Here is a 55,102-nt window from a genome sequence, read left to right as displayed (position 1 = left end):
CCACAGCACCTCGCCGCCCTCGTTGCCGTACTCGTCCGTGCCGCGCCCGTCGCCCATGTCGATCACGTCCCGGTGCCCGCCGGCCGGGTCGACCGCCGGCGGCTTCTCGGCGTAGTCGACGACGTCGGTGTCGGCGTACACGCTCTCGTTCATGCCGGGGAAGCTGCTGCCGGTGAAGTGGTCGTCGCCGCTGCCGAGGCCCACGGCCATGAATCCGAACGAGTCCGCCAGGTTGATCACCACGTCGTCGCCCGGGCCGGCGTTGAGGAAGCCCGACGAGGGGACGATGTCGCGGCCGGCCTGCACCCACCCGAGGTCGAGGCAGATGGTGTCGTCGCCCCCCAGGGCGTCGAACGTGTTCCAGTCCAAGGGCTTCATCGCGACCACGTCGTCTCCCTCGGTGCCCTGCCGGACCCGCGTGCTGGCGACGATGGTGACCGGTTTGCCGGCACAGATGGACGCCGCGGGGCGCTCGGACGCGGAGCCGGACGCCGAGCCGGGCGCCCCCGCCGCAGGAGCAAGGACTACGCCCGGTGCGGAGCCTGCCACGACGACGAGAGCAGCCAGCGCGGTCGCCGAGGACCGCAGGACGAGGACAGGTCGGACTCGCTTCACAAGGACCCCCGTGGTCGTTCGTGCCGCGCGCCAGACGCGGGGCGCCTCATGGGAGCACGCCGCGACACCGGCGGCCAACGGGCCCGCCCGAGGAATGGACCAGGGCCTCAGCCTCAGGTCGCGGAAGCCTCCGCCTCCTCCTGGCCGGCCACGCAGAACTCGTTGCCGTCGGGGTCGGCCAGCGTGACCCACCGGAACGAGTCGTCGCCACGTCGCTCGACGAGCGTGGCCCCCGCGCCGAGCAGCCGGTCGACCTCGGCGTCGAGGTCGTCGGCGGTCAGGTCGAGGTGGATCTTGTTCTTGCCCGGCGTCGGGTCGTCGACCTGCTGGAAGGCCAGCGTCACCGGACCGCCGGTGACCAGCAGGAAGGAGCCGTCGTACGGGTCGGCGACCTCGCCGCCGACCTGGTCGGCCCACCAGCGCGCGAGCGGCGCCGGGTCGAGGGCGTCGAAGTTGACCATGCCGAGTCGAAGAGTCATGACCAGAACGTAGCGGCGCGGTTCCCGAGCGGGCTACCCCTCCATGAGCTCGCGCACGGCCGCGGCGATGGCCGCGGTCTCCGTCTCCCGTACGCCGGGTCGCCCGGCCACGTGCCCCAGCTCGGAGTCCAGCGGGCGCAGCTCGGCGCCCGGGACCAGGCTCGCCTCGACGGCCGAGTCCGCGACGGTGAAGTACATGTCGGTGGTCGAGGGCATCACGATCGTCCGGGCAGTGATCGAGCCCAGCGCCGCGTCGTAGCCGCCCGGTCGTTCCCGGCCGACGTCTCCGGAGAGCCAGGTGTCCATCATCGCCAGCAGGTCGTTCGCGTCGCGGGCGGCGTGGTCGAGCGCCCAGTCGCGCAGGACGTCGTCGACCGAGGTGTAGCCGAGCGCCCGGAAGCCCCGGTCGCTGCCTTCGCCGGCGTCGAGGAAGAACTCGCGCGAGTAGGCCCAGCCTGCGTACACGGTGCCGAAGGCGCGCAGCCCGACCACCGGGGGAGCGACGTACGAGCCGTCCAGGAACGCCGGGTCGGCGACCAGCGCCGCCCGCGCCCCCTCGAGGAAGACCCGGTTGTGCGGCGAGCAGCGCGCCGCGCCGCAGATCGGGAGCAGCGCGTCGACCGCGTCGGGGTGGCTCACCGCCCACTCGTAGGCCTGCATCGCGCCCATCGACCATCCCGTCACCAGCCGGAGCCGGTCGATCCCGAGGGAGTCGAGCAGCGCCCGCTGGGCCCGGACCTGGTCGCGCACGGTGACGCGCGGGAACCGCGGCCCGGCGTACTCGTGCGGGGCGTTCGACGGGGAGGTGGAGATCCCGTTGCCCAGCATGTCGACGACGACCACGAACCACCGGTCGGTGTCGAGCACCCGGCCCGGCCCGATCCACGGCAGGTAGGAGTCGGAGGTGCCGGTGTAGTACGACGGCACCAGGACGACGTTGTCGCGTGCGGGTGCGAGCGTGCCGGCGGTCCCGTAGACCAGCTCGGCCGGCAGGCTCGCGCCCGACTCCAGGGGGAGGTCGAGCGCGAGCCGGCTGAGCCGCAGGGGTGACTGCCCAGGAGGCTGCCCAGGAGGCTGCAGAGGGAGCTGAGGCATCAGAAGAACTTCAGGTAGCGCTCGGTCTCCCAGCTCGACACGTGCGCGGTGTAGGCGTCCCACTCGCCGCGCTTGAGGTCGATGAAGGAGTTGTAGAGCGCCTCCCCGAAGACCTCGCGGGAGAGCGAGTCGGCCTGGAACTCCTCGACCGCCTCGCCCAGGTTGCGGGGGAGCATGTCGATGCCGAGCTCGGCGACCTGCGCGTCGGAGTACTCGTACATGTTCTCCCGGTGCGGGGCGCCGGGGTCGAGGTGCTCGCGCACGCCCTCCAGCCCGGCGGCCAGGATCATCGCCGCGCCCAGGTAGGGGTTGCAGCTGATGTCGGCGGCGCGGCACTCGACCCGGCCACCGGCGGACGGGACCCGGATCATGTTGGTGCGGTTGTTGTCGCCGTAGCTGACGAAGACCGGCGCCCAGGTGGAGCCGGAGGTCGAGCCCTGGCGGACCAGCCGCTTGTAGCTGTTGACGGTCGGCGCGATCACCGCGCTGATCGCCTTGGCGTGCCGCAGGATGCCGGCGATGAAGTGGTAGCCGAGCTCGGAGACGCCCACGCCGTGCGGGTCCTCGCCGGTGGCGAACAGGTTCTCTCCGGTGACCAGGTCGGCGAGCGACATGTTGAAGTGCGCGCCGGAGCCGGTGCGGTCGGCGAACGGCTTCGGCATGAACGAGGCGAAGTAGCCGTGCTTGCGGGCGATCTCGCCGGCCATCATCCGGAAGAACGTCACCCGGTCGGCCATGGTGAGGGCGTCGGAGTAGGTGAAGTCGATCTCGAACTGGCCGCGGGCGTCCTCGTGGTCGAAGGAGTAGACGTCCCAGCCGAGCTCGTCCATCGCCTCGACCAGCTCGGTGAGCCAGCCGAAGTTGTCCAGGGTGGTGGTCAGGTCGTAGCAGGGCTTCTCGGCGGTGTCGCGCTCGGAGACCTCGGCGGGGCCGGCGGGGCCGTCCTTGAGCACGAAGAACTCGGTCTCGATGCCGAGGTTGAAGGTCAGGCCCAGCTCGGCGGCGGCGTCCAGCTGGCGCTGGAGGATGTGCCGGGCGCCGGCCTCGAACGGCTTGCCCTCGGTGTAGAGCGTGGAGGGGAAGTAGGCGACGTCCTTCTTCCACGGCAGGACGAAGGAGCGCGCGAGGTCGGGGTGCGCGGCGACCTCCTCGTCGTTGATCTCCTGGGGTACGCCGTCGACGGCGGCGCCGGTGAAGAGCTCGGAGCCGCGGGCCATCTGCGGCAGGTGGCCGATCGGGACGACCTTGCCCTTGAGCCGGCCGTGCACGTCGGTGAACCCGGCCATGGCGTAGCGGACGCCAGCGGCCTCGAGCCGGGCCTGGACCTCGGCCACGTCGGGGGCGGTCGTGCTCACGGTGGCGGGGGTCTCGGTGGTGGCGCTCATGGGGGTCCTCCTGGGTGCTTTCGATGACTTATCGAAAGCATGTGGGGGAGAAGTTTCGATGGAACATCGAAAATGTTGCGCGCCCGTAAACTCTCGAGCCTCCCCGCTCTCTCGGTGCGCCCCGCCCGTCAGTGTGTTCCGCCTGTCAGTTGGCCCGGAGGATCTCGTTGGTGAACCACCCGTTCCACTCGCCGCCTCGCTCGCGGCTGCTCACCACGATGCCGACCTCCAGGTCGAGGGCCAGCTCGACCGCGTCGGGCAGCTGGCCGGGGGTCGGCTGCCAGTCGTCTCCCTGCTCCAGCCGCTCGGAGACCTCGGAGCGGACCAGAGGGCAGCAGGAGCAGACCGGGTCGTACCCCTCGACCGCGCGGGCGGTGAACGCCACGACCGGCCGACCGAAGAGCTCGCCGAGGCGTACGTCGTCGAGCTGCACGCCCGCGGTGAGCTCGTAGGGGTCGAGCATCGCCGACCACTGATAGTTCGTCGCGTAGGGCTCGAGCGGCCGAACCGTCCAGCTCGAGGGCGGAGCGCCTCGCTCGTGGACCGGCGTGCCCTGGGGCAGGCGTACCCCGTCCAGCTCACCGTGCCGCAGGGTGACGTGCAGGTGGTCGCCCTCCGAGCGGTGGACGAGCTCGAGCTCGCCCCAGCGCTCGGGTGCCGATCTGGTCAGACGGCGTACGTCGTCGGGGGTCACCTGAGCGAGGGTAGATCGTGGATGGGGCAGCATGTCGTCCCCGACGGCCGACCCCAGCAGGTCGGTGGACCGACCAGGACGAGCGAGCGGAGCACTGTCTTGACCCCCACGAGCGAGGAGCCCCGCCGTCCTGAGCCGAGTCGTGCCGAGTCGAGTCGGCGGCGCGCCGTCGGGCGGCCCCGCCGCGACGGCTCCACCGGTGGGGACCCTCAGCAGGAGATCCTGGACGCCGCCACCCGGCTCTTCGCGGAGCGCGGGTACGCCGCGACCACGATGACCGAGGTCGCTCGCGCGGTCGGCCTGGGGCAGTCGTCGGTCTACTACTGGTTCCGGTCCAAGGAGGACCTGCTGCGCGGCCTGGCCGGGGCCAACCGGCAGTCGCTGGTGGTCGCCGAGCGGTTGGCAGCGGGGACCACGCCCGCGGCCGTCCGGCTCTACGCCGTGCTGTACACCGACGTGCTGCAGATGTGCCGCGGCGCGCTCGACTTCTACGACCTCGAGCGGGTGGCTGCCGCCCAGCCCGACTCGTTCGCGGAGATCCTGGACGACTACGGGCGCCTGCGCGCGGCGATCGAGGCGGTGGTCGCAGCCGGCATGGAGTCCGGTGAGCTGCTGCCGGGGGAGCCCAGGCTGGCTACGCTCGCGTGCCTGGCGCAGACCGAGGGGATCCAGCACAGGTTCCGGACCCCGGGCCCCGACGCCGAGGGGGACGCCGCCCTGGCGGAGCCCGAGGTCGCCGCCCGGCTGGCCGCCACCACCGCGCTGCGGGCCTTGCTCGCCGACCCTGCGTCCACGCCCGAGGTCGAGGCCCGGGCGCTGGCTGAGCTCGAGCGGGAGTTTTAACCAGACCGAAACGGATTCGATGATCTATTGAAAAGACGGGCCTCCACTCTTTTCAATAACGCATCGAATCCAGCACGACCGGACCCAGCACGGTGCGTTCCCCCACCCGTACCGGAGGCGCACCCAATGGATCCCACCACCGCAGGCAACACCGCCTGGCTCCTCACCGCGGTCATCGCGGTCGTCCTCATGCTGCCCGGCCTCGTCCTCTTCTACGGCGGCATGGTCTCGCGGCGCACCACGACCAACATGATGATGATGGTCTTCGGCGGTTTCGCCGTCTGCGCCTTCATCTGGGTGGCCTTCGGCTACTCCGTGGTCTTCGGGAACTCCGTCGGCGGGGCCGGGATCATCGGCAACCCGTTCGAGTTCGCCGGCATGGGTTCGCTGCTCGTGGCCGAGGAAGGCGCGGGGCTCCCCGCGATCGGCCTGGCCACGATCCACCTCGCCTTCGCCGGACTGACCATCGGCATCGTCGCCGGCGCGGCCGCGGACCGGATGAAGTTCGGCGCCTGGATGGTGTTCGCCGCCATCTGGGTCGTGCTCTGCTACCTGCCCGTCGCGCACTGGACCTTCGCCTTCGACGCCGAGGGCTACACCGGCGGCTGGCTGGCCAACACCCTGGGCGCGGTCGACTACGCCGGCTCCACCCCGATCCACGTCAACTCCGGGATCGCGGCGCTGGCGCTGGCGATCGTGCTGGGCCGCCGGCGTACCTGGCCCGTGCAGCCCAAGGCGCACAACCTGCCGATGGTGCTCGTCGGCGTCGGCCTGCTGCTCACCGGCTGGCTCGGCTTCGACGGCTCCGCGCTCGGTGCCGCCGACAACGACGCCGCCGTGGCGATCTTCAACACCCTGGTCGCCGCCTGCGCCGGTGCCTGCGCCTGGCTGGTGGTGGAGAAGCTGCGCGACGGGCACGCCACCACGCTCGGCGCCTGCTCCGGCGCGATCGCCGCGCTGGTCGCGATCACCCCGTCCTGCGGCACGGTCTCCCCGATCGGGGCGCTCGCCATCGGCGTGCTCGCCGGCGTGGCCTGCTACTTCGCGGTCGGCCTCAAGCACCGCCTGGGCTACGACGACGCGCTCGACGTGGTCGCGCTGCACCTGGTCGGCGGCATCGTCGGCGCCCTGGCGATCGGCCTGCTGGGTCACCCGGACTCCCCGATCGGCGAGGCCGGACTGCTCTACGGCGGCAGCATCGTGCTGCTGGGCAAGCAGGTCGTCGCTCTGGTCGCCACCTGCGCGTGGACCTTCGCCCTCACCTTCGTCATCGCCACCGTGCTGCAGCGCACCATCGGCATCCGGGTGAGCGAGGCCGACGAGCGGCGCGGGGTCGACCAGGCGCTGCACGCCGAGAACGCCTACGAGGACACCGGCGAGCTGGCCCACCAGCCGCGGGGCCACGCCGAGCAGCAGCACTACCTCGAGGTCTGACCCCCGGCCTGTTCCTCCCGGATCCACTCGGATCCGCCCTACACGCCCCGCCCCGGACGGATCCCCCGCCGTCCGGGGCGGGGTCACGCCTGGGGCGCGATCCGCCCGGCCCGGTCGCCGAAACGGGCCGCCGGATGGTTGCCGTCGCGCCCGGGCGGCGCGAGCATGGAGTCGATGGATGGAGCGAGGGCGGGGACCGCGGGCGGTCGACTGCGGCGCCGCCTCGTCACGCTGGTGATCGGAGGTGTCCTGGTGGGTGGGACGGTCGCGATGCTCTGGGCTGTGCAGCGCCAGCTCGTCTACTTCCCCGACACCTCGATGGTGCCTCCGGCCGCCGAGGTGCTGCCCGGGGGTCGCGACGTGGTGCTGCGTACCGAGGACGGCCTCGAGCTCGGCGCCTGGTTCGTCCCTGCCGGGACCGGCACCGACGCCCACCCCGACAGCGGCATGGCCGTCCTGGTCGCGCCGGGCAACGGCGGCAACCGCCTGGGTCGGGTGGGGATCGCCGAGGAGCTGCGCGAGCGCGGCTTCGCCGTGCTGCTGATGGACTACCGCGGGTACGGCGGCAATCCGGGCAGCCCCTCCGAGGACGGTCTCGCGGCCGACGCGGACGCGGCCGTGGTGGCGCTCGCGGAGGCGGGCTACCCGCCCGAGCGCACGGTCTACCTCGGGGAGTCGCTGGGCTGTGCCGTGGTCGCCGCGCTCCAGGACCGGCACCGGCCCGCGGCCGTCTTCCTCCGCTCGCCGTTCACCGAGCTGGCCGACGTCGGCGCGCACCACTACCCCTGGCTGCCGGTCGGCGCGCTGCTGCGCGACCGGTTCCCGGTGGCCGACCACGTCGCGGACAGCGACGTGCCGACCACCGTGCTCTACGGCCTGCGCGACTCGGTGGTGCCCGCCGGGCTCAGCGCCGAGGTGGCGGACCAGGCGGAGCGGGCCGACGTGCTGGTCGAACGGGTCGTGCTCCCCGAGGCCGACCACAACGACCCGGTGATGTTCGGCTCCGTGGTCGCGGACGCCGTCGCGCGGCTGGTCAGTGCACGAGCTTGAGCCCGATGATGCACCCGACCAGCCCGAGCAGGAGCAGGAGCTTGACCGCGGTGACCGTCTCGGCGCCGGTGGCCATCCCGTAGGTCACGGTGAGGGAGGCGCCGATGCCGACCCAGACGGCGTACGCCGTGCCGACGGGCAGGGTGCGCAGCGCGTAGGCCAGGCCTCCCATGCTGAGCACGATCCCGACCGCGAAGACCAGGGACGGCGCCAGCCGGGTGAACCCCTCGGACTTGCTGAGGGCCACTGCCCAGACCGCCTCGAGGGCGCCGGAGAGGACGAGCACGAACCAGGCCATGTGAAGCTCCAGACGGCCGTCTTGTCGCGTTCCGGGTACGGCTCCCTCGTCCGGTGGAGCGGGTGGCTCCGCTGTCGAGTCTAGGTGGGCCGGTATGGAGTGCGGTCAGCCCTTGGCCTGGGCGAGCTGGAGCAGGTTCCCGCAGGTGTCGTCGAGGACGGCGACGAGCACCGGCCCGACGTCCGTGGGCGGCTGGGTGAAGGTGACGTCGAGACCGGTGAGCCGCGCGTGCTCGGCGTCCAGGTCGTCGACGGCGAGCGTGCACCAGGGGATGCCGTCGGCCAGCAGTGCCTCGGTGAACGGTCCTGTGGCCGGGTGCCCCTTCGGCTCCAGCGACACCTCGGTGGCGCCCTCGCCGCCCCGGACGGTGAGCCAGCGGTGCTCGCCCATCGGGATGTCCGCGGTCACCTGGAAGCCGAGCTTTCCGGTGTAGAAGTCGAGAGCACGCTGCTGGTCGTCGACGAAGATGCTGACGGTCTGGAGCTTCATGGGGTTCCCCTTCGTGGTGGCCACCGCATCGAGATCTCCTCGAGCGGGGTGGTGTCGATGGTGTGGAGCTTGTAGCGGCCCCGGCGTTCGGTCCGCACCAGGCCTGCCGACTCGAGCACGTCGAGGTGCTGCGAGACGGCCTGTCGGCTCGGGGTCAGGTCGTGCTTCATCGCCAGCCTCGAGCAGAGCTCGAAGAGCGTCTGCTCGTCCCGATCCATGAGCTCGTCCAGCAAGACGCGCCGCGTGGGATCCGCGAGCGCCTTGTAGATGTCCCCCACGCCGTAGACGTTAGGCAAGTGGTCACTTGCCTGTCAAGGGATGTGGCGTGGTCCGGGATCCCGCGTGGGACCTGTCCATGGACGCCACGGCGTGCGTTCAATATGCCTGTGGGGGACCAGGTGGAGGACGTCGAGGCAGGCGCTCGCGCGCGACGTCGCAGGCGGCAGCGCCGGGCCGCCGGGGCCGCGGCGTGCGTCGCAGTGGTGGCTGGCATCGCCTTCGGGCTTCCCGGGCTGCGCGCGGTCGTACTCGATCCGGTGGGTGAGCCGGCGACCGACCCCGTCTCCTTCCCGGGGGCGGTGTACGTCGCGGTCGAGCGGGTCGGCGACACCTGGGAGGTACGACGCAGCGACGGGACGTCCTTCCGCCTCGACCTGAAGGAGGACGGCGGGGCGGCCGCGATCTCGGTCAGCGGCGACCGCCGCTGGCTCTCCTACACCCGGCCGGCCCACTCCGGAGCGCAGTCCGGCGCCCTGCGGGACCTCCTCCTGCTCCGCGCGGACCAGGAGGAGCCGGTGTCGGCCGATCAGGTCTTCGCGACCGCGATGAGCGCGCAGCTGTGGTCGCCCGACAGCACCCGGGTGCTGGTGCCCGTGGCCGACGGCGACGTGAACCTGGTCGACACCCGGGGCGCGGTCCTGGAGCACCGGTATCCGCCCGGCGCCGTGGCGGGCTTCCTCGACGAGGAGTCCCTCGGCGTGGTCCAGGCGCAGGGGGAGCGGGGGGATGAGGGGCTCACCTGGCTGGTGACCGACCTCGCGATGGAGACCCGGAGCGTCACCGCGCTGGCGGTCGGGAGGGAGGAGCTGGCGCCGCGCGGCTGGGGACAGCTCTTCACCCGTCAGGCGTCCCTGTCGCCGGGCGGCGAGCGGGTCGCGGTGCTGCTGGGGGAGCACCCGGGGCGGCTCCGACTGCTGCTCTTCTCCACTGGGACCGGGGAGCTCCTGGACCTGCGTGACACGAGCGAACGGGAGGTCGATCTCACGTGCCCGGTGCGCTGGGAGGCGGGCGACGCCGCGCTGACCGAGGCGGCGGCGAGCTGCTGGGTGCTCACGCCGGCGGTCGGCTCCCCAGCGCCCGGCACCGATCCAGCACCCGGCACCGATCCAGTGCCCGGCTCGATGTCCGAGGTCACTCGCTGTCGCGACGTCCGACTGCCCGAAGCGGGCCTGGGCGAGGCTGACTTCAGCACGGCGGACGGTCTGCTCCAGATCAACTTCTCCGACACCCGAGGGGGCCGCTACCGCAACGTCTCCTACACGGTCCGCTACCGCGCGGACCCCACCTGCCGGACGACGCCCGCGATGGTCGAGGTGCTCGACCGGGTCGGTCCGCCGGGGTGGCGGGAAACGGCGCGGAACTGAGGCACGTTCCTGGAGCGGGAGCAGAGCGGCCCCGTCAGCAGTCGCCGGCCGCCTCGGCGCAGGCCTCGCGGCAGGCCTCGGGCGGGTCCGCGATCGCCACCGCGTGGATCGCGCGGGCGGCGTCCCCGAGCGCGGTGAGCTGCTCGGGGGTGAGGGCGTCGATCACCAGCCGGCGCGCCTCCCGCACGTGGCCGGGGACCGCCTCCTCGAGCTTGGCGAAGCCGGCGTCGGTGAGCCGCGCCTCCATCCGCCGGCCGCCGCCGGTGCAGGTACGCCGCTCGACGTACCCGCCGCGCTCCAGCCTGGTGACGGCGTGCGACAGTCGGGAGAGCGATCCCTGGGCCAACTCGGCCAGCTCGCTGAGCCCCAGGGTGCGGTCGGGCGAGTCCGAGAGGGCCGTGAGCACCTGGAACTCGTAGCCGTTGAGACCCACGTCGCGCTTGAGCTGGGCGTCGAGCGCCGGCGGCAGCACGGCGAGCAGCTGGACGAGGGCGATCCACTCGCGCTGCTGCTCCGGCGAGAGCCACGGGACCTCCCCGTGCTCGTCCGGCGTGCGCTCAGTGCTCATGCCCCCAGCGTACTCGCCCGCTTGAACATTCAAGTCGGAACGCGTAACGTCTCGACTTGAACATTCAACACGCCTTTCCCACTCTCCTCAGGAGCAGCCATGTCCGTCCTCCGCATCGACGCCTCCATCCAGGGCGACCACTCCGCCAGCAGCGCGCTGGCCGACCTCGTCCTCGAGCGGGTCGTCTCCGCCCACCCCGACGTGCCCGTGGTCCGGCGTCACCTCGCGCAGGACCCGCTCCCCGCCGACGCCTGGGCCACCGCGATCTCGGGTGGCTTCACCCCCGAGGCCGACCGCAGCCACGCCCAGCGCGACGCACTCGCGCTGGCCGAGACGCTCGCCGGCGAGCTGCAGCAGGCCACCACCGCCGTCCTGGCCCTCCCGCTCTACAACTACGGCGTCTCCCAGCACGTGAAGACCTGGATGGACCTCGCCTGCGCCGGCGCCCCGATGGGCACCCGCCTGCTCGACGGCACCCCCACCGTCCTGCTCACCACCCGCGGCGGCGCCTACGGCCCCGGCACCCCGCGCGAGGGCTGGGACCACAACGTCGACTTCCTGCGCCGGATCCTGTGCGACGTCTGGGGCGCCGACCTGACCGTGGTCGAGCGGGAGTTCACCCTGGTCGGGGTCAACCCGGCGCTCGACGAGTTCACCGAGACCGCGGCGCTGATGCGCAAGAGTGCCGAGGAGGCCGCCGTCGAGGCCGGCGACGCCCTCGCCGCCCACCACGCCGCCTGACCCAGCATCGCCCCCCGGGGGCCGTCTGCCCCAGCGCCACTGACCGTGCGCCGCGCGGGCGGTCTTGGGGGCGGGAAGGGCTCTGTGACAGGTTCGTGCCTCCTGACCGAGGGAAGTCACCGTCGATCACGAGGAGCCTGTCGTGATGAGTCCGACCCGCCCCCGCCCGTCCAACCGCCCCCGTCTGCCGAGCCTGCTCACCTGCGCTGCGGCGGGGGTGCTCGCCCTCGGGCTGGGTGCCTGCAGCCCCGCCGAGACGCCCACCGGATCGCCTGACCCCGGGGCCACCGCCTCCTCGGCCACGCCGTCCGGCTCGCCCACCGCCTCCGGCACGGCCACTCCGGCGGACGTGGACTTCTCCCCGCTGGAGCAGCAGTACGACGCCCGGCTCGGCGTCTTCGCCGTCGACACCGGCAGCGGGACCACGGTCGAGCACCGCGCCGATGAGCGCTTCGCCTACGCCTCGACGTTCAAGGCGCTGGCGGCCGCCGCTCTGCTCGACCGGCTCGAGCCGGAGGAGTGGGACGAGGTCGTCCGTTACGGCGAAGCCGACCTGGTCGACCACTCCCCGGTGACCGAGCAGCACGTGGCCACCGGGCTGCCGCTGCGCCGGATCGCAGAGGCGGCGGTGCGGGAGAGCGACAACACCGCCGCCAACCTGATGCTCGACGCGCTCGGCGGACCCGCCGGCTTCCAGCGCGCGCTGCGAGCCGTGGGCGACGACGTCACCGTGGTCGCGCGGACCGAGCCGACGCTCAACGAGGCCCGTCCCGGCGACGACCGGGACACCACCACCCCGCGGGCGTTCGCCGAGGTCCTGCGGGCGTACGCCGTCGACGACGCCCTGGCGCCAGCGGCTCGCCGTACCCTGCTGCGCTGGATGAGCGGCAACGCCACCGGCGACGCGCTGGTCCGGGCCGGGGTGCCGCCGGACTGGGTGGTGGCGGACAAGTCCGGAGGGGGCGGCTACGGCACCCGCAACGACCTCGCGCTGGTCACACCGCCCGGCCGGGCGCCGATCGTGGTCGCGGTCTTCTCCGACCGCGGCGAGAAGGACGCGGCGTACGACGACGCGCTGGTCGCTGACGCCGCCGCCCTGGTGGTGCGCGCCCTGCGCTGACGCGAAGCCGGGGGCGACGACGAGGAATGCCCCGCCCGGGGAACGGGCACCGAATCGTGCATGAAGGCCCCCAAGACCGCCGCGGTGGCGGCGACCGGCGCCTGGACGGACCCGGACGGCTACCGGATGCCGTCGGGGGAGGTCCACGCTTGGACGCCGGGCACCAACCAGACCTTGTGCGGGCTCTCGATCCACCGGTCCGAGCTGCGCCGCTTCTCCCACGTGGAGTGGGTCGACGTGCAGCCCGCGACCGGGCGCGACGCCGACCAGGTCTCCGACGTGTGCCGGCGCTGCGCCGCAGCGATGGGGGGCCGTCGCGACGAACGGCCCTGGAAGCGCACCGACCCCCGCCCCTGACCACCCCGCGATGACCAGCTCGCGGCCTGGGCATCCCAGGCCCTGAACCCGACCCTGAACCCGACCCAGTGAAGGAGCGCACGATGACCCACCACGACCTTCCCCTGCCGGACTACGACGACCTCAGCAGCGGCGCCCTCGAGTCCCGGGTGCGGACGCTGGACGCCGCGGGGGTCGAGCAGGTGCTGGCCTACGAACGCGCGCACGCCGACCGGATCCAGGTGGTGCAGATCCTGGAGCACCGGTTGCAGGCCCTGCAGACAGGCGACGCGCAACCCTCGGGAGGCGACCCGACGGCCTCGGCGACGCAGGTGCAGCAGGGGGCGTCGGGCGGCTCGCCGGTCTCCCCGGCGACCCAGGGGCCCAAGCAGAACCCGCCGTCCCAGGGAGTCCCCACCAACCCCGCCCAGCCGCGGACGTGAGGGCATGGCCCGCCATGACGGGGGTACGAGCAGTCGCATGAAGTCGACCCAGAACCCAGAACGCGCAACCGGCCGCCTGGTGCGCGGCCTCGGCGTCGCCAGCCTCGGCCTCGGCGTCCCGATGCTCCTGCGGCCCGGCTCGGTGGCCCGGCTCGCGGGGGTGGACGACAGTGCGAGCGCCCCGGGGGTGATCCGCGCGGTCGGCGCCCGCGAGCTCGTGCACGCGGCGGCCTGCCTGGTCGGCCCGCAGCGCTCGGTGTGGACCCGGGTCGCCGGGGACGCGCTCGACCTGGCACTGCTCGGTCACGCGATGAAGACGCGGCGAGCCGAGCGAACCGGCCTGCGGGGATGGGGCAAGAGGGGGCAGGGTGAGCGGCTCACCCGGGTCAACCTGGCCACCGCCGCGGTCGCGGGGATCGCGGCCGTCGACCTGTACGCCGCGGTGCGTACCGCTCGCGCCCAGCACGGCAAGGGCCGTCCCGGACCGCTCAGCCTGGAGGCGTCGACCACCGTCAACCGACCGCCGGACGAGGTCTTCGCGTTCTGGCGCGACCTGGGCAACCTGCCCTCGTTCATGCTCCACCTGGAGTCGGTGACCACCCAGGGCGACGGCACGAGCCACTGGGTGGCCAAGGGCCCGGCCGGCAAGAAGGTCTCCTGGGACGCCGAGATCACCAGCCAGGAGACCGGCCGCCGCCTGGCCTGGCGCTCGCTCAAGGGGGCCACGGTCGCCAACTCCGGCACCGTGCACTTCGCCCCCGCGCCCGGCGACCGGGGCACCGAGGTCCGGGTGGTGCTGCACTACGACGTCCCCGGCGGGCGGGTCGGCCGCGCGGTCGCGCGTCTCTTCGGCGAGGAGCCCGAGCAGCAGGTCCGCGACGACCTGCGCCGGTTCAAGCAGGTGATGGAGACCGGCTCGGTGGTGCGCACCGAGATCCTCCCGCACGGCACCGAGGCGAAGCGGCAGTTCCTCCAGGGGCCGGCTCAGCCCAACGACAAGCAGCCCAACGACAAGCAGCCCAACGAGCACGCGAGCAACGAAGGGAGCAGCCGATGAAGGCGGTCGTCTGGCAGGGCCCTAGCAAGGTCGACGTCCAGGAGGTCCCGGACCCGAAGCTGCTCAACCCCCGGGACGCGATCATCAAGGTCTCCTCGACCGCGATCTGCGGCTCCGACCTGCACCTGTACGACGGCTACATCCCGACGTTCATGCCCGGCGACATCTTCGGCCACGAGTTCATGGGCGAGGTCGTCGAGCTGGGCCCCGAGGCGCGCGAGCGGCGCCCTGACCTGCAGGTCGGCGACCGGGTGATCGTGCCGTTCCCGATCGCCTGCGGCGCCTGCACGCCGTGCCAGCGCGGCTTGACCTCGCTGTGCGAGAACTCCAACCCCAACGCCGGCGAGGCGGAGAAGGTGATGGGCCACTCGCCGTCCGGGATCTTCGGCTACTCCCACATGCTCGGCGGCTACCCCGGCGGCCAGGCGGAGTACGCCCGGGTGCCGTTCGCCGACGTGGGGCCGTTCAAGGTCGACGAGGACCTCAGCGACGACCAGGTGCTCTTCCTCACCGACGTGCTGCCGACCGGCTGGATGGCCGCCGACATGTGCGACATCCAGTCCGGCGACGTGGTCGCGGTCTGGGGCGCCGGCCCGGTCGGGCAGTTCGCCTGCCTGGCCGCGCAGATCATGGGCGCGGCCAAGGTGATCGTGATCGACCGGGTGCCGGAGCGGCTGGCGATGGCCGCCGAGCACACGGGCGCGCACCCGCTCAACTACGAGAACACGTCGGTGCTCAAGGAGCTGCGCGAGCTCACCGCCGGACGCGGGCCCGACCGGGTGATCGACGCGGTCGGCATGGAGGCGCACACCGACGTCACCGCGATCCACGCGTACGACAAGACCAAGCAGGTCGCCAAGCTCTCCACCGAGCGGCCGCACGCGCTGCGCGAGGCGATCCTCTCGGTCGCCAACGGCGGCACGGTCTCGATCGTCGGCGTCTACGGCGGACTGGTCGACAAGTTCCCGATCGGGTCGCTGATGAACCGCTCGGTCACGGTGCGCACCGGCCAGGCGCACGTCCACCGCTACCTGCCCGACCTCTACCGGCGGATCCGCAGCGGGGAGATCGACCCGACCTTCATCATCAGCCACCACCTGCCGCTGGCCGACGCGGCGCACGGCTTCGACATCTTCAAGCACAAGGAGCAGGAGTGCACGAAGGTGGTGCTCAAGCCCTGACCCGGTCCAGTTGGATCTCCGTCCGGCGGACGCCGCCTAGGGTCGTGGCGTGACTCCGACCGCCCTGCTGCCGCACACCCAGTACCTCGACCTGCTCGACCGGCACGGCCGCGCCGGCGTGGAGGCGCTCGGCCGACTGCTCCCCGAGGAGCGGGTCGGGCCGCTGAAGGAGGAGGCGCTGACCTACGCGCAGGAGCACCTGGGGACGCTGGCGGTCTGGGAGTGGCTTCTCCGGCACCCGGAGTCGGACTGGCGTGCCTACGAGGGGCAGACCCCGCCGGTCGTGCTGGAGGACGTGCTGGCCGAGATCAGCCGGGTTCGGGACGAGCTGACGCGACTGTTGGTCGACGTCGGTCCGGACGTGGAGCTCGACTACTTCGGGCGTCCGGGGACCTCGCACGAGGTCGCGCGGCTGCTGGCTCACGAGGCGATCAACGTGGCGCTCGCGGCGAGCGAGGTCAGCTCCCTCGAGCCGCCTGCGCTGCACCCCGACGTCGCGGCAGACTGCGTGGACCGGGCGCTGGCCCACTGGGCGGAGCCGGGCGCCGACGTCCTCTGGCAGCCCGCGCCGGCCCACCTAGTGGCGTCGGACACGGACAGCTCGTGGTGGGTCAGGTTCGGCACCGACCGGGAGGGGGTCCTGGGCGACATCGCACTCGGCTCGCCCGGCCGGCCGGTCCTCACGGTCACCGACTCCGCGGCAGGGCTGCTGCGGTGGCTCCATGACTATCCCGGGTCAGGTGCGGTGGTGGAGGGCGAGGCGGCAGCGGAGCGGGCGTTCAAGGTGGCCCTCGGGCATCGGGTCGAGCCGGAGCCGCGGCGCCGCTCGTGGTGGCGCCGGGCTCAGTGATAGTGGGCGCAGTGAATCGGGAGCAGTGACCTCCGCGGCGCTCCCAGCGGGCTGGCAGGGGCCTGCCGCGGCTCAGGGCGCGAGGAGCCGGCGTACGGCGTCGCGCAGCGTCTCGGCCGCGCGCGCGGCGTCGAACCCGGGCTCGGTGACCACCACCCCGAGGTAGCCGTCGAGCAGGGCCTGGAGCCAGAGCACCAGCTGCTCGGGCGGCAGGTCCGCGCGCACGTCGCCGGCCTCCATGGCGGCGCGTACCCAGGGCAGCAGCCCCGCGCGGATCGCCGCGGTGTCGAGCTCCAGGGTGCCGGTGACCTCCGGTTCGGACATCACCGCGCCGACCGCGCGGACCAGTCCCGCGACCCGGACGTCGGCCATCTCCTCGGCGGTGTGGGCCACGTAGTCGTCGAGCACGCCCCGGGCGTCGTCGCGGCCGGCCTGCGCGGCAAACCACTCCTGCTCCTCGGCAGTGCCGAGCTCCAGCATCGCCAGCAGCACCGCGAGCTTGGTCGGGAAGTAGTGGAAGAAGGTGCCCGAGCCGATGCCCGCCTCGCGGCAGATCGCGGCGGTGGTCGCCCGGTCGTAGCCGTCGCGGGCGAAGCAGGTGAGCGCGGCGTCGATGATCTGCAGCCGTCGCGCCTCGTGGCGGGCCGGGTCGACCGTGCGTGCCATACCCGGATCCTCCCAGCTGCTGGCAAATAATGGAGTACGCACTCTAGTATTGACGCCATGACCCAGGAAGTCGAGCGCTGGCTGCTCACTCACGACGGCCGCGCGCACGTCGTGGAGCTGACCGAGGCTGGATTCCAGCGCGCGATCACCTGGACGGTGGACGACGAGGAGGTCGCGTCGGAGAAGACGTCCGACGACACGGTGACCCTGGACGGCGGCGACCATGGCGCGGTCAAGCTCAAGCTGCCCACTTTCGTCGGTCCGGCCCGCCGGGTCACCTGGTGGGGCGGCGAGCCGGGGAAGCCGGCCCTCGCGGCCGCGACGCTCGGCATCGGCGGGCTCGATTTCGACCCCGAGCCCGGCTCCAAGGCTGCCGAGCGGGAGGCGTGGATCCGCGAGCACCCCACCCAGTACGCCGTACGCCGGACCGCCGCAGCCGTCGCCGGGGTCGTGGTGCCGATCGTGCTGATCTGGCTGCTCGGCCGGTTCGCCCTCCCCAACATCCCCTGGCCCGACATCCCCTGGCCCAAGATCCCCTGGCCGGACTGGTCGATCCCGTGGCCGACCATCCCGTGGCCGGACTGGTCGATCCCCTGGCCGGAATGGAGCCTTCCCGACTGGAGCCTGCCCGCCTGGTTGCAGAGCCTGCTCGACCTGCTCAAGTACGTCTGGCCGGTACTGCTCGCTGCCGCCCTCGCGCAGCGCGAGATCAAGCGGCGCCGCGACCAGGACGCGCGGAAGCGGGCCGCGCAGCTCACGGCCGCAGACACCGCCCAGGTCACCGAAGAGGACTCGGCCAAGCGCGCCGAAGCCGAGCCGCAGGAGCCCGACCGCCCTTAGGGTCGCCCCCATGACGCGATCGTGGTGGGGCTGGGGCAACGAGGAGCACGCCGTCGTCGGCGCCGAGGCCGAGGAGCTGGTGGCCCGGGTGGCGGCGCTGCTCCCCGAGCACGACTTCACCCCGCACGCCCCGCCCGCCGTGGCCGACCTCGACCTGAAGGCGCCCCAGGTCGAGGTCCCCGCGTCGCTGGCCGAGATCGCCTCGGCCGAGCCCGAGGACCGGGCCGCGCACACCCACGGCAAGGCCTACCGCGACGTGGTCCGCAACCTCCAGGGCGACCTGGCGCACCCGCCGGACCTGGTGCTGCGCCCGCGCTCGGAGCAGGACGTGGTCGACGTGCTCGACTGGGCGACGTCCGCCTCGGTGGCCGTGGTGCCGTTCGGCGGCGGTACGTCGGTGGTCGGCGGCGTGGAGGCGCGGTTCGACGGCCCGGCGGTCAGCCTCGACCTGGGCGCGCTCGACCAGGTGCTGGAGATCGACCCGGTCAGCCGGGCCGCGCGGATCCAGGGCGGCGTCCTCGGTCCGGCGCTCGAGGCGCAGCTGCGCCCGCACGGGCTGACGCTGCGGCACTTCCCGCAGTCCTTCGAGTTCTCTACCCTCGGCGGCTGGCTCGCCACCCGCGCCGGCGGCCACTACGCCACCGTGCTCACCCACGTCGACGACCTCACCGAGAGCCTGCGGGTGGTCAGCCCGACCGGGGTCGGGGAGTCGCGGCGGCTGCCCGGCTCGGGGGCGGGTCCGTCGCCGGACCGGATGTTCCTCGGCTCCGAGGGCACGCTGGGGATCATCACCGAGGCGTGGATGCGGCTCCAGGACCGGCCCCGCTGGCGGGCCGGGGTCACCGTCGACTTCGACTCCTTCGACGCGGCGGTGGCCGCCACCCGGGCGGTCGCGCAGAGCGGCCTCAACCCGTCGAACTGCCGGCTGCTCGACCCGATGGAGGCGCTGCTCAACGTCGGCTCCTCCACCCGCGGCGGCCTGCTGGTGCTGGCCTTCGAGTCGGCCGACCACCCGGTCGACGTGCTCCTGGACCGGGCGATCGAGCTCGCCCGCGACCACGGCGGCAAGCCGGGGGAGCCGTCGGTCAAGGACGCGGCCGCAGCCGCGGCGGAGACCACCGGCCCGGGTGACCCGGCGGACGCCTGGCGCTCCTCGTTCCTCCGGATGCCCTACCAGCGCGACGCCGTCACTCGCCGCAGCTTGATCGCGGAGACCTTCGAGACCGCCTGCACCTGGGACCGGTTCCCGACGATGCACGCGGCGATCACCACCGCGGCGTACGACGTGATGGGTGCGCTCGGGATCACCGGCGTGATCACCTGCCGGTTCACCCACGTCTACCCGGACGGCCCGGCGCCGTACTACGGCGTCTACGCCTCGGGCCGCTGGGGCTCGCTGCTGCCGATGTGGGACGAGATCAAGGCCGGCGTCTCCGAGGCGATGACCACGCACGGCGGCACGATCACTCACCACCACGCGGTCGGCCGCGACCATGCGCCCTGGTACGCCCGCCAGCGGCCGGACCCGTTCGCCGCGGCGTTGCGTGGGGCGAAGGCCGCGCTGGACCCGGCAGGGATCCTGAACCCGGGGGTGCTGGGGCTCTGACGACGGCGTTCTGACGCTCGCCGCGCAGAGGCGTCCTCAACCTCATGGGGACGGGAGCGAGACAGTCGTGCCTGCCCACTCCCCGTGGGCCGGGTACGGGCCGGGCAGATCCAGCACTCGTCTGAGGCGGCCGGTGCGCGGCTCCCAGTCGACCAGGCGACGGTTCGCGATGAGCAGCCGCAGCCGGTCGTCAGTCCACCCCACGATGCTGGTGGTTGCCGGGACCTGCAGCCGGGCGGCCATCGCACCGGTGCCCTTGTCGAGCACCCAGACCTGCGCGGGCTGCCGACTCGGCCACGAGCGGCGGGCGGCGAGGAGCGCGACGTACTTGGTGTGGAACACGCCGAACGCGCGGCGGCGGATCTGGCGAGGGACCTCTACGCCGGGAGTGAGGGTCGACGACGTGACAGCGTCGTCGGCCCAGCGCTTCACCCGGAGTCGCTGACGCGAGGCTCCCCTGATCTCGACCGGCGTGCCGTCGACGTCGAACCGGGTACGCCACGCCGGGTACCTGACGGGGGTCACGCGGCCTTCTCTGCCGAAGTGGAAGGTGGAGTACTTGGACGACTGTGCCGCCGCGGCGTACGCAGAGACGACGTCCTGGCCCGGTATCCAGTCCACGTATCTCACGTCGGAGCGACCTGCCGGGAACGGCACGCGCCGGACCGCGCCGCTCGTCAGGTCGAGCAGGACAGCACCTCCGCGGGTGTGCGCTGCCCAGAGGCGTCCGTCCCGCGACAGGGCACCGGATCCGTAGGTGTCCGGGCCCTGCCACGAGTCCTCGGGAAGACCCAAGTCGCCCATGTCCAGAGTGCGCCAGCGGTCGTCCACGCCGAGGAAGAAGAGGCGCTCGCCTGCCCATCCGTCGGGATCGTCGAGCCGTTCAGTGGGGTGGTAGACCAGCTGAGCGCGCGCGGGGTCCGTCAGGACGCTGGGCGCCTGCGTGGCGGCGTCAGGGGCTACCCGGCGGCGGCCGCCGGTCCAGGGGACGCGGCTCCAGTCACGCGGCGGCGGCTGTGTCCTCGGCGCGGGTGCAGCACTCGTGGATGGCTCGGATGGCGCCGGCGCTTCCCCCGCAGCGTCAGCGGTGGAGGGAGGCCTCGGGAGTCGCTCGGTGTCGCTGGCAGGCGTGCTGCAGGCCGCGAGGAGCGCCACCAGAGTGCAGACGAACGCAGTTCGCATCGCCCCGCCCTCCTCCCTCATGCGCTGAGCGCCACCAGCAACGAGCACCCGGCCAGCATGGCGCACGCGGGCGTCATCACGGCGCGTTCCGATCGGCTCCGGGACGCCGCGTTCATGGCGATCCCCAGGGTGAAGCAGCCGACGAGCACCCAGACCACGGCGACCAGTGCCCCTTCCCGACCGGCGGCTCGAGAGATGAGCGCGGCTGCCATCGCGGCGTACAGCACGACCGAGAGGGCGCTGCCGATACGCAGCCCGCGAGGGAGCACCTCATGCTGCCCGCCCCACACGAAGCGGCCCACGGGTCGTCCGGTCGCGGCGGCGATCTGCACGACGGAGATGGCCGCGAGGACGAAGGTGGCGAGGACGGCGGCTGCGAGACTCACGGGAGGGAGTGTGGCAGTGCCGCGTCGGAAGTCGTCCGCGCCGCGCTCTTCGGACTCCGGGGGCCGTCCTCATGCCTAAGCGATGGCGCGCAGAGCGGCTTGGGCAAACACCACCGACGCCGCCACCGGCAGGGCTGTGGCGGCAACGATCGACAACCCGCCCTCGGCGGGGTCCCACGCCACCAGCCGGAAGCCGTCGACCCGGCGTCCGATCGCCGCGACGCGGAGCAGGACCGTCCCGTCGTCTGCGATCGCGACGGCGCCCAGTCCCCAGTTGCTGTAGTTGGCGTCGTAGTCGAGCACCGGGAGTCGGAACTGCGGGGTCAGCGTCTGGCGGTCGGCGACCACCACCGAGAACGGCTGGTCGTCGTACGTCGTGCCCACCACGGTGTCCTCGTCGGCCTGGATCCGCAGGAGGCGGCCGGTCCGGTCCATGCTCACCTCACGTGGAGTGCCGCCGGCGTAGTCGGTGAGCACGTTGGGCTCCGTGAAGTCGGCGCTGGAAAGCCAATCGCCGGCTGGATCCAGCGTCATGGACATCCCGGCGGGGAGGGACATCTCCTCCGCCTCGCCTGAGCCGATCGCCACGGCGTAGCTCTGCGGGCCGCTGCTGAACAGCATCATCTCCTCGTCGAGGAACGTCCACCCGGCGTAGTCCCAGGGCTCGAGTCCTGGGGGCGCTTCCAACGTCCGGCTGCCGCCGGTGGCCAGGTCGTGCACCGTCACGCGGTAGTCGTACACCCCGACCCGGTTGTCGTAGCCGTAGTGGACCGCGAGCCGGGTGCCCTCGGGGCTGAGGGAGACCACCGGGAACCTCCCGTCGATCGGCACCGTGCGCCAGTCGCCGTCCGTGCCGAGCACCTGGGCCAGGCCGCCCTGCTCGACCGCCAGAACCCCCACGCCGACCGGGTCGTCACTCAGCAGCGGGGAGGAGGTGGGCGGGTCGATCACGTCTGGGAGCGCGGGAGCGATCCGGTCCGGAGCCGCGGGCAGCTGGTCGACGTCGCGCGGGTCCCACTGCGGCCACACCTTCTCCGCGGAGCCGGACGCCGACGCGGAGGCCGAGGGCGAGGGCACACTCGTCGGGGTCGGCCCCGCCGGTGCAACAGGCCCGAGCCCGTCCCCGCGGTCGGCGACCTGGAGGCCGACGAGCGTCGTGACCACTAGGGCCGAGGTGACGACCGCGGCGGCCGCCCCCCGACGGCGGGTACGGCGACGCCTCGCGTTTTGCATTGCCGCCTGTTCGAGCCGGGGGCTCTCGATCCGATCGGTGGCGCGGGCCAGCAGGTCGCGAAGCTCACTCATGGGGTCCTCCGGTCAGGTCGAGCAGCTCCGGCGCACCGGTGCGCAGTCGGGCGAGGGCTGCGGCGTTCTGGCTCTTGACGGTGCCGATGCTGACTCCCAGGATCGCGGCCGTCTCGCGCTCGGACAGGTCGTCGAGGTGCCGCAACACCAGCACCGCCCGCTGGGCCGGGGTGAGCCGCATCAGTGCCCGGCGGATGACCAGCGCGGTGACGGGGTCGCTGCTGATCTCCTCGGGCACCGAGTCATCAAGCGCCGCGCCGGCGGTCTCCCGGCGCCGGCGCCACCAGCTGACGTTGTCGTGCACGACGATCCTGCGCGCGTACGCCGTCGGGTTGCCGTCGCGGAGCTTGGGCCAGCGCAGCGCGACCTTGACCAGCGCCTCCTGGACCAGGTCCTGGGCGCGGTGCAGGTCTCCGGTCAGCAGGTAGGCCGAACGCAGCAGGGAGCGCTGGCACCCGACCGCCCACTCGGTGAACTCCTGGTCATCCACTCGCCGCTCCCGCCTCGGTCGGGACTTCCCCTGGGACCTGTCACCTAAGGAACGTTGCACCCTCCTGCTCAGGTTGGGGTGAGTTCCACCGTGTCGCTTCCACCTTCCCCAGGATCTCCCGAGAGTCGGCTTGTCGCGTCGGCATACGAGCCTTCGAGTGAATACGTGCAGCGCGTCCTGTGGGTGCGCAGACAGTCACCGGCGCGAGCGGCTGGGCACGGGCTCCCCTTAGCGGGGGGAGGACGCACTCGTCGCGGCAGGTGCGGTCGTTTTGGGTCAGGATTCCAGTTGTATCAATAGCGGGCCGAGGATGCGCCTGCCAGCCGACAGATGCTCTTCTCGCTCGTTGGCGTAATGCGCGTACTCCAGGTCTGCGGCGGCTTCGCGGAGTTCTTGAGGCAATGGAGCGCTTGCGTTGTCCAATGCCTCCGACGCTTGCTCGGTTAACCGAGACAGGTCCAACAGGGTCGCCCGTCCCTGCTCGAAGTCGTCCCATGCGTCAAGAAGTGGTGCGTAGACCCGCCTGGCGTGCTCGTCCATGCCGCGAGAGTAAATCGGATCAGGCGCACACCGGCAGACCCGTGGGCCCGACTCGCGGGGGAATGACGCAGCGCCGCTCGACCCTGGCGGGTCGCAAACGGACGTTCGTAGCGGGCCTACGACGACGCTCGTAGCTCGTGCCTCAAGGCCATCGCGTCATCCCAGATCAATGAGCGCAGCTCGGTCAGCCGGTCATTGACCGTCGCTTCCTGGTCCGGTTCGACGGCGTGACCGTTGACGCTCAGGATCCAGAGGTCGTTGAAAGTCCCCATGCCGCCGAACGCACCAAGCACACGATCGAAAGCGGCAGCGTCGTTGTTATGCAACGCAGCCCGGCACGAAGTAGCCCACTTGAACCAGTGATTTTCACCGTGGTTAAGCAGCAGGTTCAGGGTCTCATCCAAGTTACTCATGAGCCGCGTCAGACGAGCATCGAAGTCCGGGTCCGTCACGCTCGGCAGCCTAATCGCGGAAACCGACAGGCGGCGTGCGTCCAACGCGGGCGAATGGGCAGGTCCGACGACGGGACGCGCGGACGCTAGTCGGCGAAGCCCCGGAAGACGCCGTCTGGATAAGCGTTGTCAGCAAACTCGTGAAAGTCCATGTTGGCGATCGAGAGATTGGCCTCTATCGAGGCGATCTCAGCGACCGCGCACCGGAACGTGCGGCCCATGAAGGAGTTGAATAGTTCGGCGTCTTCCGGATCCGAGACCGAGAGGTCGACGTACGCGAGCGTGAGCTCGCCGCCGGCGGTAGCCTCCTCCATGCATCGCGCGTCGGCGAGGAGTACGTACCCGCCCGATTCGATGGTGGGGAGTGCTTCTGCTAGCGCAGGGCCGTCAACACCTGTGAACTCTGGGTCGTCGACGATGACGACGTAGGGCACGTATCCGTCGTCGCCTGGGTCAGTGTTGTCGGGGTCATCGAAGTCGACCGGCTTGGTGACCTGTTCGACAACGACGGACCATGCGGAGTCGCTGGCAAAGTCAGTGCGGATGAGCGGAGTGCCTGCGTCCTCGAAAGCCGCACTGATCTGTGTCAGGTTCACGTCGGAATGCTGACAGAAACATGAGGCCTGCCCGCGGACCAACGCACCCATCAGCGTGTGCCGCGTAGGCAGCCGCGTCTAGAAACATCTGTTGCGCGCGCGACGAGCTCGGCGTCCGGCGCCGTCGGCCCGTACCTACCCTCGTCTGGGCGCCGTACGCCCCCAGTCCATCGAACGTGCTGCACGCCAGACGTGCAGAGGCTCAACGGTCGCGGCAGATCCGGGCGGGCTACAGGTCCGGGCGTCCGGCTCGCGGCGAAGTGACGCAGCCCTGTGCCGTCCTCGTGGAAGACCCGACTGTGGCCTCACGCGCCCCGAGGCTCGCCCCAACTACGGCGTACAACCCTCCGGCCCACACACGTCGCCTCCGCCGTCCACCATGCTCAGGCTCGGCCGCGACTCCTCCCACGCCTTGGTGAGAACCTCCGCGAGCGCGGCGGCGGGCTGGGCGCCGGAGACGCCGTACTTCTGGTCGATCACGAAGAAGGGGACGCCGGTGGCGCCGTAGCGGCGCGCCTGCTCGATGTCCGCCGAGACCTCGGCGGTGAACTCGTCGGAGGCGAGCACCGCGTCGACCCGGTCGGCATCGAGCCCGGCGTCCACTGCCACCTCACGCAGCACGGCGGGGTCGGCGACGTTGCGGGCCTCGGTGAAGTACGCCTTCAGGAGCGCCTCCTTCACCCGTCCCTGCAGCTCGGGGCCGCCCTCGGCGAGCGCCAGGTGGATGACCCGGTGCGCGTCGACCGTGTTGACGTGCCGGGTCTCGTCGAGGCGGTACTCCAGCCCCTCGGCGGCGGCCGTCTCGGTGATCTGTGCCTGCGCCTGCTGCACCTGCTCGGGGCTCATGCCGTACTTGACGGCGAGCATCTCGGCCGAGCGCTCACCGCCGGTACGCGGGGCGGTGGGGTCCAGCTGGAAGGAGCGCCACACGACCTCGACCTCGTCGGCGTGGCCGAAGTCGGCCAGCGCGGTCTCCATCCGCCGCTTGCCGATGTAGCACCAAGGACAGACGACGTCGCTCCAGATCTCGATCCGCATGCGAGGACAACCTCGCGAGCCGGTCGGGTGTTCCCCGGAGACGGGCCGAGGCGTCAGGCGTCCTGCCGCCGCGTCGGCACGTGGTGCCAGGCGCCGTAGATGAGCACCGCCACGCCCGCCAGCCACAGACCCACGCCCAGCAAGCCCGGACCCCAGTTCATCAGGGCGACGTAGAGGCCGATCGGGGCCGGGCCCACCTCGACGGCCACGACCGGGTTGGACTCGATCGCGGCACAGGTGACGGTCATCGTGTCGGTCTCCGGGGCGGTGAAGACGAACGAGACTTCGGGATCGCCGACGCCCTGCATCTCGACCGTGGTCCGCTCCGAGGGCGGCACGGCCCGCAGCTCCACCGCGTTGCCGGTGGCGTCGACGATCTCGCACTCCGGGTCGATCAGCCACTGCTCGCTCCACAGCGCGTAGTCGCTCCCCGGCTCGAAGACGGCCACCTCGTGGCTGCTCCCGTCCCGCGGCACCTCGGCGCCGCCCCCGTTCCACCACCACCCGGCATAGGTGAAGCTGGCGAACGCGATCACGATCCCGGCGACCATCAACGTCGCGGAGAGGACGAACACCCGCCACCCCGGGCGCTGCCGGGTCTGGGGTGCGGCCGGCGCGTCCGGGTGCGTGGTCATGGCCGGAGACTAGGGCCTGCGACGCGGGTGAGGGGAGTACGCCGCGCAAGGACGTCCCTCATCCGCGTTCCAGCTCCAGGTCGAGCCAGCCGGCGAGATCCCGCAGCTCCCGGTCGACGGAGCCGGTCAGCGCCTTGCTGAACGGCTCGTCCTCGTGCACCGTGTGCACCCGCAGCACGCCCGACTCCCGGTCGGCGACGGCGTCGACCTTGCCGACCAGCCGGTCGCCGTGCAGCACCGGCATCGCCCAGTAGCCCCAGCGCCGCTTCGCCGCCGGCTTGTACATCTCCAGCTGGTAGTCGAACCCGAACAGCTCCGCGATCCGCCGCCGGTCGAAGACGAGCCGGTCCAGCGGTGAGAGCAGCGCGGTGCGGCCGCGGAACGTCGTCCCGTCGTCGAGATACGCCGGGTCCACCCGCCAGCTGCCCGGCACCTCGTCGACGGTGGCCAGGACGCCGGCCTCGCCGACGTGGTCCGGCTCGCCGGGCATCTTGGGGCTCTTCGCCCGGGCGATGCCGAGCCCGCGCAGCCGCCGCCGGTCGCGCTCGGCCAGCGCCTCGGGCAGCGGGACCACCGGGACGTCGGGGTAGACCCGCTCGGCCAGGTCCCAGAGCTTGACCCGGCCCTCCCGACCGGCCGCCGCCACCTCGCCGCGGGCAGCCATCAGGTCGAGCAGCCTGCGCACGTTGCGGTCGTTGGTCCACCCGCTCGACTCCCACGGCACCGCCGTCGTGTCCGGGAGGGCGCTCGCCGGCAGCGGACCCTCGTCGTACAGCTTCTCCAGGATGTCGCGGCGGCAGGCGTCGTTGGCCTCGAGCCAGCCGAGGGTCCGCACCTGCCACTCCTTGAGCGGGCCCGGTCCCGGCCAGGCGGCCATCTCCGCGCGGTAGAGCGCGACGTCCTCGGCGGGCCGCAACCGCATGTCGAGCTCGACGAGCTGCCCGGTGCCGACCGCCTCCTCCAGCTCGCGGCGGTCGTAGCCGGAACCGAGCCGTGACCAGAGCACCAGGTCGGCGTTGCGGGCCACGGCCTCGGTCGGGTCCGCCTGCAGGAAGCCGAGGTGCCGCACCGTGTCGAGCACCGTCTCAGGCCGGTCCGCGCTCAGCAGCTGCGCCCGGACGGCGATCCGCCGGGCGTCGCGACGCGACAGCTGGGGGGTACCCATGACGGGAGCCTAGGGCTAGCGTCCGGGAGATGGAGGACGCCGCGACCCCGTCGCTCGAACCGCAGCCCCCGTGGGAGCCGCCGCTCGCGGGCACCGAGGCCGAGCACCTGCTCGGCTCGCTGGAGCGGCTGCGCGCGACCTTCCGCTGGAAGGCCGACGGGCTCGACGAGGCCGGGCTGCGCGTCGCCCTCCCGTCCTCGGCGCTCACCCTGGGCGGTTTGCTCAAGCACCTCGCGCTGGTCGAGGACCACATGTTCACCAGCAAGCTGGCCGGCACCTCGCCGGGGGAGCCCTGGGCCTCCGCCGACTGGGAGGAGCACCCCGACTGGGACTTCACCTCGGCCGGCTCGGACGCTGCCGCCGAGCTCTACCGGCGCTACGACGACGCCGTACGACGGGCGCGGCAGCGGGTCGGCGAGGCGCTCGATGCGGGCGGCCTCGACCACCCGTGTGCCGTCACCGGGCCCGACGGGACCCCGGCGAGCCTGCGCCGCCTGCTCTTCGACCTGGTCGAGGAGTACGGCCGGCACACCGGGCACGCCGACCTGCTCCGGGAGGCGGTCGACGGCCGCACCGGCGAGGACCCGCCGGAGGAGTGGCGGCCGTTCGAGTAGCCGGCTCCCGGCCCTCGACACCGCCACCGACGCGAGCGCACACTCGAAGACATGGCCGATCCCTGTGTCCACGCCACCCAGCTCACCTTCGCCGCCGCGCCGTCGGGCGACGGCTGCCTGGAGTGCCTGCGCGACGGCACCCAGTGGGTCCAGCTGCGGATGTGCCAGGACTGCGGACACATCGGCTGCTGCGACTCCTCCCCGGGCAGGCACGCCACCGCGCACTACACCGAGACCCAGCACCCGGTGATCCGCTCCTACGAGCCGGGCGAGGAGTGGTTCTGGTGCTACGTCGACGAGGGCGGCTTCGAGCTGCCGGACGCCCCGGAGGCGCTCTCGCACACGTGAGCCGCACGACTCGCCTCACCTGACTCCTCTCATCCCGTGACCCGCACCACGGGTGTCCTGCCCAGGTAGGCGCCATACCGGGTGGCGGCCTCGTCGATGGCGCAGAGCTCGTGCGCCGACAGCGCGCGGTGCGGTGTGAGGTCGAAGCGGACCCGCTCGGCCTCCAGGGTGCGCTTCATCCCGGCCACGAGCTGACCGGCCACGAGCGCCATGCCGATCGCGGTCTCCCGGCCGCGCGGCACCAGGCCGTCCGGGTCGAGCACCCAGCGGGAGTCCTGGTAGCCGCGGTACATCTCGTCGAGTACCTGGAGCAGGTGACCCCGGGGCTCTGCGGCGGCTGGGTCGGGCGGGGGATCGTGGTCGATGGGGTGCCAGAAGGTCCGCCCGTCGTGCTCGAAGGAGGAGAGCCGGTCGCGGACTGCGGCGATCCCACGCGTGGCCTGTCCCGGCGTGAGCGTGGCCCAGTAGGCGAGGTCCTTGGCGGTCGCAGGCCCGTGCCCGACCAGGTAGCGCCAGGCCAGCCGCGCCACCGCCTCGTTCAGGCCCTCCTCGTCGAGCTCGACCCGGGAACCGATCCGGTCCTCCCAGGCGGCATAGGTGTGCTCCGGGTCCTTTCCGGCGCCGGCCTCGCGCGGTGTCCCGCTGCAGATCCGGCGGTCCATCTCCAGGCCTGCCAGCAGCAGGCCGGTCATCCGGCCCGTGGCACGCGGGGCTAGGTCGGGCACCTGCTCGTGCATCGCGGCGGCGATCTCCGATCGCGTCCGGTGTGGTGCCGCGCGCACGGTCTCCACCACCACCTGGCCCAGCCGGTCGATCTCGGCGGGAGTGAAACCGAGGTCGCGTCGCAGCTGCCCGCCGGGAAGGTCGCGCAGTCGCGGGGACATCAGCGCGAGCAGCGGGTCGAGGTCCTCGCGCGCCACGTAGTGCCAGGTCGAGCGGAGCACGTGCGTACGCAGCACGTCACCGGACGCGAGCAGGCCGGCCAAGTCGGCTGGGTCAGGTGCCTGGGTGCGGGTCGCCACTGCCCAGGCCGACTGGCTCGGGTTCTCCGCCTGCACGCCCAGGAGATGGCGTACGACGTCCAGCGCGGACCCGGCGTGCGGCGCGCTCAGGTGCTGCGTCCGGAGGCGCCAGGCAGCGATCGAGCGGTCCATCTGGGGAGCGTAGCGAAGTGGTCAGTCTGCCCTTTTTCGAACATGTGTCCACAGTGTGGGAATGGGTGCTGCTGGGGGTCTGTCTTGTCAGTGGTGCCCGGTTGACTGGGGTCTGTCGGGGACTCATCGGGGGTCTTCGGTAGGTCGGGACGGGGGTCCTTGGGATGTGGGAGCAGGCGGGTGTGGGGCATCCGATCGCACGCGCGGTCGGGCTGGTGGACGAGGCGCTGGACTGCGCCAAGGGCGCGGACCCCTCGTTCCTCTCGGAGGGTGAGCAGCGGGAGGTGCTGCTGGGGTTGTCGCGTCAAGTCGACCAGCTGGAGCGGCTGCGGATGCGGGTGCTGGGCATCCTCGGTGCGCCCGGTGGGGTGGCGCAGGGTGATGGGGCGAAGTCGGCGGCGACCTGGGTGGCGGGCCGGACCCGGTGCGGGTACGGGTCCGCGCGGGCCGCGGAGAAGCTCGCTGAGGCACTCGACTCGCGGTGGCGGCTGGTGGGTGCCGGGTTGGAGGACGGGTCGGTGAACCTGCCCCAAGCCAGGGTGATCGTGAAGGCGCTGGAGGCGTTGGTGATCGACCCGCTCCCGGGTGAGGAGGTCCCCGACGACGTGCTCGCCCGCGCGGAAGCACACCTGGTGGAGTGCGCGGGTGTGTTCACCCCCGCCCAGCTGGAAGCACTCGGTGCGAAGATCCTGGCGGTGGTCGCCCCGGCCACCTGTGAGGAGCACGAACGCAAAGTCCTGGAGCGGGCCGAGCGGCGGGCGAACGCGGCCACCCGGTTGACGTTCCGCAAGCGGGGCGACGGCGCCACCGACGTGGCCGCGCGGATCCCGGACCAGATGGCGGCGCGGTTGAAGACGTATCTGGAGGCGTGGACCTCGCCGAAGCAGGACGACGGCAAGGACACCGGTGCCGCCACCGGTCTGGGGGCGTTTCCTCACCGGGATCCCGCGACGGGTCTGCGGTTGCCCCAGGAGCGGTTGCACGGGCAGGCCTTCTGCGCATTCCTCGAAGCCGCCGACCCCAGCAGGGTCCCGGCGCACGGCGGGTCGGCGACCCGAGTGCTGGTCACCATGAGCCTGGAAGCCCTACGCAGCGGGCTCGGCACGGGGTCGATCCTCAGCAACGGCGAGGACGTCACCACCCTCTCGGCGGGACAGGTCAGAAGGCTGGCCTGCCAGGCGCAGATCATCCCCGTGGTCCTGGGCGCGAAGTCGCAGGTGCTGGACCAGGGTCGGGCGTCGCGGTTCTTCACCGACAGCCAGCGGACCGCGAAGACGTTGACCCAGCGGGTCTGCGGGGCCGAGGGCTGCTCGGTCCCCTCGACCTGGTGCGAGGCCCACCACGGGCGTGATCCCTGGGGCCACGGCGGCAATACGGACCTGGACGACCTGCTCTTCCTGTGTCCCTGGCACCACCAACGTGCCCACGACCCCGCCTTCACCACCACCCAGCACCCCGACGGGTCCCTGCGCTACCACCGACGGACGTAGACCTACGCCCAGGTGCCGCCCAGGTGCCGCCCGGATGGCTCCCGACTGGGCAGCCCGTCTGTCAGCTCAGGCAGAGGCAGAACGGGTGCCCCGCCGGGTCGAGGAGGACCCGGAAGCTCTCGCCCGGCTGGTGCTCGTGCTTGGTCGCGCCCAGCCCGAGGACCGCGCTCTCCGCGGTGTCGAGGTCGTCGACCACCACGTCGAGGTGCATCTGCTGGGGCTGCTCCTGCCCCGGCCAGACCGGCGGCACGTAGTTCGCCACCCCCTGGAAGGAGAGGCTCTGCCCGTAGTCGGCACGGACGTCGATCCAGCCCCCGTCCTCGTCCGGATGGATCTCCCAGTCCAGCAGCGCGGCGTAGAACGAGGCGAGGGCGTCGGGGTCGGGGCAGTCCAGGACGATGGTCGGGAAGCGTGCGATGGCCATGCGTCAGCCTAGGGCTCGGACGCCGTCGGGCACACCCCTCCGGCGCCCCCGACTCAGGCAGGCGTGGCGATGTGCACGACGGCGTCCCCGGAGTTGACCAGCGGCGCCTCGGTCCGACCGATCACGATGCCGCCGCGGCGCGCCCGGATCACCCGCAGCGTCCGCCCGAAGGAGTTGGACAGGTGCCCGAGCCGGTCGCCCTCCTCGACCCGCTGGCCGAGGGTCACGTCGAGGTGCAGGAAGCCGGTGTGCCGGGCCCGCACCCAGGTGCTCTCCCGGCACTCGACGTTGACCAGGGGGTCCTCGCCACAAGTGTCCCCGCCACCCGCCGCGGCCCCGGCGCCGTCAGCAGGAGTGAAGCCGCCGGAGGCGTCCTCGTCGATCATCCCGAGCCGGCCGAGCACCCGGCGTACGCCGTCGACGCCGGCGGCGATCGCCCACTCGTCGAACCGCCACGCCTCCCCGCCCTCGTACAGCAGGACGGTGGCACCCACCTGGCCGGCGGCGTGCCGCAGCGACCCGTCGCGCAGCTTGGCGTGCAGCATCACCGGGGCACCGAACGCCTCCGCCAGCTCGCGGGTGACCGGGTCGTCGAGGTCGGCGCGCACCTGGGGCAGATTGGTCCGCCGGTCCGAGCCGGTGTGCAGGTCGATGCCGACCGAGCACTTGGCGACCACCTCGGTCATCATCAGGTGGGCGATCCGCGAGGCCAGCGAGCCGCGCGGCGAGCCGGGGAACGACCGGTTGAGGTCGCGTCGGTCGGGCAGGTAGCGGTCCCCGGTCATCACCCCGAGCACGTTGACCACCGGGACGGCGATCAGCGTGCCGCGCAGCGTCTTGGCGGAGAGGCCGGCGAGCACCCGGCGTACGACCTCCACGCCGACCAGCTCGTCGCCGTGGGTGGCGGCGTTGATCCAGACCGTGGGGCCGTCCTCCCGGCCGTGCAGCACCCGGACGGGCAGGCTCACGTCGGCGCCGGTGACCAGCCGGGTGACCGGCAGCTCGAGCTCCCGGGCGCTGCCGGGCCGGATCCGGACCTGGCCGATGGCGAACGAGTCCCGCGCGACGCGCTTCACGTGCCGCTCCCTGCCGGTCGTCCCCGGTTCTTCCGCCGGGTCCCGCGCTTGGGCCGCCCGCCCAGGTAGGAGCGCGCGGGGTCGACGAGGAACCCCTGGCGCAGCGCCTCGCGCCCGATCAGCATCCGGAAGCCCATCTCGTCGCGGCGGCTCAGCGTCATCTCGCAGGTGATCCGGCGGCCGACCAGGGTGAGGTCCATCAGCACCACCAGCCGCTCCTCGGTGTGGCCCGAGGAGCTGCGCACCGAGCGACGGTCGTGGATCGGGCACTCGACCACCACGGCGTCGTCGGTGGAGCGCTGCCACGGGTGCAGCGAGAACCGGACCCACGCCTGTCCGTCACGCTCGAGCTCGGTGAGGTCGAAGGCGTGCACGGACGACGTACGGGCACCGGTGTCGAGCTTGGCCTTGAGCCAGGGGACGTCCGCGTCCGGCAGGCTCACCCACTCACGCCACCCGGCGACGATGGGCTGACGGGGGTCGGTGTTTGAATGAGCCCCGTCCGCGGTACTCGCGCTCGTCACCTCACCTGCTCCTCAAGGATCCACGTTGAAGCTGGCCATCCTCTCCCGGGCGCCACGCGCCTACAGTACGCAGCGGCTGCGCACCGCCGCGCAGGATCGCGGGCACACGGTCAAGGTGCTCGACACCCTCCGCTTCGCGATCGACATCTCACACGACGAGCCCGATCTGCAGTTCCGGGGCAAGCCGCTGTCGCACTACGACGCGATCCTGCCGAGGATCGGGAACTCGATCACCTACTACGGCACCGCCGTGGTGCGGCAGTTCGAGCAGATGGACGTCTACACCCCCAACCCGTCGTACGGGATCTCGAACTCGCGCGACAAGCTGCGGGCGACCCAGATCCTCTCCCGGCACGGCATCGAGATGCCGGCGACGATGTTCGTGCGCAACCGCGCCGACGTGATCCCGGCGATCGAGCAGGTCGGCGGGGCGCCGGTGGTGATCAAGCTGCTCGAGGGCACCCAGGGGATCGGCGTCATCCTGGCGCCCGAGCTCAAGGTCGCCGAGGCGATCATCGAGACCCTCCAGTCCACCCGGCAGAACGTGCTGATCCAGCGCTACGTCAAGGAGTCGCGCGGCCGCGACATCCGCGCCCTCGTGGTCGGCGACCGGGTCGTCGCCGCGATGCGGCGCAGCGCGCAGGGCGACGAGTTCCGCTCCAACGTGCACCGCGGCGGGTCGGTCGAGGGGATCTCGCTCTCCCCGGAGTACGAGCGGGTGGCGGTGCGCTCGGCGCAGATCATGGGGCTGCGGGTCGCCGGCGTCGACATGCTCGAGGGTGACGACGGGCCGCTGGTGATGGAGGTCAACTCCTCGCCCGGCCTGGAGGGGATCGAGTCCGCGACCAAGCTGGACGTGGCGGGCGCGATCATCGACTACATCGACAACCAGGTCGCCTTCCCCGAGATCGACGTGCGGCAGCGGCTCACCGTCTCCACCGGGTACGGCGTCGCCGAGATCGTGGTGCTCCCCGGGGCCGACCTGGTGGGCAAGAAGCTCGGCGAGTCCGGGCTCGACGACCGCGACATCAGCGTGCTGACCCTGCACCGCGGCACCCAGGTGATCCCGAACCCGCGCAACAAGACCCTGCTCGAGGACGGCGACCGGCTGCTCTGCTTCGGCAAGCTGGAGGAGATGCGCTCGATGATCCCCGAGCGCAAGCGGCGTCGGGCGCGGGTCCGCAAGCTGCCGACCCAGCCCATCCACGGCGACTGAGGCGCGCCACCACGCCCATCACTACGGTGGTGCCGTGAGTCGCGCCGACGTCCTGTTCGCCCGCCTGGTCCGCACGCCCGGCGGGCGCGACACCACCGGCACGCTGAGGCCCGAGGTGCGCGAGCACGTCGGCAGCAACGGGCTGCGCCAGGTCGCGGCCGACGCGCTGCAGAACGTCGGCGACCAGGTGGTCAACGCCAAGACCGTGCTGCCCTGGCTGCTCAGCGCGGTCGGCGCGCCGGGGGTGCTGCTCGGGCTGCTGGTGCCGATCCGGGAGTCGGGCTCGATGCTGCCGCAGGCGGCGCTGGCCCCGCGGGTGGCGAGCCGGCCGGTGCGCCGGTGGATCTGGGTGACCGGCGCGCTCGGCCAGGCGGCCTCGGTCGCGGCGATGGCGCTGGTCGCCCTGCTCACCGAGGGCTGGGTGGCCGGGGTCGGGGTGCTGCTGGCGCTGGCCGTCTTCTCCACCTCCCGGGCGCTCAACTCGCTGGCCGGCAAGGACGTGCTCGGGCGGACGGTGCCGAAGGGCCAGCGCGGTCAGATCAACGGCCTGGTCACGGTGGCCGCGGGACTGGTCGCGGTCACGCTCGGGCTCGCGCTGCGGGTCTTCGGGGGCGACGACGTGGGCCTGGGGGTGCTGGTCGGCCTGCTGGCCGGCGCCGCGGTGGCGTGGGCGCTGGCCGCGGTCGTCTTCGCCGGCGTCGTGGAGCCCGTCGAGGAGCCGGTCGACGACGCCGAGGACCAGGGCTGGTTCCGCAGCGCGGTCGCCTCCCTGCGTGAGGACGCCGGACTGCGCCGCTTCGTGCTGGTCCGCGGCCTGCTGCTGGTCTCCGCGCTCAGCCCGCCGTTCGTGGTCGCGCTCGCGGTGACCGAGGGCGGGGCGGGCCTGGCCGGACTGGGTCCGTTCGTGATCGCCCAGGGCGTCGCCGGACTGGTCGGTGGCCGGCTCTTCGGCCGCCAGGCGGACCGCTCCTCGCGCCGGCTGATGGTGCTCGGGGCCGCGCTCTCCTCCGCGGTGGTGCTCGGCTTCCTGGCCCTGCTCCTGGTCGACCCGATGCGGGAGTGGGCCTACCTCTACCCGGTCACCTACCTGTTGCTGGCCTTCGTGCACACCGGCGTCCGGGTCGCCCGCAAGACCTACGTCGTCGACATGGCCGGCGACGACCGGCGGACCGAGTACGTCGCGGTCTCGAACACCGCGATCGGGGTGCTGCTGCTGGTGGCCGGTGCGTTGTCCGGAGCGCTCGCGACCTTCGGCAACGAGGTCGCGCTGCTCTTCCTGGCGGCTCTCGGTCTGCTCGGCGTGCTGGTGGCGCGGACCCTGCCCGAGGTCGGGATCGCCGCCGACGAGCCGGCCTCGCCCGCAGCACGCTCCTGACCGGGTCGCCCTCACCGGGTCGGTGACCAGCGCGGGCCGGCACGGGTGCGGGTCGGCGTCGGTTCGGGCACACTGGCGAGACACGCACACCGGCCTGAGGGGGGCGGCGAGATGACTCGTGTCGAGGGAGCGGACGCGGCCGACGGGCCCCCGCCCGCCGAGGCCGTACGTCGGCTCGGCCGCCTGGAGGCGGCGACCGGTGGGGTGACCGTGCTGACGGGCGTCGCGATGGCCGGTCACCTGATCGGTCCCTGGACGCTGGACGAGTCCCTCGCCTGGGGCGTGGGCGCGGGCTCCGGTGCCGCGTTGCTGTGGGTCCTGGTGCGTCTCTGGATCCCGGCTCGGCCGACGATGGCTGCGGCTCCCGCGGAGCAGTCCGAAGGTGAGGCGGCGGAGCAGCCAGAGACCGAGGACGAGGCCGAGGACGGGGACGGGGACGGGGACAGCGCCGAGGGCGGCTGGGACCTGAGCGGTCTCCTCCTGGCCTGCGTCGTCGTCCCACTCGTCGTCGTGCTGGGGCTGGTGATCCAGGGCTGGCCGCTGGTGCTGCTGGTCGGAGGGTTCGCCTTCGCCGCGCCCGACGTGGACGCTGCGCAGGTGCTCAGGGCCTTCTTCCTCAGCCTGGGCGTCGTCGTCCTGTTCGAGGTCGCGGTCTCCGTGCCGCTGATGCGTCGCTGGGGCATGGACCCCGGCTGAGGACGACGGACATGTCCGCGCCGAGCACGCCGCGAGCCCCGGGGATCCCGAGGCCCGGGACGCTGCCCGGGACGCTGGTGGCCGGGACGCTCCTGGCGGTCGCGCTGCTCGCCGGCTGCGCCACCGGCGGCTCGCCGTCGCCCCGCACGGGCAGCGGCGCGGCGCCGCCCGACTCGGCCGGCTCGTCGGCCCCGTCCGCTCCCAGCAGCCCGTCGATCAGCACCCTGCCGCCGATGCCGGCGTCCGACGACGACCCGCCGGACGGGAGGCTGGTCGCCGACCTGCGCCAGTCCTCCCGCGACGCGGCGCTGGGACGGTTCCAGGTGTGGGTGGGCAACGGACTCGGCGCGGAGCTGACGCCGATCCGGGTGCGCTACCGCGATCCCAGGTTCCGGCGGCCGGTCAGCGGGGAGCGGCTGCGGACCATCCCCTCGGGGACTGCTCGCGGCTTCCCGCTCGCGCTGCCGCCCCGACCTCGCTGCCTGGGACCCGGCGGCCAGGGAGGTCTCCGTCCGGGTGCGGCTCCCGGTGTGGTCGAGGTGCGAAGCACGCGCGAGGTCAGCGGCTCCGCGGTCCGCCGCGTGCACGTGGAGGACGAGGCCGACGTGGTGCAGCGGTACGTCGCGGCCCGGTGCTTCCAGCTCGACCTGGACCGGGTCGCCACGCTCTCGTTCGCCGACCGGCTCCGCCCGACGGGTGACGACGCCGCCGAGCTGCTCCTGCGGGTCACCCCGCGGGGTCGGCCCGGCCGCCGGGTCCAGGTCGACACGGTCTCGGGCACCCCCGTGCTCACCCCGCCCGGGCAGCCCGTGTGGGAGCCGGCCGCCTCCGTGGCCGGGGACGGCGAGCCGCTGGTGCTCGCACTTCCGGTCGGTCCGGCCCGGTGCGACGCGCACGCATTCGCGGAGTCGGGTGGGGCCACCGCGTTCCGGGTGGCGCTGCGGCTGGACGGCGAACCCGGCGAGGTCCTCGTCCGGATGGGCCCCGAGGGTGCCGCGGCAGCCCTCGCCTTCGCCCAGGAGGTCTGCGGGTCCAGCCCGGACTGACGGACTGACGGACTGACGACTCAGGCCGAGATGCCGAAGCGCCCCAGCCGGGCGTCCAGCGGGATGGAGACGGCGAACGTGGTGCCCCGGCCGGGGGCCGACATCACGGTCACCTTGCCGTCGTGCCCGGCGACGATCGCCTGCACGATGGAGAGTCCGAGACCGGTGCCGGGCACCGCCTTCTTGTAGGACTCGTGGGTGCGGAAGAAGCGCTCGAAGAGCCGCTCCTGGTCCTCCGCGGAGATGCCGACGCCGGTGTCGGAGACCAGCAGGCCGGCCGAGCCCTCGCGGGCGTGCGCCTCGACGGTGATCCGCCCGCCCGCGGGGGTGAACTTGACCGCGTTGCTCACCAGGTTGAGCACCACCCGCTCCAGCGCCGAGTGGTCGCCCAAGATCTGGATCGGGCCGTGCTCGAGCTCGAGGCGCAGCTCCAGGTCCCGCCCGCGGACCATCTCGGTCAGCATGTCCTGGACGTCGCCGACCACGTCGCGGAGGTCGATCGGCGTCCGGTCGAGCTGCAGCAGGCCCGACTCCGCGCGCTCGAGCACCAGCAGGTCCTCGACCAGGTTCTCCAGCCGCTCGGTGTTGCGGATGACCCGGCGCAGCGCGTCGGTCTGCCTCTCGTTGAGGTCGCCGAAGACGCCCTCCTCGAGCAGCTCGGTGTAGCCGGTGATGCTGGTGATCGGGGTGCGCAGCTCGTGGCTGACGGTGGAGACCAGCTCGTGCTTGACCCCCTCGGCCTCCTGGAGCGCCAGGGCGGCGGTGTGCTCGCGGCTCATCGCCTGGAGCATCGCGCGCTCGCTGCGTACCCGGCTGGTGACGTCCTCGCCGGCGGCCAGGTAGCCCACCACCCGGCCGCCCGCCACGATCTCGCTGACGCTCAGGGAGACGATGTGCCGCTGCCCGTCCTTGCCCACCAGCTCCCACTCGCGCCGGCCGCCGTGCGCGACCTGGGCGAGCGTGAGCACGTCCAGTGCCGGGCTCCCGGTGCCCAGGGACATGGCGTGCCGCAGGCCCTCGTCGTAGTCGATCACGACGGCGGTGGTCCGCCCGCGCATCTCGTCGGCGGTGTAGCCCAGCAGCTGCTCGGCCCCGACGTTGAAGTGGGTGATCCGCAGGTCGGTGTCCATCGCCACCAGCAGCGTGTTGACCGCGGCGTCCAGGATCCGCTCCACGGTGGCGGTCGCCCGGCCGAGCAGCAGCTCGTCGCGGGAGAGGCGCCCCAGGGCGTCCAGGCGCAGCGGCTCCTCCTCGTAGGCCAGCACCTGCTTGCGGTAGAGCGCCACGAAGACGAAGACCGGCATGATCAGCGCCCAGGCGAGCAGCAGGCGGGCGCCTGCCTCCTGCCCGACCTGCTCGAGCAGGCCGAGCGCGTCGCGGCGTACGACGAGGGGGTGGAGCAGTCCGTCGACCAGCAGGGTGACCGTGATCGCCGCCGGGTAGACCAGCACCATCGCCAGCGACGGCACCCGGCGCTTGCACATCTCCAGCAGCCACACCAGCAGGACCACCTCGGCGGCCACCAGGAGACCGGCCACGAGCACGGCCCAGGGGGAGGAGCCGGCGAGCTCGGCCGGGATCGCCTGGACGGCGTTGACCCGCGGCCGGCCCTGCACCAGGCCGTCGATGAAGTAGACCAGCGTGAGCAGCACGTGCACGCCGAGGACCAGGACGACGACGTTGCGGACCACCTGCAGGTCGCGGCCGACCACGACGGTGACCAGGATGGCGAAGATCAGCCCGGCGTACGCCGTCTCCCCGGCGCTGACGCTGACCGTGTCGGTGAGCGGCAGCTCGTGGGAGAGGCCGACCAGGCCGGCGACCACCATCACGGTGGCGATGTATCCGTAGAGCAGGACGAACTGGAAGACGGTCTGACGGATCGCCAGCACCAGGGGGGTGAGCGCGTACGCCGCCACGCAGGCGACGAACAGTTCAGGCCCTTCCATGGCTACCTTCTGGGCTATCTACGCGGTGGGTCCGGTCGAGCGGTGGTCCGGTTTACCGGGTGACCGTAGAGGGAGCCGTCGGGCATCGTCCCCGGAATCGGGACAACAGGGCCGATCGGTCGGGGCGCGGTCCAGACCACCGGCGGGCCGTTGCGGCGGGCTCGCCCAGGGGCGCGTCCGGCAGCCTCAGACGGCGGTGCCCATGCCCGTGCCCAGCCCCTCGCCCAGCCCCGTCCTGACCCCGGTGCCGAGCCCAGTGGTGAGACCGGGGTGCACCGTCGTGGTGTCGTGCGCGACGGCCGTCAGCGGCAGGCTCACGGTGACCGTGGTGCCCTCGCCGTGGGTGGAGGCGAAGCTGACCTCGCCGCCGTGGCCGGCGACCACGGCCTGCACGATGCTGAGGCCGAGCCCCGAGCCCGGGATGGCCAGGGCGTTGGCCTCGTTGGAGCGGAAGAACCGGGCGAAGACCTGGTCGGCGTCCTCGACCGGCACGCCGATGCCGGTGTCGGCGACGGTGAGCCAGGCCTGGCCGGCGTCGGCGACCACGCGCAGGGCGATGGTGCCGCGGCCGGGGGTGAACTTGACCGCGTTGCTGAGCAGGTTGATCACCAGCCGGTCCAGGGCGGCGCGGTCGCCGTCGACGACCACCGGGTTGGCCGGCAGGGAGACGCTGAACTTCAGGTCCCGGCCACGCACCATCTCCGCGACGATCGACTTGGTGCCGCGGATGACGTCGCACAGGTCCACCGGCTCGCGCAGCAGCGGCAGGGGCGCCTGCTCGACCCGCTCCAGCACCAGCAGGTCGTCGACGAGCTGCTCGAGCCGGGCGGTGTTGCGCAGCACCCGGTCCAGTGCGGCGACCTGCTCGGGGCTCAGCTGGCCGTAGGCGCCGTCGTAGAGCATCTCGGTGTAGCCGGTGATGCTGGCGATCGGCGTACGCAGCTCGTGGCTGACGGTGGAGACCAGCTCCTGCTTGACCCGGTCGGCCTCCTGCAGGCGGACCAGGGCGTCGTGCTCGCGGCTCAGCGCGGTCATCATCGCGGTCTCGACCCGGAGCCGGCTGGTGACGTCCTCGCCGGAGAGCACGTGGCCGACGACGTGGCCGTCGGCGATCACCTCGGTGACGCTCATCGAGACCGTGGGGCACACGTCGTCCCGGGCGATCATCTGCCAGTCCCTGCGGGCCCCGACGCTCATCTGCAGCGAGACGACGTCCGCCAGGTCCGGGCCGGTGCCCAGCGCCGCGGCGTGCCGGGCGATCTCCTCGGCCGGGAGCAGCACCTCCAGGCCCTGGCCGCAGACCTCCTGGGGCGTCCACCCGAGCAGCGCCTGGGCGCCGACGTTGAAGTGGGTGATCCGCAGCTCGGTGTCGAGCGCGATCAGGATGGTGTTGGTCGCCGAGTCGAGGATCCGCTCGACGGTGGCGTTGACCCGGCCGACGGAGGCGCTGGTCGCCAACGCCAGGGAGCGCTGCTCGGCCAGCTGGGAGGAGGCGCGCTCGAGCTCCTCGATCAGCGGGTCGCGCGAGGTGGAGAGCAGGTGGCGCAGGTGCAGCGGGCGGTCCTCGAAGGCGTGCACCACCGGCCGGTAGAGGCCGACGAAGAGCAGGAGCGGCGGCAGGAAGAGCACGGTCACGATGAGCTTGTCCACCAGCTCGGCGCCGACCGGCTGTCCGCTGATCAGCGAGGTCAGCAGGCCGTGCACCAGCATCACCGCCACGTAGACGGCGGGGTAGACCACGCCCATCAGTGCCCGCGGGAGGCGGCGCTTCGCCAGCTCGAGCATGGCCAGCACCAGGAGCAGCTCGCCGACCACGAACGCGGCGAAGAGCACCACCGCCAACGGCTCCTGGTAGGCGTACGCGGGGTTGATCCCGTACGGGTTGGCCGCACCGGGGGCCGTCAGGGCCGCCCGGGCCAGGGCGAAGATCACCAGCCCGAGCGCCGTGACCGCCGTGGCGACCGCCAGCACGTTGCGGATCACCTGGAGATCGCGACCGAGGACGATCGTGACCAGCGCGGCGAACAGGAACCCGGCGTACCCGAGCTCACCGGGCAGCAGCACCAGGTCCGCGGTGACCGGCACGTGGTAGAGCCCGCCGAGGACGGAGCCGAAGGCGAGCATGCCGGCCAGGTGCGCGTAGAGCAGCAGGAACTGGACCCGGCTACGGCGCAGTGCGTAGAGCAGCGGAAGGCCGGCGTAGAGCAGCACGCTGCAGACGAGCAGGCCCACGCCCTCCATCGCTCCTCCGAGTCGGCCCGGCGCTGCGAACCGTCCTGCGGTCACACGTCACCGCGCCGAAGCCTGCCACAGGGTGGGCGCGTGTGCAGTCGAACGCGCAAACGCATGTCCCGCCCGCCCGGCGTGGGCGGCCCGCGCGCCCGGGGGAGGGGGAATGGTCAGGAGCGGCGCTGCGGGGACGCCGGGAAGACGCCGAGGATCTTGACCTCGGTGGTGAAGAACGCGAGCTCCTCCAGCGCCCGGGCGAGCGCCGGGTCGGCCGGGTGCCCGTCGACCTCCGCCAGGAACCGGGTGGAGACGAACTGGCCGCCCACCATGTAGCTCTCCAGCTTGGTCATGTTGACGCCGTTGGTGGCGAAGCCGCCCAGCGCCTTGTAGAGCGCGGCCGGGATGTTGCGCACGTTGAAGATGAAGCTGGTGACCATCGGCCCCTCGCCCGGCGGCGGTTCGACCAGGTCGCGGGAGAGGACGACGAACCGGGTGGTGTTGTGCGCCTCGTCCTCGACGTCGGTACGCAGCACCTGCAGGCCGTAGATCTCGGCGGCCAGCGGCGGGGCGAGCGCGGCCTGGGTGACGTCGCCGGCCTCGGAGACCTCGCGGGCGGCGCCGGCGGTGTCGCCGGAGATCACCGGGGTCAGCCCGAGCTCGCGGATCACCCGGCGGCACTGACCCAGGGCGTGCACGTGGCTGTGCACCGTCCGGATCGTGTCCAGCGTGGCGCCCTCGACGGCGACCAGGTTGAAGACGATCCGCAGGAAGTGCTCGCCGACGATGTGCAGGCTGGAGGCGGGCAGGAAGTGGTGGATGTCGGCGACCCGGCCGGCCAGCGAGTTGTCGATCGGGATCATCGCCAGCTCGGCGTCCCCGCCCTCGACCACCGCGAACACGTCCTCGAAGGAGGCGCACGGCACGGCCTCCCAGTCGGGGTAGTGCTGCCGGCAGACGATGTGGGAGTTGGCCCCGGGCTCGCCCTGGTAGGCGATGCGGGGGCGTGGGTCGCGGCTCACGGGTCGATGGTCCCATAGGGTGCTCCGCGTGTGGTTCGTCGTGGTCCCTGCCCTGGTCCTGGCCCTGGTCTCCGTGGTCTTCTCGGTCGTCGCGATGCGGCGTACCGCCTCGATCCGACCCCGGGCCGGCGCCGCGCTGCCCGAGGACGTCGGCGGACTGCGGCGCGAGGTCGCCGCGCTGCAGGAGGCCACCCGCGGCGCGCTGCGCCACCTCGCGGTCGTCCGGTACGACGCCTTCGGCGACGTCGGCGGCCACCTCTCCTGGTCCATCGCGCTGCTCGACGACGCCGGCGACGGGGTGGTGCTGACCTCCATCCACGGCCGCAGCGAGGCGCGCACCTACGCCAAGACCGTCGCCGCCTGGTCCAGCGAGCAGCCGCTCTCCCCCGAGGAGGAGGAGGCCGTGGCGCACGCCAAGGCCTGAGCGCTCGTCTCGCTCGGCTGGGTGAGTGTGCGGTTTCACCGGGGCCCCGGTGAAACCGTCAGCTCTTGACCGTTGCAACGGTCGAGAACCGAGAGTTTTCCTCAGGAAGTTCGGGTGCCTGAGGTGCTGTCAAGAAATGGTTGACACCCCAATAGCGTCAACTTACGGTTGACGCATGAACGCATCCTCCAGGTCCACGAACGGGATCCTCCTGCTCATCCTGAGCGGGATCCTCCTCGCCACCGTCGGCACGCAGTACGACGGCTTCGTCGGCGGGCTCCTCCAGGGTGCCGGGGTCGCGCTGGTCATCGGCGGCGCCTGGTCCTTCGGTGCCCTGTGGCGACACGGCCACGACTCCGACCACACCTGGCTGCCCAGCAAGGACCGCGACCGTGGCGACCGCTGACCCCGGCCGGACGCCCGAGCAGGCACCCGAGCAGGCACCCGAGCAGGCGCCCGGGCAGGACAGGCTCGCCGAGGCCCTGGGCGCGGCGATCCTGGAGGGGCTCGAGACCGGCGACGAGCAGGACCACCTGGCGATCGTCCGGCGTACCGCGCAGGCCGAGTCCGAGGTCCGGGCGCTGCTGCGCCAGGCGGTCTCCGCCGCCCGGGGCGCCGGCCACAGCTGGGCCACCCTGGGCGCCGAGCTGGGGATGAGCCGGCAGGCCGCCCAGCAGCGGTTCGGCGCCGACCCCGAGCCGGCTCCGGTCGGAGATCCGGCCACCGACGGCAAGGACGAGCCCGAGGAGCGGTGGCTCGGCCCGATCACCGCCTTCGACGAGATGGCCGAGCTCGAGCTAGCCGGCCGCCTGGGCTGGCGCACGGTGGGTGCCGCGATGTTCAAGCACCGGGTACGACGCACCCCCACGCAGTGGGAGCACCGCCGGGTCGTGTGGACCGGCCGCTCCTCCCGCCTGGAGCGGGACGGCTGGGAGGTGGCGTTCCTCGCCTTCCCCTGGGTCTACCTGGTCCGCGACACCGGACTGCCCGCCGAGGAGTGACCGCCCGCCGAGGAGCGACCGCGCACGGAGCGAGGGCCGGGCGAGCGACCCAGCGTCAGCGGGGGACCCGGACCAGCAGCCGGCCCGGGATGCACTCCATCGTCAGCTCCTTGCCGAGCCCGATGGAGTCGCCGTCGAGCTGGCGCGGAGTGTCGGTGGTCGCGCGCAGCGTCACCTTGGCGCCGGTGAGCCGGTCGATCGTCTCGTCGACCCGGGCGCTCTTGGCCATCACCCGCCACGCCAGCGGCACCCAGGACAGGAACCGCTTGGGGTGCAGGATCACCACGTCGATCAGCCCGTCGTCGATCGCGGCGTCGGGGAGCAGTGGCATCCCGGCCTGCAGGTAGCCGACGTTGCCGACGACCACCGTGCGCGCCCGGTGGGTGGTGTACTCCGCGCCGTCGACGGAGATCTCGATCTTGTACGCCGGGAACATCAGCGACTTCAGGCCCGAGATCACGTAGGCGACCCAGCCGATCCGCTTCTTGATGTCCTCGTTGACGCCCTCCATGATCGCGGCGTCGAACCCCATGCCGGCCATCACCATGAAGTGGGCATCGTCGATGCCGTCGCCGCTGACCGCGACCATGTCGATCGCCCGGTCCTGGCCGTTGAGGCCGACGTCGATCGCCGAGCGGATGTAGAGGGGGATGTCGAGGTTGCGGGCGAGCAGGTTGCCGGTGCCCGCGGGGATGATCCCGACCGGGATGCCGGTGCCGGCCAGCGCGGCGCAGACCTCGCGGACCGTGCCGTCGCCGCCGCAGACCAGCACCAGGTCGACGCCCGCCTCCGCGGCCTTGAGGGCCATGCCGGTGCCCGGGTCCTCCACGGTGGTGTAGTGCCAGGCCGGCTCCTGCCACCCCGACTCCTGGGCCATCGTGGTGACCAGGTGCCGGAACTGCCCGACGTCCTCGACCTTGATCGGGTTGAGCACGACCGCGAGCCGGCGCTGGGAGGTGTAGACCTCGGGCAGCGGCTCGGTGGTCTCGGAGATGCTGCGCGGGCGGGGGTCGAGCAGCGCGAGTCCGAGCAGCACCATCGCGGCGCCGAGCAGCGTCCCGCCGATCACGTCGCTGGGGAAGTGCCGGCCCAGCAGGATCCGGTCGAGCAGCACCAGGAACCACAGGGCGCCGAGCCCGGCGGTGGCCAGGCGGCGCATGCTCGCCCGGCGGACGAAGATGCTCGCCAGCACCCACAGCAGCAGGGTGAAGGCGGCGACCGAGGAGGCGTGGCCCGAGGGGAAGGAGAGGGTGTCGTGCAGCCCGACGGCCTCCTGCCAGTCCGGCCGCTCACGGGACAGCAGCATCTTGAGGCCGGTGGTGGCCAGTCCCGTCGCCAGCATCACCCCGGCGACCAGGGTGGCGGCGCGGGGATGCCGCTTCACCAGCAGGGCCACGGCCACGACGACCGTGAGCACCGTCATCCCGACGGAGTTGAAGGCGTCCTCGACCAGCAGCATCACGCTGCGGAGCCAGTCGATGCCTACCGCCCACGAGGAGGCGTCGCGGGTCCAGGTGTCGAAGCCGGCGAGCGGCGCACGGTTCCAGGTGACCAGGGTCGCCAGCAGGGCGAGGAGGGCGAGGCACACCGCGGCCCAGGCGAGGAGGTTCCTCCGAGATCGATCCAGCACGTGGCTGAGTATGCCCGGCCGCGTCCGTGCGGTCCGACTCCACGTGGCCGCAGTGCGACCACGTCCCGGCAGATAGCCTGAGACCATGATCGATCCCCGTGTGCTCCGTGACAGCCCCGACGTGGTGCGCGCCTCGCTCGCGAAGCGTGGCGCCCCCACCGAACTGGTCGACCGGGCGCTCTCCGCTGACGCCGCGCGGCGCGAGGCGATCGTGGCCTTCGAGGAGCGGCGCAGCGAGCAGAAGCAGCTCGGCAAGCTGATCCCGAAGGCCCAGGGCGAGGAGAAGCAGGAGCTGCTCGCCCGGACCAAGGTGCTGTCCGCCGAGGTCAAGGCCGCCGAGGCCGCGCAGGGCGAGGCCGAGCAGGCCTGGCAGGACGCGGTCCGGGCGCTGCCCAACCTGGTCCACCCCGAGACCCCCGAGGGCGGTGAGGACGACTTCGTCGTGCTCGAGACCGTCGGCACGCCCCGCGACTTCGCCGCCGAGGGGTTCGAGCCGCGCGACCACGTCGAGCTCGGCCGGATCCTGGGCGCGATCGACCTCGAGCGCGGCGCCAAGGTCAGCGGCTCCCGGTTCTACTTCCTCACCGGCGTCGGCGCCCAGCTCGAGCTGGCGCTGGTCAACCTGGCGATGGAGCAGGCCCGCGAGGCCGGCTTCACGCAGGTGATCGCGCCGTCGCTGGTCAAGCCGGCCGCGATGGAGGGCACCGGCTTCCTCGGCCAGGCCGCGGACGACGTCTACCGGATCGAGGGGGAGGACCTCTACCTGGTCGGCACCTCGGAGGTCGCGATGGCGGCGTACCACTCCGAGGAGATCCTGGACGCCGAGTCGTTGCCGCGCCGCTACGCCGCGTTCAGCCCCTGCTTCCGCAAGGAGGCAGGCTCGCACGGCAAGGACACCCGCGGGATCATCCGCGTGCACTGGTTCGACAAGGTGGAGATGTTCGTCTACACGACGCCGGAGGAGGCCGAGGCCGAGCACGCCCGGCTGCTCGGCTGGGAGAAGGCGTTCCTGGACAAGCTCGAGCTCGCCTACCAGGTGGTCGACATCGCCGCCGGCGACCTCGGGCTGAGCGCCTACCGCAAGTTCGACTGCGAGGCGTGGATCCCCACCCAGGGCAAGTACCGCGAGCTCACCTCGACCTCGAACTGCACCGAGTTCCAGTCCCGGCGCCTCGACATCCGCACCCGCGGGGAGTCCGGCACCGTCCCGGTGGCCACCCTCAACGGCACGCTGACCGCGATCACCCGGGCGATCGTGGCCGTGCTGGAGACCCACCAGCAGGCCGACGGGTCGGTCCGCGTGCCCGAGGCGCTGCGCAAGTGGATGGGCTGCGACGTGCTCGAGCCGGTGGTGCAGCCTTGACCGCGAGGACGACGGAGAGCACCGACCAGAGCACCGGGCAGACGACCGGGCAGGCCGGGCAGGCTGGGGGGAAGCCCGACGGCTGGCAGCCCAAGATGGTCGCCCTCGACATCGACGGCACGCTGCTCGCCTGGGTCGAGGGGTCCGGTCAGGTCTACGAGACGATCCGCCCCGAGGTGTACGACGCGGTCCACCGCGCGCGGGCCGCGGGCGCCCACATCGTCCTGGCCAGCGGCCGCTCGCCGCACGGGATGACCCGGATCGCCGACCTGCTCGACCTGCCCCTGGAGGGCTCTCCCCAGGACCCCACGCCCGGGGCGAAGAAGGGGGCCGACGACCGGCTCTGGATCGTCGCCTCCAACGGCGCGGTGATCTTCCGCTACCCGCCGATGGAGGTGGTGCGCGAGGAGACCTTCGACGCCGCCCCCGCGGTCGCCGCGGTGCTGGAGCACCACCCGAACGCCCTGGTCGCGGTGGAGGAGCGCGGCATCGGCGGCTACCGGGTCAACATGGTCTTCCCCGACGGCGAGCTGTCCGGCGAGCAGCTGGTCACCGACGTCGACGAGATCATCGGCGAGCCGGTCAGCCGGGTGATCGTCCGCGACCCGGACGCCACCGCCGAGGACTTCATCGACCTGGCGGCGCGCCTGGGTCTGCACGGCACCGACTACGTGGTCGGCTGGACCGCCTGGATGGACCTCTCGCCGGTCGGCATCTCCAAGGCCTCGGGCCTCCAGCAGGTCTGCGACGAGCTCGGGATCACCGCCGCCGACGTGCTGGCGATCGGTGACGGGCGCAACGACATCGAGATGCTCGCCTGGGCCGGCCGCGGGGTGGCGATGGGCCAGGCCGTCGAGGAGGTCCGGGCGGCCGCCGACGCGGTGACCGAGACCGTCTACGACAACGGCGCCGCCGTCGAGATCGACCGCTGGTTCCCGTCGACATGAGCGACCGGCCCCGGCTGGTCGCCACCGACCTGGACGGCACGTTGCTGGACGCCGACGGGAAGGTCACCGCGCGCACCCGCGAGGTGATCACCGCGCTGGACGAGCAGGGGGTGCCGGTCGTCTTCGTCACCGGCCGGCCGATCCGGTGGATGGAGACCCTCTGGGAGGAGGTCGGGGGTCACGGCCTGGCGATCTGCAGCAACGGCGGCATCGTCTACGACGTCCCCACCCACGAGGTGCGCAAGGCCCGCGCGATCCCGCACGAGGTGCTGCTCGACGTGGCCCGGACGCTGCGGGCCACCGTGCCCGGCACCAGCTTCGCCCTGGAGAAGACCACCGGCTTCGCGTTGGAGCCGTCGTTCCTCAAGCACCGCGACGACCGTGAGGTCCCCGACGTGCCGCGCGGACCGTTGGAGCAGATCGCCGGCGGCAGCGTGGTCAAGCTGCTCGCCCGGCACGAGGAGCTCGCGCCCCAGGAGTTCTGGGACGTCGTGGAGTCCTCCGTCGGCGCCCAGGTGACCACCACCTGGTCCTCGGTCGGCACGCTGGTGGAGATGAGTGCGGCCGGGGTCACCAAGGCGACCACGCTCGCCGAGCTCTGCACCGAGCTGCGGGTGGCCCCGCACGAGGTGGTCGCCTTCGGCGACATGCCCAACGACCTGCCGCTGCTCACCTGGGCCGGCACGTCGTACGCGATGGGCAACGCCCACCCGACGGTGCTGGCACAGGCCGACCACGTCGCCCCGCACCACGACCAGGACGGCGTCGCCACCGTGCTCGCGGAGCTCTTCGACCTCTGAGGGGCCGGTCGACCTCAGAGCTGTCCAGGGGCGCGCGGGCGCTCTTCGCGCGCGGGGGAGGACGGCGGCTAGGCTCGGGCGCATGCTCGCCCCCGTCCTGCGTCCGCTGCTCGTGCTGCTGCTGGCCGGACCGCTCGCCCTGCTCGGCGTCCTCGCGTCCGCCAGCCCGGCCGCGGCCTGCTCGTGCGCGAACCTCTCGTTCAAGCAGCAGGTGCGGACCGCCGACACGGTCTTCGTCGGCGAGGTCTCCGCCGCGACCGTCTCCGGCGACCAGGTCACCTACGACGTCCGCGCCTCCCGGGTCTTCAAGGGCGACCTGCCGGCGCCGACGGTCCAGGTCGCCTCGACCGTCAGCCAGGCGTCGTGCGGACTCGGGGCGGTGGAGCAGGGGAGCACCTGGCTCTTCCTGACCAAGAACGGGGCCGCGAGCTCGTGCGGTGGCTCGGCGCCCGCCACCACCGACGTGATGGAGCGTGCGCAGCGCCTGCTCGGCATCGGCACCCGGGTCGCGCCGGCGCCGCCGGGCGGGGCGCACCGCACCCGGGTCGAGTCGACCCCGCCGGAGGAGCTGACGCGGATGGTCGCCCCCGGCGCGGCGATGGTGCTGGTGGGGCTGCTCGGCCTGGCCGTGGTCAGCCGGGTCGGCCGCTCCCGCTGAGCTGACCCCCCTCCTCGACCTCGCTCCCGGCGGCGACCCGCCACGGAGTGCCCTCGACGTCGATCGTGTTGCCGGCGACGTCGAGGCCGCGGCCGGCGTGGACGTCGATCCCGTTGCCGTCCCCGGTGATCCGGTTCCCGGTGACGACCACGTCGGTCGGGATCCCGGCCCCCCGGCCGTCGGTGCCGCCGTCCTCGGCCAGCACGACGGCCCAGAAGCCGTCCCCGACGCCGTCCCCGGTGATCGTGTTGTCGCGGACCACCGTCCCGGGTGCGTGACGCAGCTCGACGCCGGCGACCGAGCCGCGCTCCCCGACGATCTCGTTGTCCTCCACCAGGGTCTCGGGGGTGCCCAGGACGACCACCACGCCCTGCTCGTTGCCCACCAGGCGGTTGTCGTGCACCCAGTTCCCCTCGCCGCTGGCGTCGTGCTCGTGCTTGGTGCCTCCCGGGTTGCCCAGGGCGATGGCGGCGGCACCCACCTCGGTGATCGTGTTGCCGCGGATCTCGTTGTCGTACTCGCCCTCGCCGTGCAGGTCGATGGCGTCGAGCACCCCGCCGGTGATGGTGTTGTCGGCGACCAGGTTGTCGTGGGTGGCGAACTGCAGCAGGATCCCGTGGCGCAGGTGCGTGCCGTCCAGGTGGTTGCCCACCACCACGTTGTCCCGGGAGTCGTCGTCCGCCTCGGGGTCCCGCTGGTCGGCCGGCCCCTCGACGGCGATGCCGTAGCCCGAGCCCCCGGGGCCGACGCTGGTGGCGTCCGCGACCCGGCAGCCGGTCACGGTCACCTCCCGACTGGCCTTCACCGTGATGCCGTGGCGCTGGAACCGTTCCACCGACACGTCCTCGACCAGCACCCCGCGACTACCCTCGCCGTCGTCCTCGCCGATCTGGACGCCGTACGCCGGCCCGCCCCCGGGGCCCTCCTCCTCCGGGTCGGAGCCGAGCCCGCCCGCGTGCCCGGAGGTGATGGCCAGGTCGCTGACCGTGCTGTCCTCGACGCCCAGTCCGCGGACCACCGCGCTGTCGTCCTCCCCGTCGAACGACGTACGCAGCACCGTGGCGTCGTCTCCGGCTCCCCGCAGTCGCACCCCGTCGGCGAGCAGGAGGTTGGCGTCCTCGTCGTCCGGATGGGCGGAGTGCAGGTCGTAGACCCCGGCCGGCAGCACCACCTCGTCGCCCGCCTCGGCCGCGGCCAGCGCCTCCCTGATGGCCGGCGCGTCGTCCCCGGTCCCGGGCTCCGGGTCGGCCCCCAGCTCCGTGACGTCGTAGGCCACGCCGGCGGGTGGCTCCGGCGTGGAGCGTGACGGTGCGGGACCGCCCCCGGTGCAGGCGCTCAGTGTGATGACGAGAAGGGTGAGCGCGAGCAGCGAGAGGACGATCCCGCACTGTCGACGGGTCGGCACCTGCCGGAACCGAGGTGTGGCGCTACCTCCTGTTCCTGACCCGGATCACCAGGTTCCGGCTGGCCCGCTCCGAGACCTCCGAGCCCAGGTAGACGAGCCGGACCTTCTGCTTGCCGGCCTGGAGCTTGCGGATCTGCACCTTGGCGATGCCGCGACGGTTGAGGGTGTCGCGCCCGACGACGGCTCCGCGCCGCTTGACCTGCACCTTGCCGGTGGCCGGCTGGCCTCCGGAGACGACCTCGAACTTGATGCGTGCCCGGACCTGCGGGGTCACGCGCTTCGGGGTCACGGTCGGCTTCTTGATCTTCGACGGGCTCTTGGTGCTCGGGGGCCCGGGGGGTTCGGTCGCGATGTCGCCGATGCCCACCGTCGCCTTCAGCGGGAGGCTCTCGGAGGAACGGCCGACGTAGACGTCGAAGTCGCCCTTCGGTGTCGTCCACTCCCCGTCCGCCCAGCGCCTGAGGTCGTCGGGATCCTCGGGCCTGAAGTAGGAGAACGGGTGGTTGGCCGCGCCGGCGTTCAGGACCACCGAGACCCGCTTGCTCTCGCCGGGGGTCAGCTGGACCTTGTCGAACCCGACCAGACGGTTGAAGTTCTCCCGGGCCTCGCGCGGCAGCCGCAGGTAGACCTGCGAGGCCTCCTGGCCGGTGACGTCGCCGGTGTTGGTCACGGTGTAGCTGACCCGCAGACCGGACGTCCGCCGCTGGTCGTCGCGGATCTTGTCCACGTCCAGCTTGCTGTAGTCGAAGGTCGTGTAGGACTGGCCGTAGCCGAACGGGAACAGCGGCTTGGTGCCGGTCGCCTGGTACCAGCGGTAGCCCATCTTGAGTCCCTCGGTGTAGCGGACCACCCGCTGCGGCGCCCCGGGGATCGGGTCACGGCCGATGCCGCCCGGCACGCCCGTGTCCTCCTGGTAGCCCGGGTACTGCTCCTGGGACTCGTAGGCGGCCTCACGGTCGGTCCGGCCGAAGGTCACCGGGAGCTTGCCGGAGAAGTTCGTGACCCCGAAGAGTGCGTCGGCCACGACGTTGCCGTCCTCCTGGCCCGGGTACCACGCCTCGACCAGGGTGCGGACCTTGTCGATCCAGGGCATGTTCACCTGTCCCTGGGTCTTCAGCACCATCACCGTGTTGGGGACCGCGTCGAGCACGCGCGGGATCAGCTGCTGCTGGTTGGTGCCCTGCACGGTGGGCAGGTCCAGGTCGGGGACCTCCTTGTTGGCACCCGAGACGTTGCCGCCCGGGTTCTCGTCCTGGTAGTTGCTGTTCTTGTCCCAGGTCTCGCGGGCGACGTCACCGACCATCAGGATGGTCACGTCCGACCGCTCGGCCAGGTCGACGGCGTTGCCGATGTTGTTGCCGTTGTTGTAGGTCACGGTGGCGTCCTCGGCGCCGAGCTTGCGCAGCGTGTTCAGCAGGCCCTCCCGGGGCGTGACCTCGTACGGCGCGTTCACCGAGATGTTGCGGGTCCGGTCGCCGCTGCGCGGCGGCAGGGTCGCCTCGCCGGCGAACCACTTGGGGCCGATCAGCGCCACCGAGTCGATCGCTCCGGCGTTGAGCGGCAGCTGCTTGCGCTCGTTGCGCAGGAGCACGAGGCTCTCTGCCGCCGCGTTCTTGGCGACCTGCGCGTGCGGACCGCCCTGAGCCAGCTCGTCCTTGAGCTGGTCCCAGCCGAAGGACGTGGCCGGGTCGTCGAAGTCGCCGTACTCGAACATCTTGATGTAGCGCTCACGGAGCATGTCGTCGATGTTGGCCTCGGTGATCTCGCCGTTGCGGATGGCCGCCTTCACCAGGTCCGGCTGGTACCACTCCGGCTGCTCGTCGACCTCCACGTCGGTGCCGGCGAGGATCGAGGGCACCGTGCTCTGCTGGGCGCGCCGGTCCGAGAAGACGTAGCCGTCGAACCCCCAGTCCTGGCGCAGGGTCTGCTGCAGCAGGGGCTTGCTGTCGCAGTTGTAGCTGAAGTTGACGTAGCCGTAGGCGCACATCACCGACGCGACGTCGGCGTTCTTCACAGCCATCTCGAACGGCAGCAGGTAGAGCTCGTGCATCGCCCGGGAGGGGACGCGGATCGCCGCGGTCCACCGCTCGAACTGGAACTCGGAGTCGTTGGCGACGAAGTGCTTGGCGGTCGCCTGGCTCACCTTGCGCGCCTGGATTCCTTCGATGATGCGGGAAGCCAGGACGCCGGTCAGGTACGGGTCCTCGCTGAAGAACTCGTTGTTCCGCCCGCCGTACGGCGTGCGGATCAGGTTGAGCACCGGGCCCCAGAGCACCTGGTGGGCCCAGGCGCGCAGCTCGAGGTCGAGCACCCCGCCCCACTGCTTGGTGAGGGCGCGGTCGAACGTCGCCGCCGACGAGATCTGGGCCGGCAGCGCGGTCGCGGTCGGCTCCGGGAGGCAGTCGCCGCCACGGATGCCGGTGCCCCCGTTCGCCATCCGGAAGTCGGGGATGGCCAGCTCCGGGATGCCCTCGATGTGGCGGCCGATCTGGGTGAAGTCACAGCCCTTGCCGTTGCCGTCGACCCCGTCGTCGAGGTCTTCGTTGTAGACCGGCTTGTTGAAGATCTGCTCGAGCTTCTGGTCGAGTGTCATCGCGTCCAGCAGGAGCTCGGTGCGCTCCTGGGGCGAGAGGTCGGTGTTCATCCACGGCAGGTCGGCTCCCGTGGCCGGCTGCTGGATGCTGATGGTGGCTCCGAGACCGGTCACCACCAAGGCGATCGCGGAGATGACGCTGACAAGTGCTTTCCTCATGAGGAACGTCCCGTCCGTTGGAGTGACGTGCGTCTCTCAGCATGCGACTCGTCCCAGAGGGGCGACAAGGGTGGCGCGGAGCAGCCGAGGTCCAACCGCCAGAGACCGGCGGCCAGGCCAGGCAAACGGCCTCAACCGACCGTCAACGGCGGTCGGAATGAGGCACCACTGGTGGGGTCGCCGTCCGGAAGCGGCCGGTCGTCCCGGTCCCGGCGCGGGCGTTCGCCTCGTCGATCGACTCGAAGACCTCCGCGGTGCAGGCGATGTCGCCGCCGTACAGGTCGGCGCGTCGACGGGCGTCGGTCAGAGGTACATGCCGCCCGTGCTGGGCGTCCCGTGCTCCTGCGGCGCCTCGGCGCCGAACTGACCGCCCGGGCCGGGCTGGCCGGGTACGCCGGGGGCCTGGACGCCCGCGGGCAGGGCACGACGCATCTGCTCCAGCTGGGCCCGGCTGGCCATCTGCTGGGCGTAGATCGCGGTCTGGATGCCGTGGAAGAGCCCCTCGAGCCAGCCGACGAGCTGGGCCTGGGCGATCCGCAGCTCGCTCTCCGAGGGGGTCTCGTTCTCGGTGAAGGGCAGGGCGATCCGCTCCAGCTCCTCGATCAGCTCGGGCGCGAGACCGGACTCGAGCTCCTTGATCGAGGCGTGGTGGATCTCCTTGAGCCGGGCGCGGCTCGCCTCGTCCAGAGGCGCGGACTTCACCTCGTCCAGCAGCTGGCGGATCATGCTGCCGATCCGCATCACCTTGGCGGGCTGCTCCACGAGCTCGGTGATGCTGCGGTGCCCGTCGGCGTCCTCCGCCTCGCCGGCCGCGCCGGTCTCGGCGCCCTCGGCCGCCTCGACGGCCTGGGCGACGACCGCGGCCGGCACCGTCCCGACGGGCTGGCCGTCGGGTCCGATCACCAGCACGTGCTCCTCCGACGCCGGGGCGCCGGAGCTGCCGTCAGGGGTGCCGGAGGAGGGGGCGGGGCTCTGAGTCATGGGTTCCACTCTAGGTCCTCACCGGTGAGCCCAGCCCGGGTCCGAGGACCCGGGCCGGCGGCCCGGAAGTCAGCGCAGCGTCAGCGCAGAAGTCAGCCTGGAAGTCAGCGCAGCGTCAGCGGACGGTGAGCAGGATCTTGCCGCTGTGGGCGCTGTCGTCCATCAGCCTGTGCGCCTCGGCGGCCTGGTCGAGCGGGAGCGTGGTGTGCACGACCGGCTTCACCTGGCCGGCGGCGACCAGGGGCCAGACGTGCTCGACCACCTCGCGGCAGATCGCCGCCTTCTGCTCGGCCGGACGCCCCCGCAGCGCGGTGGCGATCACCGCGCCCCGCTTGCGCAGCAGGGTGTTGATGTCGAGCTCGGCCTTGGTGCCGCCCTGCATGCCGATGATCACCAGGCGGCCGTCGAAGGCCAGGGCGTCGACGTTGCGGGACAGGTACTTGGCGCCCATGTTGTCCAGGACGACGTCCGCGCCCTTGCCGTCCGTGGCGCTGCGGACGACCTCGACGAAGTCCTCCTCGCGGTAGTTCACCGTCACGTCGGCGCCCAGCTCGGCGCAGAGGGCGAGCTTCTCCGACGAGCCGGCGGTGGTGACCACCTTGGCGCCCAGCGCGGAGGCCAGCTGGATGGCGAAGGTGCCGATCCCGCCGCCGCCTCCGTGCACCAGGAACGTCTCCCCGGCCTCCAGGCCGGCGACCATGAAGACGTTGGACCAGACCGTGCAGGCCACCTCGGGCAGCGCGGCGGCGGTGACCAGGT

General features: G+C 72.2%; 59 protein-coding genes and 1 riboswitch (2 of these 60 cut by a window edge). Of the genes, 27 read left to right on the top strand and 32 right to left on the bottom strand.

Annotation, left to right across the window (positions count from 1 at the left end):
• The 5 genes from H8838_RS19090 to H8838_RS19070 all read right to left on the bottom strand — a co-directional run.
• A protein-coding gene (locus H8838_RS19090) for a hypothetical protein (protein ID WP_185994299.1) crosses the window boundary here: on the bottom strand, nt 1-549 show its beginning. It extends 1,077 nt beyond the left edge of the window; the window shows 549 of its 1,626 coding nt (coding positions 1-549); its start codon is at nt 547-549; the stop codon falls past the left edge of the window.
• Nucleotides 550-728: 179 nt separating this feature from the next.
• Nucleotides 729-1,094 carry a VOC family protein gene (locus tag H8838_RS19085; protein ID WP_185994300.1) on the bottom strand — a complete coding sequence of 122 codons (366 nt, stop codon included), beginning with the start codon at nt 1,092-1,094 and terminating at the stop codon, nt 729-731.
• Between the two features lie 33 nt (nt 1,095-1,127).
• Nucleotides 1,128-2,189 (bottom strand): alpha/beta fold hydrolase, encoded by a 1,062-nt coding sequence (locus H8838_RS19080; protein ID WP_185994301.1) that lies wholly within the window; start codon nt 2,187-2,189, stop codon nt 1,128-1,130.
• Nucleotides 2,189-3,574: a type III glutamate--ammonia ligase gene (glnT, locus tag H8838_RS19075; protein WP_185994302.1), complete on the bottom strand. Its 1,386-nt coding sequence runs from the start codon at nt 3,572-3,574 to the stop codon at nt 2,189-2,191. The genes H8838_RS19080 and glnT overlap by 1 nt, the downstream gene beginning before the upstream one ends.
• A gap of 145 nt (nt 3,575-3,719) precedes the next feature.
• On the bottom strand, nt 3,720-4,268 hold the full coding sequence (locus H8838_RS19070; RefSeq protein WP_185994303.1) for a hypothetical protein: 549 nt from the start codon (nt 4,266-4,268) through the stop codon (nt 3,720-3,722).
• A 99-nt stretch (nt 4,269-4,367) separates the two neighbouring features.
• On the opposite strand from H8838_RS19070, the gene H8838_RS19065 reads away from it, so the two are divergent.
• From H8838_RS19065 to H8838_RS19055, 3 genes are all read left to right on the top strand, one after another.
• On the top strand, nt 4,368-5,111 hold the full coding sequence (locus tag H8838_RS19065) for a TetR/AcrR family transcriptional regulator (RefSeq protein WP_224766263.1): 744 nt from the start codon (nt 4,368-4,370) through the stop codon (nt 5,109-5,111).
• 126 nt (nt 5,112-5,237) lie between these two features.
• Nucleotides 5,238-6,545, top strand: coding sequence for an ammonium transporter (locus H8838_RS19060; protein ID WP_185994305.1), 1,308 nt, complete (start codon nt 5,238-5,240; stop codon nt 6,543-6,545).
• Between the two features lie 174 nt (nt 6,546-6,719).
• Nucleotides 6,720-7,595 (top strand): alpha/beta hydrolase, encoded by an 876-nt coding sequence (locus tag H8838_RS19055; RefSeq protein WP_185994306.1) that lies wholly within the window; start codon nt 6,720-6,722, stop codon nt 7,593-7,595.
• Here H8838_RS19055 and H8838_RS19050 read toward each other — a convergent pair.
• From H8838_RS19050 to H8838_RS19040, 3 genes are all read right to left on the bottom strand, one after another.
• The gene (locus tag H8838_RS19050; RefSeq protein ID WP_181312931.1) at nt 7,579-7,893 is read right to left on the bottom strand and encodes a DMT family transporter; all 315 of its coding nucleotides are present in this window, start codon (nt 7,891-7,893) and stop codon (nt 7,579-7,581) included. The two genes, H8838_RS19055 and H8838_RS19050, sit on opposite strands and share 17 nt — an antisense overlap.
• A gap of 11 nt (nt 7,894-7,904) precedes the next feature.
• A riboswitch (guanidine-III (ykkC-III) riboswitch) is annotated at nt 7,905-7,968 on the bottom strand.
• A gap of 30 nt (nt 7,969-7,998) precedes the next feature.
• Entirely contained in the window at nt 7,999-8,382 is a 384-nt protein-coding gene (locus H8838_RS19045) for a VOC family protein (RefSeq protein ID WP_185994307.1), read from the bottom strand.
• On the bottom strand, nt 8,379-8,660 hold the full coding sequence (locus tag H8838_RS19040; protein WP_185994308.1) for an ArsR/SmtB family transcription factor: 282 nt from the start codon (nt 8,658-8,660) through the stop codon (nt 8,379-8,381). The genes H8838_RS19045 and H8838_RS19040 overlap by 4 nt, the downstream gene beginning before the upstream one ends.
• A gap of 108 nt (nt 8,661-8,768) precedes the next feature.
• Here H8838_RS19040 and H8838_RS19035 point away from each other — a divergent pair, with 108 nt between their 5' ends.
• Nucleotides 8,769-10,025, top strand: coding sequence for a hypothetical protein (locus H8838_RS19035; protein ID WP_185994309.1), 1,257 nt, complete (start codon nt 8,769-8,771; stop codon nt 10,023-10,025).
• Nucleotides 10,026-10,059: 34 nt separating this feature from the next.
• On the opposite strand, the gene H8838_RS19030 is transcribed toward H8838_RS19035, so the two are convergent.
• The gene (locus H8838_RS19030; protein WP_185994310.1) at nt 10,060-10,593 is read right to left on the bottom strand and encodes a MarR family winged helix-turn-helix transcriptional regulator; all 534 of its coding nucleotides are present in this window, start codon (nt 10,591-10,593) and stop codon (nt 10,060-10,062) included.
• 99 nt (nt 10,594-10,692) lie between these two features.
• Here H8838_RS19030 and H8838_RS19025 point away from each other — a divergent pair, with 99 nt between their 5' ends.
• The 7 genes from H8838_RS19025 (at nt 10,693) to H8838_RS18995 (ending at nt 16,321) form a co-directional block, all read left to right on the top strand.
• A complete protein-coding gene (locus H8838_RS19025) occupies nt 10,693-11,334 on the top strand; it encodes an FMN-dependent NADH-azoreductase (RefSeq protein WP_185994311.1) in 642 nt (213 codons plus the stop codon).
• 145 nt (nt 11,335-11,479) lie between these two features.
• Nucleotides 11,480-12,454, top strand: coding sequence for a class A beta-lactamase (bla, locus tag H8838_RS19020; protein ID WP_185994312.1), 975 nt, complete (start codon nt 11,480-11,482; stop codon nt 12,452-12,454).
• Between the two features lie 60 nt (nt 12,455-12,514).
• On the top strand, nt 12,515-12,811 hold the full coding sequence (locus tag H8838_RS19015; RefSeq protein WP_185994313.1) for a hypothetical protein: 297 nt from the start codon (nt 12,515-12,517) through the stop codon (nt 12,809-12,811).
• 83 nt (nt 12,812-12,894) lie between these two features.
• Nucleotides 12,895-13,233, top strand: a complete 339-nt coding sequence (locus H8838_RS19010; protein WP_181312938.1) for a hypothetical protein — start codon at nt 12,895-12,897, stop codon at nt 13,231-13,233.
• Nucleotides 13,234-13,270: 37 nt separating this feature from the next.
• Nucleotides 13,271-14,290 carry an SRPBCC family protein gene (locus H8838_RS19005; protein WP_185994314.1) on the top strand — a complete coding sequence of 340 codons (1,020 nt, stop codon included), beginning with the start codon at nt 13,271-13,273 and terminating at the stop codon, nt 14,288-14,290.
• Nucleotides 14,287-15,471 carry a zinc-dependent alcohol dehydrogenase gene (locus tag H8838_RS19000; protein WP_185994315.1) on the top strand — a complete coding sequence of 395 codons (1,185 nt, stop codon included), beginning with the start codon at nt 14,287-14,289 and terminating at the stop codon, nt 15,469-15,471. Before H8838_RS19005 ends, H8838_RS19000 begins: the two co-directional genes overlap by 4 nt.
• 49 nt (nt 15,472-15,520) lie before the next feature.
• Complete coding sequence (locus tag H8838_RS18995; protein WP_181312941.1) at nt 15,521-16,321, top strand: hypothetical protein; 801 nt, start codon at nt 15,521-15,523, stop codon at nt 16,319-16,321.
• A 72-nt stretch (nt 16,322-16,393) separates the two neighbouring features.
• Here the strand turns inward: H8838_RS18995 and H8838_RS18990 are convergent, their stop codons facing one another.
• A complete protein-coding gene (locus tag H8838_RS18990; RefSeq protein WP_185994316.1) occupies nt 16,394-16,987 on the bottom strand; it encodes a TetR/AcrR family transcriptional regulator in 594 nt (197 codons plus the stop codon).
• 57 nt (nt 16,988-17,044) lie between these two features.
• Between H8838_RS18990 and H8838_RS18985 the strand changes: the two genes are divergently transcribed.
• Nucleotides 17,045-17,827 carry a hypothetical protein gene (locus H8838_RS18985; RefSeq protein WP_185994317.1) on the top strand — a complete coding sequence of 261 codons (783 nt, stop codon included), beginning with the start codon at nt 17,045-17,047 and terminating at the stop codon, nt 17,825-17,827.
• A gap of 10 nt (nt 17,828-17,837) precedes the next feature.
• Nucleotides 17,838-19,433 carry an FAD-binding oxidoreductase gene (locus H8838_RS18980; protein WP_185994318.1) on the top strand — a complete coding sequence of 532 codons (1,596 nt, stop codon included), beginning with the start codon at nt 17,838-17,840 and terminating at the stop codon, nt 19,431-19,433.
• 42 nt (nt 19,434-19,475) lie between these two features.
• On the opposite strand, the gene H8838_RS18975 is transcribed toward H8838_RS18980, so the two are convergent.
• The 10 genes from H8838_RS18975 to H8838_RS18930 form a co-directional block, all read right to left on the bottom strand.
• Complete coding sequence (locus H8838_RS18975) at nt 19,476-20,237, bottom strand: hypothetical protein (RefSeq protein WP_185994319.1); 762 nt, start codon at nt 20,235-20,237, stop codon at nt 19,476-19,478.
• A gap of 395 nt (nt 20,238-20,632) precedes the next feature.
• Nucleotides 20,633-21,001 (bottom strand): hypothetical protein, encoded by a 369-nt coding sequence (locus H8838_RS18970; RefSeq protein WP_185994320.1) that lies wholly within the window; start codon nt 20,999-21,001, stop codon nt 20,633-20,635.
• 75 nt (nt 21,002-21,076) lie between these two features.
• The gene (locus tag H8838_RS18965; RefSeq protein WP_185994321.1) at nt 21,077-22,306 is read right to left on the bottom strand and encodes a hypothetical protein; all 1,230 of its coding nucleotides are present in this window, start codon (nt 22,304-22,306) and stop codon (nt 21,077-21,079) included.
• Nucleotides 22,299-22,796, bottom strand: coding sequence for a SigE family RNA polymerase sigma factor (locus H8838_RS18960; RefSeq protein WP_181312949.1), 498 nt, complete (start codon nt 22,794-22,796; stop codon nt 22,299-22,301). The genes H8838_RS18965 and H8838_RS18960 overlap by 8 nt, the downstream gene beginning before the upstream one ends.
• Nucleotides 22,797-23,072: 276 nt before the next feature.
• Entirely contained in the window at nt 23,073-23,336 is a 264-nt protein-coding gene (locus H8838_RS18955) for a hypothetical protein (protein ID WP_185994322.1), read from the bottom strand.
• Between the two features lie 116 nt (nt 23,337-23,452).
• Complete coding sequence (locus tag H8838_RS18950) at nt 23,453-23,788, bottom strand: DUF6966 domain-containing protein (protein ID WP_185994323.1); 336 nt, start codon at nt 23,786-23,788, stop codon at nt 23,453-23,455.
• Nucleotides 23,789-23,874: 86 nt separating this feature from the next.
• Nucleotides 23,875-24,384, bottom strand: coding sequence for a DUF6924 domain-containing protein (locus H8838_RS18945; RefSeq protein WP_185994324.1), 510 nt, complete (start codon nt 24,382-24,384; stop codon nt 23,875-23,877).
• 330 nt (nt 24,385-24,714) lie between these two features.
• Complete coding sequence (locus tag H8838_RS18940; RefSeq protein ID WP_185994325.1) at nt 24,715-25,422, bottom strand: DsbA family oxidoreductase; 708 nt, start codon at nt 25,420-25,422, stop codon at nt 24,715-24,717.
• A 53-nt stretch (nt 25,423-25,475) separates the two neighbouring features.
• A complete protein-coding gene (locus H8838_RS18935) occupies nt 25,476-26,057 on the bottom strand; it encodes a hypothetical protein (protein WP_185994326.1) in 582 nt (193 codons plus the stop codon).
• Between the two features lie 58 nt (nt 26,058-26,115).
• A complete protein-coding gene (locus H8838_RS18930; protein ID WP_185994327.1) occupies nt 26,116-27,222 on the bottom strand; it encodes a DNA glycosylase AlkZ-like family protein in 1,107 nt (368 codons plus the stop codon).
• A 29-nt stretch (nt 27,223-27,251) separates the two neighbouring features.
• Between H8838_RS18930 and H8838_RS18925 the strand changes: the two genes are divergently transcribed.
• Nucleotides 27,252-27,836: a DinB family protein gene (locus H8838_RS18925; protein WP_185994328.1), complete on the top strand. Its 585-nt coding sequence runs from the start codon at nt 27,252-27,254 to the stop codon at nt 27,834-27,836.
• A gap of 51 nt (nt 27,837-27,887) precedes the next feature.
• On the top strand, nt 27,888-28,184 hold the full coding sequence (locus H8838_RS18920) for a UBP-type zinc finger domain-containing protein (RefSeq protein ID WP_185994329.1): 297 nt from the start codon (nt 27,888-27,890) through the stop codon (nt 28,182-28,184).
• A 29-nt stretch (nt 28,185-28,213) separates the two neighbouring features.
• Here H8838_RS18920 and H8838_RS18915 read toward each other — a convergent pair whose 3' ends face one another.
• Nucleotides 28,214-29,338 (bottom strand): winged helix DNA-binding domain-containing protein, encoded by a 1,125-nt coding sequence (locus H8838_RS18915; protein ID WP_185994330.1) that lies wholly within the window; start codon nt 29,336-29,338, stop codon nt 28,214-28,216.
• Nucleotides 29,339-29,520: 182 nt separating this feature from the next.
• Between H8838_RS18915 and H8838_RS18910 the strand changes: the two genes are divergently transcribed.
• Nucleotides 29,521-30,828: an HNH endonuclease signature motif containing protein gene (locus H8838_RS18910; protein ID WP_185994331.1), complete on the top strand. Its 1,308-nt coding sequence runs from the start codon at nt 29,521-29,523 to the stop codon at nt 30,826-30,828.
• A gap of 61 nt (nt 30,829-30,889) precedes the next feature.
• Here H8838_RS18910 and H8838_RS18905 read toward each other — a convergent pair whose 3' ends face one another.
• The 3 genes from H8838_RS18905 to H8838_RS18895 are packed head-to-tail and all read right to left on the bottom strand — an operon-like array spanning nt 30,890 to nt 32,852.
• A complete protein-coding gene (locus H8838_RS18905; protein ID WP_185994332.1) occupies nt 30,890-31,252 on the bottom strand; it encodes a VOC family protein in 363 nt (120 codons plus the stop codon).
• 53 nt (nt 31,253-31,305) lie between these two features.
• Nucleotides 31,306-32,328 (bottom strand): succinylglutamate desuccinylase/aspartoacylase family protein, encoded by a 1,023-nt coding sequence (locus H8838_RS18900; RefSeq protein ID WP_224766262.1) that lies wholly within the window; start codon nt 32,326-32,328, stop codon nt 31,306-31,308.
• Entirely contained in the window at nt 32,325-32,852 is a 528-nt protein-coding gene (locus tag H8838_RS18895) for an ATP-dependent zinc protease family protein (protein ID WP_185994333.1), read from the bottom strand. The genes H8838_RS18900 and H8838_RS18895 overlap by 4 nt, the downstream gene beginning before the upstream one ends.
• 25 nt (nt 32,853-32,877) lie before the next feature.
• Here H8838_RS18895 and rimK point away from each other — a divergent pair, with 25 nt between their 5' ends.
• The 4 genes from rimK to H8838_RS18875 all read left to right on the top strand — a co-directional run bounded on the left by rimK (nt 32,878) and on the right by H8838_RS18875 (nt 37,185).
• Nucleotides 32,878-34,068 carry a 30S ribosomal protein S6--L-glutamate ligase gene (gene rimK, locus H8838_RS18890; protein ID WP_181312965.1) on the top strand — a complete coding sequence of 397 codons (1,191 nt, stop codon included), beginning with the start codon at nt 32,878-32,880 and terminating at the stop codon, nt 34,066-34,068.
• Nucleotides 34,069-34,102: 34 nt separating this feature from the next.
• The gene (locus H8838_RS18885; RefSeq protein ID WP_185994334.1) at nt 34,103-35,443 is read left to right on the top strand and encodes an MFS transporter; all 1,341 of its coding nucleotides are present in this window, start codon (nt 34,103-34,105) and stop codon (nt 35,441-35,443) included.
• Between the two features lie 111 nt (nt 35,444-35,554).
• Entirely contained in the window at nt 35,555-36,139 is a 585-nt protein-coding gene (locus H8838_RS18880) for a hypothetical protein (RefSeq protein WP_185994335.1), read from the top strand.
• Between the two features lie 11 nt (nt 36,140-36,150).
• Nucleotides 36,151-37,185, top strand: a complete 1,035-nt coding sequence (locus tag H8838_RS18875; RefSeq protein WP_185994336.1) for a hypothetical protein — start codon at nt 36,151-36,153, stop codon at nt 37,183-37,185.
• Nucleotides 37,186-37,205: 20 nt separating this feature from the next.
• Here the strand turns inward: H8838_RS18875 and H8838_RS18870 are convergent, their stop codons facing one another.
• From H8838_RS18870 to H8838_RS18860, 3 genes are all read right to left on the bottom strand, one after another.
• On the bottom strand, nt 37,206-39,134 hold the full coding sequence (locus H8838_RS18870; protein WP_185994337.1) for a sensor histidine kinase: 1,929 nt from the start codon (nt 39,132-39,134) through the stop codon (nt 37,206-37,208).
• A 186-nt stretch (nt 39,135-39,320) separates the two neighbouring features.
• On the bottom strand, nt 39,321-41,375 hold the full coding sequence (locus H8838_RS18865; RefSeq protein ID WP_185994338.1) for a sensor histidine kinase: 2,055 nt from the start codon (nt 41,373-41,375) through the stop codon (nt 39,321-39,323).
• Between the two features lie 158 nt (nt 41,376-41,533).
• The gene (locus tag H8838_RS18860) at nt 41,534-42,382 is read right to left on the bottom strand and encodes a prephenate dehydratase (RefSeq protein WP_181312971.1); all 849 of its coding nucleotides are present in this window, start codon (nt 42,380-42,382) and stop codon (nt 41,534-41,536) included.
• 28 nt (nt 42,383-42,410) lie between these two features.
• On the opposite strand from H8838_RS18860, the gene H8838_RS18855 reads away from it, so the two are divergent.
• The 3 genes from H8838_RS18855 (at nt 42,411) to H8838_RS18845 (ending at nt 43,807) form a co-directional block, all read left to right on the top strand.
• Nucleotides 42,411-42,806, top strand: coding sequence for a DUF4446 family protein (locus tag H8838_RS18855; RefSeq protein WP_224766261.1), 396 nt, complete (start codon nt 42,411-42,413; stop codon nt 42,804-42,806).
• 175 nt (nt 42,807-42,981) lie between these two features.
• Nucleotides 42,982-43,212, top strand: coding sequence for a hypothetical protein (locus tag H8838_RS18850; protein WP_185994340.1), 231 nt, complete (start codon nt 42,982-42,984; stop codon nt 43,210-43,212).
• Nucleotides 43,199-43,807 carry a hypothetical protein gene (locus tag H8838_RS18845; RefSeq protein ID WP_224766260.1) on the top strand — a complete coding sequence of 203 codons (609 nt, stop codon included), beginning with the start codon at nt 43,199-43,201 and terminating at the stop codon, nt 43,805-43,807. The genes H8838_RS18850 and H8838_RS18845 overlap by 14 nt, the downstream gene beginning before the upstream one ends.
• A gap of 55 nt (nt 43,808-43,862) precedes the next feature.
• On the opposite strand, the gene H8838_RS18840 is transcribed toward H8838_RS18845, so the two are convergent.
• On the bottom strand, nt 43,863-45,437 hold the full coding sequence (locus H8838_RS18840) for a YegS/Rv2252/BmrU family lipid kinase (RefSeq protein WP_224766259.1): 1,575 nt from the start codon (nt 45,435-45,437) through the stop codon (nt 43,863-43,865).
• A gap of 85 nt (nt 45,438-45,522) precedes the next feature.
• Between H8838_RS18840 and serS the strand changes: the two genes are divergently transcribed.
• From serS to H8838_RS18820, 4 genes are all read left to right on the top strand, one after another.
• Nucleotides 45,523-46,800, top strand: coding sequence for a serine--tRNA ligase (gene serS, locus H8838_RS18835; protein ID WP_185994342.1), 1,278 nt, complete (start codon nt 45,523-45,525; stop codon nt 46,798-46,800).
• A complete protein-coding gene (locus tag H8838_RS18830) occupies nt 46,797-47,747 on the top strand; it encodes an HAD family hydrolase (RefSeq protein WP_224766258.1) in 951 nt (316 codons plus the stop codon). Before serS ends, H8838_RS18830 begins: the two co-directional genes overlap by 4 nt.
• Nucleotides 47,744-48,547: an HAD family hydrolase gene (locus H8838_RS18825; protein WP_185994343.1), complete on the top strand. Its 804-nt coding sequence runs from the start codon at nt 47,744-47,746 to the stop codon at nt 48,545-48,547. Before H8838_RS18830 ends, H8838_RS18825 begins: the two co-directional genes overlap by 4 nt.
• 82 nt (nt 48,548-48,629) lie before the next feature.
• Complete coding sequence (locus tag H8838_RS18820) at nt 48,630-49,205, top strand: hypothetical protein (protein WP_181312976.1); 576 nt, start codon at nt 48,630-48,632, stop codon at nt 49,203-49,205.
• On the opposite strand, the gene H8838_RS18815 is transcribed toward H8838_RS18820, so the two are convergent.
• The 4 genes from H8838_RS18815 to H8838_RS18800 form a co-directional block, all read right to left on the bottom strand.
• Nucleotides 49,180-50,610 carry a right-handed parallel beta-helix repeat-containing protein gene (locus H8838_RS18815; RefSeq protein ID WP_185994344.1) on the bottom strand — a complete coding sequence of 477 codons (1,431 nt, stop codon included), beginning with the start codon at nt 50,608-50,610 and terminating at the stop codon, nt 49,180-49,182. The two genes, H8838_RS18820 and H8838_RS18815, sit on opposite strands and share 26 nt — an antisense overlap.
• A 22-nt stretch (nt 50,611-50,632) precedes the next feature.
• Nucleotides 50,633-53,362, bottom strand: coding sequence for a beta-glucosidase family protein (locus tag H8838_RS18810; RefSeq protein WP_185994345.1), 2,730 nt, complete (start codon nt 53,360-53,362; stop codon nt 50,633-50,635).
• Between the two features lie 303 nt (nt 53,363-53,665).
• Nucleotides 53,666-54,343 carry a bacterial proteasome activator family protein gene (locus H8838_RS18805; RefSeq protein ID WP_224766257.1) on the bottom strand — a complete coding sequence of 226 codons (678 nt, stop codon included), beginning with the start codon at nt 54,341-54,343 and terminating at the stop codon, nt 53,666-53,668.
• A 115-nt stretch (nt 54,344-54,458) separates the two neighbouring features.
• On the bottom strand, nt 54,459-55,102 hold the 3' portion of the coding sequence (locus H8838_RS18800) for an NAD(P)H-quinone oxidoreductase (protein ID WP_185994346.1). The gene runs 337 nt beyond the window's last position; the window shows 644 of its 981 coding nt (coding positions 338-981); its start codon lies off the right edge, out of view — the gene reads right to left on this strand; the stop codon is at nt 54,459-54,461.

The sequence above is a fragment of the Nocardioides campestrisoli genome, assembly GCF_013624435.2.
Lineage (GTDB): Bacteria > Actinomycetota > Actinomycetes > Propionibacteriales > Nocardioidaceae > Nocardioides > Nocardioides campestrisoli.
This window is presented reverse-complemented; position numbering and strand designations above follow the sequence as displayed.

Bases quoted from the DNA above. Each gene is read 5' to 3' on its own strand.
- H8838_RS19085 (WP_185994300.1), bottom strand. From the start codon at position 1,094: ATGACTCTTCGACTCGGCATGGTCAACTTCGACGCCCTCGACCCGGCG.
- H8838_RS19080 (WP_185994301.1), bottom strand. From the start codon at position 2,189: ATGCCTCAGCTCCCTCTGCAGCCTCCTGGGCAGCCTCCTGGGCAGTCA.
- glnT (WP_185994302.1), bottom strand. From the start codon at position 3,574: ATGAGCGCCACCACCGAGACCCCCGCCACCGTGAGCACGACCGCCCCC.
- H8838_RS19060 (WP_185994305.1), top strand. From the start codon at position 5,238: ATGGATCCCACCACCGCAGGCAACACCGCCTGGCTCCTCACCGCGGTC.
- H8838_RS19055 (WP_185994306.1), top strand. From the start codon at position 6,720: ATGGATGGAGCGAGGGCGGGGACCGCGGGCGGTCGACTGCGGCGCCGC.
- H8838_RS19050 (WP_181312931.1), bottom strand. From the start codon at position 7,893: ATGGCCTGGTTCGTGCTCGTCCTCTCCGGCGCCCTCGAGGCGGTCTGG.
- H8838_RS19045 (WP_185994307.1), bottom strand. From the start codon at position 8,382: ATGAAGCTCCAGACCGTCAGCATCTTCGTCGACGACCAGCAGCGTGCT.
- H8838_RS19030 (WP_185994310.1), bottom strand. From the start codon at position 10,593: ATGAGCACTGAGCGCACGCCGGACGAGCACGGGGAGGTCCCGTGGCTC.
- H8838_RS19025 (WP_185994311.1), top strand. From the start codon at position 10,693: ATGTCCGTCCTCCGCATCGACGCCTCCATCCAGGGCGACCACTCCGCC.
- bla (WP_185994312.1), top strand. From the start codon at position 11,480: ATGAGTCCGACCCGCCCCCGCCCGTCCAACCGCCCCCGTCTGCCGAGC.
- H8838_RS19015 (WP_185994313.1), top strand. From the start codon at position 12,515: ATGAAGGCCCCCAAGACCGCCGCGGTGGCGGCGACCGGCGCCTGGACG.
- H8838_RS19010 (WP_181312938.1), top strand. From the start codon at position 12,895: ATGACCCACCACGACCTTCCCCTGCCGGACTACGACGACCTCAGCAGC.
- H8838_RS19005 (WP_185994314.1), top strand. From the start codon at position 13,271: ATGAAGTCGACCCAGAACCCAGAACGCGCAACCGGCCGCCTGGTGCGC.
- H8838_RS19000 (WP_185994315.1), top strand. From the start codon at position 14,287: ATGAAGGCGGTCGTCTGGCAGGGCCCTAGCAAGGTCGACGTCCAGGAG.
- H8838_RS18990 (WP_185994316.1), bottom strand. From the start codon at position 16,987: ATGGCACGCACGGTCGACCCGGCCCGCCACGAGGCGCGACGGCTGCAG.
- H8838_RS18985 (WP_185994317.1), top strand. From the start codon at position 17,045: ATGACCCAGGAAGTCGAGCGCTGGCTGCTCACTCACGACGGCCGCGCG.
- H8838_RS18980 (WP_185994318.1), top strand. From the start codon at position 17,838: ATGACGCGATCGTGGTGGGGCTGGGGCAACGAGGAGCACGCCGTCGTC.
- H8838_RS18975 (WP_185994319.1), bottom strand. From the start codon at position 20,237: ATGGGCGACTTGGGTCTTCCCGAGGACTCGTGGCAGGGCCCGGACACC.
- H8838_RS18965 (WP_185994321.1), bottom strand. From the start codon at position 22,306: ATGAGTGAGCTTCGCGACCTGCTGGCCCGCGCCACCGATCGGATCGAG.
- H8838_RS18955 (WP_185994322.1), bottom strand. From the start codon at position 23,336: ATGGACGAGCACGCCAGGCGGGTCTACGCACCACTTCTTGACGCATGG.
- H8838_RS18940 (WP_185994325.1), bottom strand. From the start codon at position 25,422: ATGCGGATCGAGATCTGGAGCGACGTCGTCTGTCCTTGGTGCTACATC.
- H8838_RS18935 (WP_185994326.1), bottom strand. From the start codon at position 26,057: ATGACCACGCACCCGGACGCGCCGGCCGCACCCCAGACCCGGCAGCGC.
- H8838_RS18930 (WP_185994327.1), bottom strand. From the start codon at position 27,222: ATGGGTACCCCCCAGCTGTCGCGTCGCGACGCCCGGCGGATCGCCGTC.
- H8838_RS18925 (WP_185994328.1), top strand. From the start codon at position 27,252: ATGGAGGACGCCGCGACCCCGTCGCTCGAACCGCAGCCCCCGTGGGAG.
- H8838_RS18920 (WP_185994329.1), top strand. From the start codon at position 27,888: ATGGCCGATCCCTGTGTCCACGCCACCCAGCTCACCTTCGCCGCCGCG.
- H8838_RS18915 (WP_185994330.1), bottom strand. From the start codon at position 29,338: ATGGACCGCTCGATCGCTGCCTGGCGCCTCCGGACGCAGCACCTGAGC.
- H8838_RS18905 (WP_185994332.1), bottom strand. From the start codon at position 31,252: ATGGCCATCGCACGCTTCCCGACCATCGTCCTGGACTGCCCCGACCCC.
- H8838_RS18880 (WP_185994335.1), top strand. From the start codon at position 35,555: ATGACTCGTGTCGAGGGAGCGGACGCGGCCGACGGGCCCCCGCCCGCC.
- H8838_RS18875 (WP_185994336.1), top strand. From the start codon at position 36,151: ATGTCCGCGCCGAGCACGCCGCGAGCCCCGGGGATCCCGAGGCCCGGG.
- H8838_RS18870 (WP_185994337.1), bottom strand. From the start codon at position 39,134: ATGGAAGGGCCTGAACTGTTCGTCGCCTGCGTGGCGGCGTACGCGCTC.
- H8838_RS18865 (WP_185994338.1), bottom strand. From the start codon at position 41,375: ATGGAGGGCGTGGGCCTGCTCGTCTGCAGCGTGCTGCTCTACGCCGGC.
- H8838_RS18850 (WP_185994340.1), top strand. From the start codon at position 42,982: ATGAACGCATCCTCCAGGTCCACGAACGGGATCCTCCTGCTCATCCTG.
- serS (WP_185994342.1), top strand. From the start codon at position 45,523: ATGATCGATCCCCGTGTGCTCCGTGACAGCCCCGACGTGGTGCGCGCC.
- H8838_RS18825 (WP_185994343.1), top strand. From the start codon at position 47,744: ATGAGCGACCGGCCCCGGCTGGTCGCCACCGACCTGGACGGCACGTTG.
- H8838_RS18820 (WP_181312976.1), top strand. From the start codon at position 48,630: ATGCTCGCCCCCGTCCTGCGTCCGCTGCTCGTGCTGCTGCTGGCCGGA.
- H8838_RS18810 (WP_185994345.1), bottom strand. From the start codon at position 53,362: ATGAGGAAAGCACTTGTCAGCGTCATCTCCGCGATCGCCTTGGTGGTG.
- H8838_RS18805 (WP_224766257.1), bottom strand. From the start codon at position 54,343: ATGACTCAGAGCCCCGCCCCCTCCTCCGGCACCCCTGACGGCAGCTCC.